Source organism: Phenylobacterium sp. LjRoot219 (genome assembly GCF_964252995.1).
Classification (GTDB): Bacteria; Pseudomonadota; Alphaproteobacteria; order Caulobacterales; family Caulobacteraceae; genus Phenylobacterium.
The window spans coordinates 882,522-937,115 of the sequence record NZ_CAXUQI020000001.1 but is presented as its reverse complement, the minus strand read 5'-3'; the positions used below and the strand labels follow the sequence as shown (position 1 = coordinate 937,115).

Sequence of the window (54,594 nt, the reverse complement as noted above, 5' to 3'; positions counted from 1 at the left end):
GAAGAACTCGTAGATCAGCGGCTTGTAGTATTTCGCTTGGGTGGTCAGGCCGTCGACCACCACCTCGATTGCGCCGTCCGCCTCGCGGGCGCGCACCTTGCCGCTCTGGATCCAGCCTTCGCTCATCGCGCCCTAATAGAGCGCTAGCGCCTTGCAGTCTCGTGTAACGCCGCTAAACCGGCCTGCGCGAATTTCTGGAGGCCCTGATGACCGCGACCCGCACCGAGACCGACACCTTCGGACCTATCGAGGTCCCCGCCGACCGGTACTGGGGCGCGCAGACCCAGCGCTCGATCCAGAACTTCAAGATCGGCTGGGAGAAGCAGCCGAAGCCGATGATCCGCGCGCTGGGCATCGTCAAGCGCGCTGCGGCCGAAGCCAACATGGAGCTCGGCCGGCTCGACCAGGACGTGGCGCTGCCGATCATCATGGCCGCCCAGGAAGTCATCGACGGCAAGCTCGACGACCACTTCCCGCTGGTGGTCTGGCAGACCGGGTCCGGCACCCAATCGAACATGAACGCCAACGAGGTGATCTCGAACCGCGCGATCGAGGTCCTCAAGGGCGAGATGGGCTCGAAGAAGCCGATCCACCCGAACGACCACGTCAACATGAGCCAGTCGTCGAACGACACCTATCCGACGGCCATGCACATCGCCTGCGCCGAGCAGGTGGCCCGCCACGTGATGCCGGCGCTGGAGCATCTGCACGCCGCGCTGAAGAAAAAGGCGGAAGAGTTCGACCACATCATCAAGATCGGCCGCACCCACACCCAGGACGCCACCCCGCTGACGCTGGGCCAGGAGTTCGGCGGCTACTCGCACCAGGTCGCCATGGCGGTGCGCCGCATCAAGGAGAGCCTCTACGGCCTCTATGAGCTGGCCCAGGGCGGCACCGCGGTCGGCACCGGCCTGAACGCGCCGATCGGCTTCGACAAGAAGGTGGCCGAGAAGATCGCCGCCATCACCCACCTGCCGTTCATCACCGCGCCGAACAAGTTCGAAGCGCTGGCCGCCCACGACGCCATGGTGTTCGCCCACGGCGCGCTGAACTCGGCCGCCGCGGCCCTGTTCAAGATCGCCAACGACCTGCGCTTCCTGGGCTCCGGCCCGCGCGCCGGCCTGGGCGAACTGGCGCTGCCGGAGAACGAGCCGGGCTCGTCGATCATGCCGGGCAAGGTCAACCCGACCCAGGCCGAAGCCCTGACCATGGTCTGCGCCCACATCATGGGCAACCACACCTCGATGACGATCGCCGGCAGCCAGGGCCACTTCCAGCTCAACGTCTTCAACCCGGTGATGGCCTACAACTTCCTGCAGTCGGCCCAACTGCTGGGCGACGCGGCGATCTCCTTCACCGACAACATGGTGGTCGGCATCGAAGCCCGCGAAGACAACATCAAGGCCAACCTCGAGCGCTCGCTGATGCTGGTCACCGCGCTGGCCCCGAAGATCGGCTACGACAACGCCGCGAAGATCGCCAAGACCGCGCACAAGAACAACACCACCCTGCGCGAGGAAGCCGTCGGCGGCGGCTACGTCACCAACGAAGAGTTCGACGAAATCGTCCGCCCGGAAAAGATGATCAGCCCGAGCTGATCAATACGACACTCCTCCTCCCCCGCAACGCGGGGGAGGAGGACCGCCCGCCGCAGAGCGGGGGGTGGAGGGGGCAAGCCGCAGGCGCGGCGTGCCCCTTTTTTTTTGGCAAAACGTTCGAGGCGACACCTTGCGCGCCCGGCTCGGCCGCCCGCCGCCGGGACGGGGGGCGCTAGATCACTCCGCGGCGTAGACCAGCGGATGGGCGTGGGCCCACAGGTAGCTGCGGTAGGCCTCGAAGCACTGCTCGCCGCAGATCAGGCGCATCATCGCCCCCTCGGCGATGAAACGGGCGCAGGCGGGGGTCTCGCGGACCAGCGGCGCCAGCGCCTCGGCGTTCCAGGCGCGCGCGTGCTCCACGTCCAGCTGGGCGTGCAGGACGAAATACTTCCGCTCCTCCGGCGGGCGGCCGAGCCGCTTCAGCCCCTCCGCCACCGAGCCCACACGCGTCGGCGCGGTCAGCTCGACGACGCCGAGCGCGCCGATCGACTGGTAGACATAGCGGCGCGTGGTCGCCAAAGCCGTCATGGTGTTGGCTAGGCACAGCGACTGCCAGCAGGTCCCCGCGATCGTCGGCTGCAGCCCCAGCCCCGCCACGGTCCGCTCCAGCATCGGCCCGTGCATGCCGCTCTCATTGCCGCGGCCCATCTCATCCCAGTAGTTGCGGGCGAGCTCCAGCTTCGGCCGGGCCGGCAGCTTCACCTGCGTCATCCCCACCAGGTCGTCGAAGCCCGCCTCGCCGGCGGCCTCCTGGGTCAGGAACCACTGCATCTGCGCGAAGTCGGCCTCGACCGCGAGCCAGTCGAACAGCGGGTCCCACTGGCCGGCGCCGCCGTCCCGCAAGCCCTCGAACCAGGCGAGGAAGCCGTCCGCATCATCCGGCACGTCGGCCACGAGCGGCGCGACATGCGCCCGAAAGGCTTCGACGAAGGCCCCCTCCAGCCGCAGCATGTGTCGGTCGCGGGCGAGGTCCAGCATCCAGTCGGGCGTCGGAGTCTGCACCGCCAGCCGCCGATGGTTCCAGTAGGCGAGACCGACGTGCAGAGTCTCGGCGTCGGGGAACTCAGGTGTGAACACGCCGAGGCGCGCCAATCTCATCGCAGGAAACATACGCTCTCCCCGTTTGAAGGACGGGAGGAGCGCGCGCACAAAGGTTTCGTTCCGACGGCCGCGCCCGTTGGACGCGGGCGTTTACGACCGCCGGCTCACCGCGAAGTCGGCGAGGTCTTCGAGCGCCGGGCGCCAGGCGTTGACCGGGAAGTCGGCGAGCGCGGCCTTGGCGCTCTCGGCGTAGGTGCGGGCCAGGTCCAGGGTCGACTGCAGCGCGCCGGTCTGGCGCATCAGCTCGCAGGCGCGGACGAAGTCGGCGTCCGTCTGCTCGCGCCGGTCGACGGTGCGGACCCAGAATTCGCGCTCGGCCGGGCCGGTGCGGACCATCGCCAACAGCAGCGGCAAGGTCGCCTTGCCTTCGCGGAAGTCGTCGCCGGCGTTCTTGCCGAGCGTGGCGCTGTCGCTGGCGTAGTCGAGCGCGTCGTCGACCAGCTGGAAGGCGATGCCGAGGTCCATGCCGAACTTGCGCAGGGCCCGGCAGCGTTCGGGCGGAGCGCCGGCCGAGACCGCGCCGCACTCGGCGGCGGCGGCGAACAGCTCGGCGGTCTTGGCCTGGATGATCTCCAGGTAGAGCTCCTGCGACAGGTCCAGGTCGTGGGCGCGGGTCAACTGCAGCACCTCGCCCTCGGCGATCACCCGGGAGGCGCGCGCCAGGATGTCCAGCGCCAACATCGAGCCGGCGCCGACCATCAGCTCGAAGGCCCGGGCGAACAGGAAGTCGCCGACCAGCACCGAGGACGGCGCGCCCCAGATCAGGTGGGCGGCGACCCGGCCGCGGCGCAGCTCCGAGGAATCGACCACGTCGTCGTGCAGCAGGGTGGCGGTGTGGATGAACTCGACCGCGGCGGCCAGCTTCAGGCAGGCGTCGTCCTGCGCCCCGGCCATGCGCGCCGCGGCGACGGTCAGCAGCGGCCGCAGCCGCTTGCCCGAGCCGGCGATCAGGTGGTCGGCCAGCGCCGGGATCACCGGTACCGGGCTGTCCATGTGCTTGCGGATCAGCGCGTCCACGGACGACATGTCCGACGCCGCGAGCGCGATCAGCGCATCCAGCGACGGCGGGGTCGTCGGCGTCGCGGCCACAGCGGTGCTGACTTCCACAAAACACTCCTGCATCCGGGACGTTCGACCCCGGAAAATTGCGGCGGACAATGCTGACGCGCTAGGACAGGGTCAAGCCGCCCGAGCGCGAAGGCCAACAAGCATATACCGTGCGTCACGGAAAATGGATGGGATCACGGAAAACACGGTGCTCGACGGCCGAGTTCGGCTGCTGCAGCCCGAACGCGGGTATCGGGCCGGCCTCGACGCCGCGCTGCTGGCGGCCGCCTGCGACGCGGCGGCCGGCGCGCGCGTGCTGGAGACCGGCTGCGGCGTCGGCGCCGCCCTGCTGGCCGCGGCGACCCGCCGGCCCCAGGCGCGCTTCACCGGCCTCGAGCGCGACCCGGTCGCCGCCGGGCTCGCCCGGCGCAACATCGCGCTGAACGGCCTGACCGACCGCGTCGAGGTGCTGGAGGGCGACGTCGCCCACCGGTTCCGCAGCCTGGAGCTGGCGACCTTTGACGCGGCGCTGGCCAATCCGCCGTTCTTCGACGACCCGAAGACCCTGCGCGCGCCGGCGCCCGAGCGGCGTGGCGCCTGGATCGCCGACGACGGGCTCGCCGCCTGGATCGGCTTCCTGCTGAAGGCGGTGCGCGAGGGCGGGACGATCACCGTCGTCCACCGCGCCGACCGGCTTAGCGAGCTGCTGGCGCTGCTCGCGCCGAAGGCCGGCTCGGTGCAGGTCCGCCCGATCCACCCGTTCGCCGACGTCCCGGCCAAGCGGGTGCTGGTGCGGGCGATCAAGACTGGCAAGGCGCCGCTGCTGCTGCTGCCGCCGCTGGTGCTGCACGCCCGCGACAGCGCCGCCAAGCATTCCCCCGAGGCCGAGGCGATCCTGCGCGGCCAGGCGGCGCTGGGCTGGGCCTGAGCGCCTAACGCCCCCTCCGTCTCGGCGCGTGCCGCGCCGATCCACCTCCCCCGCTGCGCGGCGGAGGATCTGGGCCGAAGATGCTCCACCGCTTGCGGGGGAGCTGTCCGCGAAGCGGACTGAGGGGGCGTTTTGCCTACCCCTCGATCCCGAGCCGCGCGCGATAGGCGTCCTGCACCAGGTCGTGCCACTCGGGATGCTTGGTGATGTAGCCGGCGATGAAGCTGCAGAGCGGAACCACTTCCAGGCCCTGCTCGCGGGCGTAGCCGAGCGCCGCCTTGGCGAGCTGGGCGCCGACGCCCTTGCCGGCGAAGGCCTCCGGCACCACCGTGTGCGGCAGGATCATCGCCCCGTCGCGCAGCCGGTACTCGGTGAACGCCACCTCGTCGCCCAGCCGGACCTCGAAACGGCGCTCGGCCTCGTTGTTCACCACGACGATCGGTTCGGACATTGGGCGCGACTCCTTTGCGCCCAGCTTGACGTCCGCGGCGCGCGACGCCAAGTTTCGAGCACGGTTACGCCAGCAGAGGAGCCGCCAATGCCTACGCCCATTGCCGCCGCCCTTCGCGTCGCCGTGCGCGCCGCCTGAACCCAGGCGGCCGAAGCTCCTGACCTGAGGGCTCCGGACCTTCCGCGGTCGACGCCAATCGGCGCAACGACCTGACGTAAGGAAACCCACATTGCTCAAATTCTATGGCTGGGGCCGCGGGCTCCAGCGCGACTTCGCGCCGTTCGCGGCGCGAGGCTTCGCTGCCGGCCGCGTGCTCGTCCAGCACCGCGGCCTCTATCGCCTGATGCTGGACGACGGCGAGGCGGAAGCCCGGCTCGCCGGGCGCTTCCGGCACGACGCCGAAGACGGCGAACACCCGGTCGTCGGCGACTGGGTGGCGGTGCAGCACGAACCCACCGGCGGCCCAGGCCTGATCCATGGCCTGGTTCCGCGCCGCAGCGCCTTCGTCCGCCGCCAGGCCGGCGGACACGGCATCCAGGTGGTTGCGGCCAACGTCGACCTGGCGCTGCTGACGCTATCGCTGAACAGCGACCTGAACCCTCGCCGGTTGGAACGCTATCTCGCGGCGACCTACGAGAGCGGCGCCCAGCCGGTCGTCGTGCTGACCAAGGCCGACGCCGTCGCCGACCTGTCGGCGGCGGTGGCGCTGATCCAGGCGGCGGCGGGGGACGCCCCGGTCATCCCCGTCTCGGCCCTGACCGGCGCGGGGCTGAAGCCGCTGCAGGACCAGCTCGAACCGGGGCGCACGGCGGTGCTGCTGGGCTCATCGGGCGTCGGCAAGTCGACGCTGGTCAACGCCCTGGCGGGGGCCCCGCTGCTGGCGGTCGGCGAGATCCGGGCGCACGACGAGCGCGGCCGCCACACCACGACCCGGCGCGAGCTGATCCGGCTGCCGTCGGGGGCGCTGATCCTCGATACGCCGGGGATGCGCGAACTGGGGCTGGTGGACGCCGAGGACGGCCTGGCCGCGGCCTTCGCCGGCATCGAGCTGGGCGTCGAGGGGCTGGCGGCCGACTGCCGGTTCCGCGACTGCCGCCACGAGCGCGAGCCCGGCTGCGCGGTCCAGGCGGCGCTGGACGACGGCCGGCTGGCGGCGGACCGCTTCGCCAGCTGGCGCAAGCTGCAGCGTGAACTGCACCACGAGCAGCTGAAGTCCGATCCGCTGGCCCAGGAGGCCGAACGCCGGGTGTGGATCGCGCGGATGAAGTCCGCCCGCACCCACATCCGCAACAAGCGGCAGGGCCCGGAATAATAAGGGACCGGAAACGAAGAAGGCCCGGGATCGCTCCCGGGCCTTCGCCTTGTCTTTGGTCGTCGCGACCTAGTTGCGCGCGGTGTCCACCAGCTTGTTCTTGGTGATCCACGGCATCATGGCGCGCAGGCGCTGGCCGACGTCCTCGATCTGGTGCTCGGAGCCCCGGCGACGGGTCGCCTTGAACGAGGCCTGGCCGGACTGCATCTCGACCATGAAGTCGCGGACGAAACGGCCGGACTGGATGTCTTCCAGCACGCGCTTCATCTCGGCCTTGGTCTCGGCGGTCACGATCCGCGGGCCGGTCACGTACTCGCCGTATTCGGCGGTGTTCGAGATCGAGTAGTTCATGTTGGCGATGCCGCCCTCGTAGATGAGGTCGACGATCAGCTTCACTTCGTGCAGGCACTCGAAGTAGGCCATTTCCGGCGCGTAGCCGGCTTCGACCAGGGTTTCGAAGCCCGCGCGGATCAGCTCGACGAGGCCGCCGCAGAGCACAGCCTGTTCGCCGAACAGGTCGGTTTCGCACTCTTCACGGAAGTTGGTCTCGATGACGCCCGAACGGCCGCCGCCGATCGCCGAGGCGTAGGCGAGGCCGAGGTCCATCGCGCCGCCGGTGGCGTCTTGATGGATGGCGATCAGGCAGGGCACGCCGCCGCCCTTCTGGTACTCGCCGCGCACCGTGTGGCCGGGGCCCTTCGGGGCGACCATGAACACGTCGACCGACTTCTTCGGCTCGATCAGGCCGAAGTGGACGTTGAGGCCGTGCGCGAACAGCAGGGCCGCGCCGTCGCGCAGATTGTCGTGGATCTCGTTCTTGTAGATCGCAGCCTGATGCTCGTCGGGCGCCAGGACCATCAGCAGGTCGGCCCAGGCGGCGGCTTCGGCGACGTTCATCACCTTCAGGCCATCGGCTTCCACCTTCTTGGCGGTGGCCGAGCCGGCCTTCAGGGCGATGGCGACGTTCTTCGCACCGGAGTCGACGAGGTTCAGCGCATGCGCGCGGCCTTGCGAGCCGTAGCCTACGATGGCGATCTTCTTGTCCAGGATGCGGGAAATGTCGGCGTCGCGGTCGTAGTAGACGCGCATGATTGTTCTCCTGAACCGAAGGAAGGCCGCGCGGCGACGCAACGCGCGCGCGGCAAAGCGCGGGCTTCCAAGCGGTTTTTTGCCCCAAGGTCAAGGGTCGGCCGCAGCTTCCGGGGTTGCAGGCGCATCGCATCCAACCGCGAAGCATGGCAGTTGATCGCCCATGATCGAGGTCACGCCCCGCATCGCGCTCTTTGAAACCGAGCTCGCCTGGAAGGCCGTGCGCGCCTCAGGCCCAGGCGGCCAGCACGTCAACAAGACCTCCAACGCAATCGAGCTGCGCTTCGATGTGCGCGCCTCGCCGTCGCTGCCGGAGCCGGTGCGGGCCCGCCTCTACGGGCTCGCCGGCGCGCGCCTGACCCAGGACGGGGTGCTGGTGCTGGTCGCCCAGGGCTACCGCTCGCAGGAGATGAACCGGGCCGAGGCGCTCGAGCGGCTGGTCGCCCTGATCCGCAAGGCCGCCGAGCCGCCGCCCCCGCCGCGCAAGAAGACCAAGCCGACCCTGGCCTCGAAGAAACGCCGGCTGGAAGGCAAGGTCCGCCGCGGCGGCGTCAAGGCGATGCGCGGCAAGCCCGGGATGGACTAGCGGGGCGGAACGTCGCAGCTTGGCTTTGCGGACGCCGCGCCGACGGGATCTGCACCGTAACGTAGCGGCTCCGCCATCTCTCCGCCGCAAATCGGGTTTTTCGAGTGCGGCAGATGCTCTTATGGTGAGGCTCATGTCGCGCGTCCCGATGTATTCCGCTTTTGCCGCGGCGGCGGTCCTCGCCGGCTGCGCGCCGACGCTCGGGCCCCCGCCGCCCGGCGGCCACCGCCCGCCCAGCGCCTCGACCTTCAAGGCCTCGGACTTCTCCTGGTCGACCGAACCCGGCCGCGGCGGCATCGCCGGCCAGGTGGCCTACCGCCGCGGCGCGACGCGCTTCAGCTGCGCCGGGGCGACGGTGATCCTGACTCCCGAGACGCCGTGGACCCGGCGGCGGATGCAGATCCTCTACGGCTCGACGGAATTCGCTGCGGAAACCGCCGAGGCGGTGCGGGCGCGCACCCCCAAGGCGCCGGACGGCGACTACTCGGCCTTCGTGCGGCGCACCACCTGCGACGCCGCCAGCCACTTCAGCTTCCGCGGGCTGCCGGACGGCGCCTGGTACGCCATCACCATCGCCAAGCCCGCCGCCGGCGGCCAGGGCCCGAGCCTCGCGCTGATGAAGCGGGTCATCACCAAGGGCGGCCGCACCACGCCGGCGACGCTGTAGCGCCTGAACCTCTTTTGAGCTGAGGAATTTCCGCTGCAGCCGGGGCGCTGTCCGCCCCGGCTTCGCGGAGGCTTCGCCATGCGCGCGCCGATCTGGACCACCGCCCTGCTCTGCGCGGCGGCCGCCTGCGCCGAGACCCCCGGCGCGCTGGAGGCCCAGAGCTACGGCGCGCCTGCGGCGGCCACCGCCCAGGCCCCGCCGCACGGCTATTCCGACGCCGCGCGCCGCCACGCCGACTGCGTGGCGACCTATCCCGGCTACGATCCGCGCACCGACACCTACGAAGTCCGCCCCGGCGTCACCCGCCGCTGTCCGCTGTGAGCGCGGCGCGCCTGGCGCTGGCGGCGCTGGCCGGCGGCGCGGCGCTTCTCGCCACGGCGGCCCAGGCGCAGCCGTTCGGATATCATTGGGGCTGGGACAACTACGGCTACCGCTACGCGCCGCCGATCGCCTACGGCCCCGACGGCGAGGACACCGGCTTCCGCTACTTCAACGGCTACGACGGGTTCAACGGCGGCCCGAAGGTCGCGCCGCCGCTGATCGACGCCTGGGACCCAGCGCTGCCGGCCCCGACCCTGGGCGCGATCCCCTCGGACGTCTACGGCCCCAACCCCGACGGCATGGTCGGCCCGGACGGGCGGCGGATCCAATGCCAGGTGGTCGGCCGCTGGGACGCGATCTGGGGCCGCTACGTCGGCCAGCGGCAGTGCCGGGCGCGGTGAGCGCCGAACGCCCCAACCTTCCCCGTCATCCCGGCCGAAGCGCAGCGTAGAGGTGGGACCCAGGGCGGCGCGCACGGCCCCTGGGTCCCGGATCGGCCTTGCAGGCCGTCCGGGATGACAGGGTTTTTGGGTCAGTGCACCTTGGCGCGGTTGATCGCGATGCCGTCGCCGGAGGCCCCGACCTCGATCACCTGGCCGTCCTCGAGCTCGCCGGCCAGCAGCTTGCGGGCGATCGGGTCGACCAGCTCCTTCTGGATCACCCGCTTCAGCGGCCGCGCCCCATAGACCGGGTCGTAGCCGCGCTCGGCCAGCCAGTGCGCCGCCGCGTCGTCGAGCGACAGCGTCATGCGCCGGTCGGCCAGCAGCTTCTCGACCCGCTTCAGCTGGATGCGGACGATGTTGTCCATCTCCGCGCGGCCCAGCCGCTTGAAGAGGATGATCTCGTCGATCCGGTTGAGGAACTCCGGCCGGAAGTGCTTGCGCACGGTGTCCATCACCAGCGGCCGGGCGGTTTCGACGTCGTCGCCGTCCGCCAGGCTCGCCAGATACTCCGACCCCATGTTCGAGGTCATGATGATCAGGGTGTTGCGGAAGTCGACCGTCCGGCCCTGGCCGTCGGTGAGCCGGCCGTCGTCCAGCACCTGCAGGAGCACGTTGAAGACGTCCGGGTGGGCCTTTTCGACCTCGTCGAACAGCACGACCTGATAGGGCCGGCGGCGCACGGCTTCGGTCAGCGCTCCGCCTTCGTCGTAGCCGACGTAGCCGGGCGGCGCGCCGATCATCCGGCTGACCGAGTGCTTCTCCATGTACTCGCTCATGTCGAGGCGGGTCACGGCGGACTCGTCGTCGAACAGGAACTCGGCGAGCGCCTTGGTCAGCTCGGTCTTGCCGACGCCGGTCGGGCCTAGGAACAGGAACGAGCCGATCGGCCGGTTCGGGTCCTTCAACCCGGCGCGGGCGCGGCGCACGGCGTCGGAGACGGCGACCAGCGCCTCCTCCTGGCCGACCACCCGGCCGCGCAGGCTGTCCTCCATCGACAGCAGCTTCTCGCGCTCGCCCTCGAGCATCTTTTCGACCGGCACCCCGGTCCAGCGCGAGACGACGGCGGCGATCTGCTCGGCGTCGACGACCTCCGGCGAGACGGCGTCGGTCTCGGCCTTGGCCTCTTCCTCGGCCAGCCGGCGCTCCAGCTGCGGGATCTCGCCATAGGCGATCTCCGAGGCGCGCTGCAGGTCGCCGCGGCGCTGGGCCGTGACCAATTCGGCGCGCAGCCGGTCCAGCGCCTCGCGGGCCTGGGCGGCCTGGCCGACCTTGTCCTTCTCCGCCCGCCAGCGCGCGGTCATCTCCGTCGACTGGCCTTCGAGGTCGTCGAGCTCCTCTTCCAGCTTCTCGAGCCGCGCCTTGGAGGCAGCGTCGTGCTCCTTCGACAGCGCCTCGCGCTCGATCTTCAGCTGCACGATGCGCCGGTCGATCTCGTCCAGCTCCTCGGGCTTGCTGTCGACGGCCATCCGCACGCGGCTGGCGGCCTCGTCGACCAGGTCGATCGCCTTGTCCGGCAGGAAGCGGTCGGCGATGTAACGGTTGGACAGGGTCGCGGCGGCGACGATGGCGCTGTCGGAGATGCGCACCCCGTGGTGCACTTCGTACTTCTCCTTCAGCCCGCGCAGGATGGAGATGGTGTCCTCCACCGTCGGCTCCTGCACGAACACCGGCTGGAAGCGCCGCGCCAGCGCCGCGTCCTTCTCGACGTGCTTGCGGTACTCGTCGAGCGTGGTCGCGCCGACGCAGTGCAGCTCGCCCCGCGCGAGCGCCGGCTTCAGCAGGTTGGAGGCGTCCATCGCCCCTTCCGACTTCCCGGCGCCGACCAGGGTGTGCATCTCGTCGATGAACAGAATGATCGAGCCCTCGGCCTGGGTCACCTCGTTCAGCACCGCCTTCAGCCGCTCCTCGAACTCGCCGCGGTACTTCGCCCCGGCGATCAGCGAGCCCATGTCCAGGGCCTGCAGCTGCTTGTCCTTCAGGCTCTCCGGCACGTCGCCGTTGACGATGCGCAGGGCGAGGCCCTCGACGATGGCAGTCTTGCCGACGCCGGGCTCGCCGATCAGCACCGGGTTGTTCTTGGTCCGGCGCGACAGCACCTGGATGGTGCGGCGGATCTCCTCGTCGCGGCCGATCACCGGGTCGAGCTTGCCGTCGCGGGCCGCCTGGGTCAGGTCGCGCGCATAGCGCTTGAGGGCGTCGTAGCCCTCCTCGGCCGAAGCCGAGTCCGCGGTGCGGCCCTTGCGCATCGCGCCGGCCGCCTCCTCCAGGGCCTTGGGCGTGGCGCCGGCGGCCTTCAGCACAGTGGCCGCCTCGCCGCCTTCCTTGGCCAGCGCGATCAGCAGCCGTTCGGTGGTGACGAAGGCGTCGCCGGCCGCCTTGGCGCCGGCTTCGGCGTCGGCGAACACCCGCGCGGTCTCGGGCTTCATGTAGAGCTGGCCGGAGCCGCCCTCGACTTTCGGCAGCTTGCCGAGCGCGGCCTCGGCGGCGCGGTCGGCTTCGTCCGGCCTGCCGCCCGCACTTTGCACCAGCGCGCGGGTCAGGCCGTCACGCTCCTCCAGCAGCACCTTCAAAAGGTGCTCGGGCGCGAGCTGTTGGTGGCGCCGGGCGAGCGCCAGGCTTTGGGCCGACTGGATCGCCTGCTTGGCGCGGTCGGAATAGAGATCGATGTTCATAAGGTCCCCCTTCAGGCGGAATGACCCAGCCGCCTTGCAGAAGCACGGCCGGACCTTGGCCTCATGTAGTGTGGCATAACGGTCACACAAGCCTCCCCGAACACATCGATGCGCCTGCCTGCGCCCTGCTTAACCAACGGTCGTGGTTGCGCAGCGCAACCGTCAGGCGCGGCCGCAGTTCTGTCGTCCAACAGACAGTTGGTTGTGGGAGGTTCCATTGCGCAAGACCCGAATGCTCGCGGTGACGGGCGTCGCGGCTGCCGCTTTCGCCGCCGAGGCACATGCCGGCGGCTTCTATCTGCAGGAACAATCGGCGCGCGGCGCCGGCCGCGCCTATTCCGGCGAGGTCGCCGACACCGGCGTGGCCTCGCTCTGGTGGAACCCCGCGTCGATCGCCCGCTCCGGCCGCGAGGCCTACGTCGGCCTGCACGGCGTCATCGTCGACGGCAGCGTCGACGATCGCGGCTCGACCATCACCTATCCGAACGGGCTGACCGTGCCGGTTGGCGGCGAGCCGCGCGCGCTCAAGCCGGTCGAGCCCGGCCTGCTGCCGAACTTGGCGATCGCCACGCCGATCGGCGACCGCTTCGCCGTCGGCCTGCTGGTCTCGGCCCCGTTCAACTTCACCAGCAAGTACGACGCCCGATCCTGGACGCGTTACGACGCCCTGACCTCCGACCTGCGCACCGTCGACCTGCAGATGACCGGCGCCATGCGGGTGACGGACTGGCTCGACGTCGGCGTCTCCGCCAATGCGGAGTATTCCGAGGCGCGGCTAACCAGCGCCTTCCCGAACCTCTCGCCGCTGCTGCCGGACGGCCACACCGAGCTCAAGGGCGACGGCTGGGATTGGGGCTGGGGCGTCGGCGCCCAGGGGCATTTCGACAAGCTGACAGTGGGCCTGAGCTACAAGTCGGCGATCGACCACAAGCTCGACGGCCAAGCCGTGGTCTCCGGCCTGCTGCCGCCGCTGCCGGCGGCGGCGAACCGCTCCGTCGACGCCTCGGCGACCTTCAGCACCCCGTGGATCGCCGCGCTCGGCGTCCGCTACGCGCTGACCGACAAGCTGACCTTGAACGGCCAGGTGCAGCGCATCGGCTGGGGCGAGTTCGACGCCATCCGCATCCGCTCGCCGACCGGGGAGCAGGTGATCGAGCAGGACTACAAGGACGTCACCACCGGCGGGGTCGGCGTCGACTACGCGCTCAATCCGGCGCTGACGCTGCGCGCCGGGGTGCAGTACGACCCGACGCCGACGCCGGACATCGGCCGCACCGCGCGGGTGCCCGACGGCGACCGCTGGCTGTACGGCGTGGGGGCCACCGGCAACGTCGGCGAACGGCTGAAGATCGACGCGGCGTTCGCCTACATCGACTTCAAGGACAGCCGCATCGAGCGCACCGACGTGATCAATCCGGGGACCCCGGTCGCCACCCGCACCGACCTGCGCGGCCATGTGAAGGGCGCCGGCTACGTGATGTCGCTGGGGATGCGGACGAGCTTCTGACCGCGAAAGATCAACCCGTCATCCCGGCCGGAGCGCAGCGAGAGCCGGGACCCAGAGCGGTGCGCACGGCCCTGGGTCCCGGATCGGCCTTACAGGCCGTCCGGGATGACGGGCTTGTTTGCACGAGCTCCCCTGAGGGAGATCCCGTCAATTCAGCTGGGTCTTCTTCGGCGGTTCGGGCGGCAGGGGCGCGACCGGGACGCCGTCCTCGACCAGCTCCTTGACCTCGGTCGGCGTGGCCTGGCCGTAGATGCCGCGGGCCTCGGTCTTGCCCTCGTGCATCGCGCGGGCCTCCTTGGCGAAGGTGTCGCCGACGTCGTCGAAGTTCTCCTCGACGTGTTTGCGGATGCGGCCCATCGCCTCCAGCATCATCGCCTGGCTGGGCTGGCCTGCGTCGCGGACGGTGCGCTTGGTGCCGGAGATCGCCGGAGCCATGATCTGCTTGCTGACCGCCTTGGACGCGCAGAGCGGACACTCCAGCAGGCCGCGGGTCCGCTGATCGTCGAAGTCGCCCGACGAGCCGAACCAGCCTTCGAACTCGTGCGCGTGTTCGCAGATGAGGGCGTAGCGGATCATGGGCCTTGGAACTGTCGCGCGTTACGCAGCGCCGGGATAGCCTGGCGCGCCTTGCCGGCCGCCGCCAGGTCAAGTTCGGCGAGAAGCACGCCTGGCTCGTCATGGTCAAGACGCGCGAGCACTTCGCCCCAGGGGCCGACGACCATCGAGCGGCCCCAAGTGCCGCGGCCGTCCTCGTGATAGCCGCCCTGGGCGGGGGCCAGCACGAAGCTGCCGGTCTCGATCGCCCGGGCCCGCAGCAGCACCTCCCAGTGGGCCTCGCCGGTCGGGCGGGTGAAGGCCGCCGGCACGGTCAGCACCTCGGCGCCGGCCAGCGCCAGCGCCCGGTGCAGCGCCGGGAAGCGGACGTCGTAGCAGATAGTCAGGCCAAGCTTCGCCCCGGCCGCCTCGGCGACCACCGCGCGGTCGCCCGGCTCGTAGGTCGCCGACTCCCGCGCCGTCTCGCCGTTCGGCAGGTCGACGTCGAACATGTGCAGCTTGTCGTAGGTCGCGGTGATCTCGCCGGCCGGGGAGATCACCGCCTGACGGTTGGCGACCTTGCCGTCCGCGCGGCGCACCAGCGCCGAGCCGACGACGATGGCCACGCCCAGTTCGCGCGCGGCTGCGCGCAGCGCCTGCACCACCAGGTCCTCGTCCAGCCCGCGCAGCAGCGGCAGCAGCCTGGCCTTGTCCTTCTGCAGGACGTTGACGCCCTCCGGGGTGGCGATCAGCGTCGCGCCGGCGGCGGCGGCCTCGCGGACCAGCGGCAGCACATGGTCGCGCGCCGCTTCCGGCGTGGCGGGCGTACGGGTCTGGATCAGCGCGATCTTCATCTTCACCAGGATATGGGGATTGGCTTTGCAGCGCGTTACTGGCCCGCGCTCACGCTTTGAAGAAGCAGAAAGTTGACCGGCCGCGGCTGGCCAGGGCGGCGAAGCCGGCATAGGCTGACCTCAGGGCGGCCGCGCCCTTCTGATCGGTCCGCGACCGCCATCATCGCGCCTTGGATGCGTTCGAACCCGGGGGACTTCGGGGCGTCTTCGGCGCCAGAAGTGATGGGAGGACGACATGCCGATCCAAACGGCGGGGTCCGTACGCGCCCTAGCGCTGATGGGCCCCACGAACTCAGGCAAAACCACACTCTTGGAAGCCCTGCTGCTGGCCACCGGGGCCGTCGAACGACGATCCGACGGCGGCGCAGCGGAGCGGGTCGGCGACGCCAGCCCGGAAGCCCGCGCCCACGGCCATTCGGTGGAGCTGAACCTCGCCGACTTCGAATTCATGGGCGACCGCTACGCGGTGATCGACTGCCCCGGCTCGCTGGAGTTCTCCGCCGACCTCGACGCGGCAGCGCCGGCGGTCGACCTGGCGGTGGTGGTCGCCGAGCCCGACCCCAACAAGGCGGTCCTGCTGCAGCCGACGCTGCGCGAACTGGAGCGGCTGGGCGTGCCGCACGCCCTGTTCATCAACAAGATGGACCAGGCCCGCGGCTCGCTGCAGGAGCTGCTCGAAGCGCTGGCCCCGGTCAGCAGCGCCCCGCTGGTCGCCCGGCAGATCCCGATCCTCGACGGCGAGCACGTCAGCGGCTGCATCGACCTGGCGCTGGAGCGCGCCTTCATCTACCGCCCCGGCGAGCCGGCGGCGGAAATCCCGCCCGAACTGCGCGACGCCGAAGGCCAGGCCCGCTTCCACATGCTGGAGCAACTGGCCGACTTCGACGACGAGCTGCTTGAGCAGTTGCTATCCGACATGACGCCGAGCCGCGACGCGGTGTTCGCCGACCTGGTCAAGGAGATGAACGCCGGCCAGATCGTGCCGGTGTTCTTCGGCTCGGCCCAGAGCGGCTTCGGCGTCGGCCGCCTGCTGAAGGCTCTGCGTCACGAGGCGCCGCCGCCCGAACGCGCCGCCGAGCGGCTCGGGCTCGAAGGCCCGGCGGCCTATGTGCTGAAGACCGCCTACGCCGGCCAGTCCGGCAAGATGGCCTATGTGCGGGCGTTCGGCCGCACGCTGGAGGACGGCGCCGACCTGGTGCTGCCGGCCGGCGAGCGCTCGCGCGTCGGCGGCCTGTTCGCCGTACAGGGCGCAGCGCTGAAGAAGGTCGCGACCGCCGCCCCGGGCGACATCTGCGCGCTCGGCAAGGTGGAGGCCGCCCAGGCCGGGCAGATCCTCTCGCTCACCGGCCAGCCGCAGGCCGGCCTGGCGACCCACGTCCCGCGCCGGCCGCTGTTCGCCGTGGCGCTGGCCGCCCGGGCGCGCAAGGACGACGTGCGGCTCTCCGGCGCGCTCAACAAGCTGGTGGAGGAGGACCCGGGCCTGACGCTGACCCACGACGCGGAGTCCCGCCAGGTGCTGCTCGCCGGCCAGGGCGAGGGCCATCTGCGGCTGGCGCTGGAGCGGCTGAAGCGGCGGTTCGGGGTGGAGATCGACACCGAGCAGCCGAAGACGCCCTACCGCGAGACGATCCAGAAGGCGCTGACCCACCGGGCGCGGCACAAGAAGCAGTCCGGCGGCCACGGCCAGTTCGCCGACGTGACCATCGAGGTGAAGCCGCTGCCGCGCGGCTCCGGCCTGGTCTTCGGCCAGCGGGTGGTCGGCGGGGCGGTGCCTAAGCAGTGGATCCCGGCGGTCGAGGCCGGCGTGCGCGACGGGGTCGCCAAGGGGCCGCTGGGCTATCCGGTCACCGACCTGGAAGTGACGCTGATCGACGGCCAGACCCACAGCGTCGACTCCTCGGAAATGGCCTTCCGCATCGCCGGCCGGCTGGCCATCGAGGAGGCCATGAAGCAGTCCGGCAGCATCTTGCTGGAGCCGATCGAGAAGCTGGTGGTCTATTCGCCCTCGCCGGCCGCCTCGAACGTCACCTCGGCCCTGACCGCCCGGCGCGGCCAGATCCTGGGCCTGGGCCCACGCGAGGACTGGCGCGGCTGGGAGCGGATCGAGGCCTACCTGCCGCAGAGCGAGCGCCAGCAGCTGATCGCCGAGCTGCGCGGCCTGACCCAGGGCCTGGGCGCCTTCGAGGCCGACTTCGACCACATGGCCGAACTCACCGGCCGACAGGCCAGCGCGGCCAGCCAGGCCCGGGCGGGAGCTTAAGGGAAGAACGCCCGCCGTCTCGGCGCCGCGCGCCGATCCACCTCCCCGGCTTCGCCGGGGAGGAGCGGGTCGCTGCTCCCCGGCTTGCGGGGGAGCTGTCAGCGAAGCTGACTGAGGGGGCGCACCTCCCGCCTCAGGTCGTCGCCGGCGGGGCGGCGGCGACGCGCCAGTCGGTGGCGGTCGCGGCGTACAGCTGCACCAGGTCGGCGAACCGCTGGCCTTCGGCCTGGATCAGCGCCCGGCGCGAGCGGCTGAACTGGCGCTGGGCGTCGGTGACCTGCAGCAGGGTGCCGCCGCCCAGCCGGTAGGCGGTCTGGGCGTTCTTGGCGTTGGCCTCGGACGCGGCGGTCGCGCGGCGCAGCGCGGCGACCGCCTGCTCGTCCGTGCCCAGCGCCGCCAGCACGTCGGAGACCTGCACGAAGGCGCGCAGAACGGTCTGGTCGTAGCGCGCCAGGGCGGCGCGGGCCTCGGCTTCGGCGGCGCGACGCTCCGCCTTCAGCGTGCCGCCGTGGAACACCGGGAAGCTCAGGGTCGGGCCGATCGCCCAGCCCGACGAGCCGTAGCGCGACAGGCTGTCGAGCTTGGTGGCGGTCTGGGCGAAGTTCCCGGTCAGGCTGATGCTCGGGTACTGGTTGGCCACCGCCACCCCCACCGCGGCGGTTCGCGCGTGCAGCTCCGCCTCGGCCATCAGGATGTCGGGCCGGCTGCGCACCAGATCCGACGGCAGGCTGACCGGGATGGCCGTCGGCCGGGTCAGCCGGGCGAGGTCGAACTCCGGCGCGGTCCATTCGGCCGGGGCCTTGCCGACCAGCAGCGCCAACTGGTGACGCGCCGCGTTCAGGTCGCGGCGCAGCGGCGGCAGCAGCGCCTCGTCCTCGGCCAGTTGCGCCTCGCCGCTGGTGATCGCCGAGGGGGCCTCGCCGCCGGCGCGCTCCGCCCGGCGCACCATGTCCAGCACCTGCCGGTCGTCGGCGATGACGTCTTCGACCGCGGCGATCTGGGCGCGCAGGCTGGCGATCCGCATCGCCTGCAGCGCGACATTGCCGGACAGCGTCAGATAGGCCGCGTCGGTCCGCCGTTCCTCGGTCTCGGCGCGGGCGCGGGCCTCCTCGGTGGCCCGGCGCTTCCCGCCGAACAGGTCGAGGTCGTAGTCCACCGAGCCGCCGACCGAGAACAGGTTCACGGTCGGGTTGGGGATGCCGGAAAAGCCGAGCGCCTGGATGTTGAAGCGCTCGCGCTGGGCGCTGCCGTCGATGTCGACCTGCGGCTGCTGCTCGCCGGCCACCGCCCGGGCCTGGGCGCGGGCGCGCTCCAGGGTGGCGACGGCTTCGGCCAGCGTCGGGCTGCCGGCCAGCGCCTGGCGGATGGTCGTGTCGAGTTCGGGCGAGCCGAAGGCCTGCCACCACGGGCCGGCGGTGCGCGCCTCAGGCGACAGCGCCACGCCCGGAGCCGGGGCGTCGCCCTTCATCGCATAGCCGGCCGCGACCGGCCCGGTCGGCGGGGCCGGGCGCTTGAAGTCCGGGCCGACGGTCGTGCAGGCGCCCAGCGCCAGCACCGAAGCGGCGGCGGTCAGACGCAGCAGGACCTTACTCGACGGCGACATGGATCGGCTCTCCCTGGCCCTTGCGCGGCGTCTTCAGAAGCAGAAGCAGCGGCATGCAGAGCAATGTGATGATGAACATGAGTGTGTAGTCGTCGATGTAGGCGATCATCATCGACTGACGGCTGATTTCCGCCTCGAGCGCGGCGAGCCCGCTCAACGAGGTCAGGCTGGCGCCGAGATCGGCCTGCACCACCGGATCGCTCGGCACGATGTGGGCGGCCAGCGAACTGTGCATGGTCTGGGCGTTGGCGGTCGCGAGCGCCTGCATCAGCGCGATGCCGACGCTGGAGCCCAGGTTGCGGACCAGGGTGTACATGGCCGAGGCTTCCGGCCGCAGGTGCGGGGCCAGCGTCGCGAAGGCCAGCACCGACAGCGGCACGAACATCAGGCCGGTGCCGAGCCCCTGGACGAAGCCGGAGAGCATCACCGGCCGGCCGCCCATCGACAGGTCGAAGTGCATCATCTGCCACAGCGCCCCGGCGCTGAGCGCCAGGCCGGCGAACAGGATCAGCCGGTTGTCGACGCGGCCGACCAGCCGCCCCACCGCCAGGGTGGCGACGAGCGACCCCAGCCCGCGCGGCATCATCACCAGCCCGGAGGTCATCACCGGATAGCCCAGCAGCCCCTGCAGCATCGGCGGCAGCAGCGCCATGGTGGAGAACAGCAGGATGCCGATGAAGAAGCCGAACAGCGTCGCGGTGACGAAGTTGCGGTCGCGCATCAAGGCGGCGTCGACGAAGGGGTTCTTCGCCGTCAGCATCTGCACGACGAAGATCCACAGGGCGATCGCCGCCAGCACCGCCCACATCCAGATCTCGGCCGACGAGAACCAGTCCTGCGTCGAGCCGCGGTCCAGCATCATCTGGAAGGCGGCGACGAACAGGGCGAGCATCGCATAGCCCATGAAGTCGAAGCGCTTGCGCCGCGCCGGCCGCTCGCCGGAGATGAAGATCCAGATGCCGACCAGGGCGATGATCCCGAGCGGCAGGTTGATGAAGAAGCACCACCGCCAGGAGAAGTTGTCGGTCAGCCAGCCGCCGAGCGTCGGCCCGAGGATCGGCCCGAGCAGGGTGCCGGCCCCGAAGATCGACATCGCCTGGCCGTGCCGCTCGGGCGGGTTGATGTCCAGCAGCTGCGCCTGGGCGAGCGGGATCAGCGGCGCGCCGAACACGCCCTGCAGCATGCGGAAGACGACGATCTCCGGCAGGCTCGAGGCGATGCCGCACAGCATCGAGGCGACCGTGAAGCCGCCGACCGCGATCAGGAACAGCCGCTTGCGGCCGAGGCGCTCGGTCAGCCAGCCGGTCAGCGGCGTCACGATCGCCGCCGCGACGATGTAGGAGGTGAGGACCCAGGTGATCTGGTCCGCGCTCGCCGAGACGCTGCCCTGGATGTGCGGCAGGGCGACGTTGGCGATGGTCGTGTCCAGCGCGCTCATCACCGTCGCCAGCATGATGCAGACGGTGATCGCGCGCCGGTTGGGAACCTCCGCCGCGTCGGCGATGCTCACGAGCGCCTCTTAGCCGGCGCGGGCGGGCGCGCGCACGTCGACCTTCACCTTGGCGGACAGTCCGGCGCGCGCAGCCATGCCGGGCGGCGGCTTGTCGAAGTCGATGCGCACCGGCAGGCGCTGCACGACCTTGACCCAGTTGCCGGTGGCGTTCTGCGCCGGCAGGGCGGAGAACGCCGAGCCGGTGCCCGGCGAGAAGCTCGCCACATGGCCGGTCAGATCGGCGTCCGGATAGGCGTCGACCTTGATCGAGACGGCCTGGCCGACCCGCATGTGGGCGAGCTGGTCTTCCTTGAAGTTGGCCTCGATCCACGGCGTGCCGGAGAGCAGCCAGAAGGCGGTCTGCGAGGCGTTCAGATAGGTGCCGACCGGCATCTGCTCGACCCGCGTCACGACGCCGTCCGACAGCGCATAGACGTCGGTGTAGGAGACGTTGAGCTTGGCCCGCTGCAGATTGGCCTGGGCCTGCATCACCGACGCGTTTTTGGCGAGCGGCCCGCTCGCGTCGCCGCCGAGGTTGGCGAGCGCCTGGGCGGCCTGCTGCTTGGCCCCGGCCAGCTGGGCGCGCGCCTGGGCGGCGTTGTGCACCGCCTGGGCGACCTGCTGTTGCGAGGCGACGCCGGCGGCGGCGAGGCGGCGCTGACGCGCCTCTTCCGAGGCCGAGTAGGTCGCCGTGGCCTCTGCGGCCTGCACGCTGGCCTGGGCCTGCTGGTAGGCGGCGCGCTGCGCCTGCACCTGCTGCTCGGCCTGGGCCAGTTGCGCGGCGGCGGCGGCCTGGTTGGCCTGGAAGTCGCGCGAGTCCAGCCGGAACAGCAGCGTGCCGCGCCGAACGACCTGGTTCTCCTTGACGTAGATGTCCGTCACCCGCCCGGCGATCGACGGCGCCACGGGCACCTTGGCGATCTGCACATAGGCGTTGTCGGTGGTCTCGAAGCGGCCGCCGGTCAGCACGAACCAGCCGACGATCAGCAGGATCACCAGCGGCCCGCCGAGGATCAGCGGCCACCGCATGCGACGCAGCAAGGTCTCGCGCTGCCCGAGCGCGCGGGCGTCGCTGCGAGCGTCGGTGAGGTCAGTCTGGTTCAACTGCGAGACCTTTTACTCAAGTCGCCAATGGGACCGCGGGCGAGCGCCTGAGGGGCGTCGCCGGCATCCGCATGTCAATTTGTGGATACGGCTGCCCGTGAGATGATCCAAATGATACCTTGTCACGAGATGAATGAACGGCATGCATCCAAATGCTGGACCTGAACCTCCTCCGCGTCTTTGACGTCATGCTCGAGGAGCGCAGCGTGACCCGCGCCGGCGCCCGGCTCGGCCTCACCCAGTCCGCCGTCAGCCATGCGCTGAACCGCCTGCGCTACGCCTTGAGCGACGAGCTGTTCGCCCGGGGTCCGAACGGCATGCATCCGACACCGCGGGCACTGGAGATGGGGCCCCAGGTCCACGCCGCGCTGATGCAGTTGCAGACAGCCATCGCCCCGGCGGATTTTTTGCCCGCCACCAGCGAACGGCGGTTCGTGGTCGCCTCCGGCAGCTACGCCTGCGCCGTGCTCGCGCCGCCGCTGGTCAGCCGGCTCGCCGAGCTGGCGCCCCTGACCGAGCTGGCGATCGGCCAGTACGCCGGCGACGTCTTCGACCGGCTGGACGCGCACCGGGTCGACTTCATCGTCGGCGGGGTGGTGACCGCGCCGCCGCGCTTCGTCCGCGAGGTGATCGCCAGCGAGCGCCTGGCCTGGCTGGTGCGCGCCGACCACCCGCTGGCCCAGCTCGACAAGGTGGAGCTCGAGGACCTGGTCTCGGTCCCGCATGTGGTCATCTCCGGCGCCGGCGACGACCAGCCGGATCGGCGCGGCGTGGTGATCCGCGCCAGCTGGGAGGACGCCGGGGCCTTCGAGACCGCGCTCGCCGCGCGCGGCCTGAACCGGCGGGTGGGGGTGAGCGTGCCCGACAGCTACTCGGCGATCGCCGTGGTCGCCCGCTCGGAGATGGCGACCCTGATCCCCCGCCGCCTGGCCCAGCTCTCGTCGGAGAGCGGCCGGCTGAAGCTGATCGAACCGCCCTACACCGCGCCGGCCGTGGACATCGGCCTGATCTACCTGCGCGAGCGTCTGGCGGAACCGGCCATCGCCTGGATGCGCGACCTGATCCGCACCGTCGCGGGCACGATCTAGGCCGGCTTCTGGGCCGCAGCGATCAGAGCGTCGTCGATCTCGGCCGCGCGGATCGCCGCCGGCCGCGTCTTCAGCGGGGCGACATAAGCCTCGAAAGCCGGCCGCTTCTCGATGGTGCCGAAGCCCATGCCCCAGATCAGATGGGCCCCGACGTAGAGGTCGGCGGCGCTGAAGCGGCCGCCGGCGAGGTGCTGGCGGCCGGCGACGGCCTGCTCCAGCGTATCCATCACATGGGCGTAGGAGCCGTAGCCGACCATCCGCTGCTGATCTGGGCTCGGCGCGACGCCGAGCGCGCGGTCGCCGACTGACGCTTCCACCGGGCCGGCGGCGAAGAACAGCCAGCGATAGTAGTCCCCGCGCGCATGGTCGCCCGGCGGCGGCGCCAGGCCGGCCTGCGGAAAGGCGTCGGCCAGATAGGCGCAGATCGCGGCGCACTCGGTGACCACCGTCGCGCCGTGCACCAACGCCGGCACCTTGCCCATCGGATTGATCGCCAGATAGGCCGGCGACTTCAGCCCGCTGGCGAAGTCGAGCACCTGGGTCGCGTAGGGCTGACCGACCTCCTCCAGCATCCACCGGACGATCCGGCCGCGCGACATCGGGTTGGTGTAGAAGACGAGCTCTTCGGCCATCGGCGGGGCTCCTGGGCTGGATGCGGGAGGCTAGCCTAGTCCCCGTGTCGAAGGTGTGTCACCCACCCCCGACGCCCCCTCCGTCTCGGCGCGTTCCGCGCCGATCCACCTCCCCCGCTTCGCAGGGGAGGAGCGGTCGCTGCTCCCCCGCGTGCGGGGGAGCTGTCAGCGAAGCTGACTGAGGGGGCGCTTTGCGCGAGCTACGCCCGCGCCACGTACCCGTCGACCACGGTCTCCAGCGCGGTCAGCGGCATCGCCCCGGAGAGCAGGCCGGCGTCGTGGAAGGCGCGGATGTCGAACTTCGGGCCGAGCGCCGTGCGGGTCTTTTCGCGCAGCCGCAGCCAGGTCAGCTTGCCGACCATGTAGCTGCAGGCCTGGCCCGGCCACACCGCGTAGCGCTCGATCTCGGTGGCGGTGCTGGAGCCCGGCTCGCCGTCGATCGCCGACATGGTGGCGATCGCCTTCTCGCGGCTCCAGCGCTTGGCGTGCAGGCCGGTGTCGACCACCAGCCGCGCGGCGCGGAACAGCGCCGCCTGCAGGTAGCCGATCTCGCCCAGCGGGTCGTCCTCGTAGACGCCCATCTCCTGAGCCAGCTGTTCGGCGTAGAGCGCCCAGCCCTCGCCGTAGGCCGAGTAGAAGGAGGCCCGCCGGATCATCGGCAGGTCGGCTTCCTGCTGCAGCGACAGCTGCATGTGATGGCCGGGGATCGCCTCGTGATAGGTCAGCGTCGGCAGGGTCCAGCGCGGCACCTCGGCGGTGTCGCGCAGGTTGATCCAGTAGATGCCGGGCCGCGAGCCGTCGAGGCTCGGGGTGTTGTAATAGCCGCCCGGCGCGCCGGCCTCGATGAACTTCGGCACCCGCTTGACCTCGACCGGGGCCTTGGGAAGCGTCGCGAACTGCTGCGGCAGCCGCACCTGCATCGCCCGCACCTGGGCGTTCAGGTCGGCGATCAGCTTCTCCTTGCCGGCGTCGGTGTTGGGGTACCAGTAGCGCTTGTCCTTGAAGAGGGCGGAGATGCGCTCGCCGACCGTCCCCTTGCTCATGCCGACCTTCTTCAGCAGCAGGTCGGCGCGGGCGGACAGCTCCCGCGCCTGCTCGAGGCCGATCTGGTGCACCTCGTCCGGGGTCATCTGGCTGGTCACGCCGACCTTCAGCGACAGGGCATAGTAGGCCTCGCCGTCGGGAAGCCGCCAGCAGCCGGCGTCATGCACCGCCTTCGGCCGCAGCTCCTGCATCAGCGCGACCTGCCGGCCGAGCGCCGGCATGACCTTGTCGGCGAAGATCCGCGCGGCCGGCCCGGCGTAGTCGCCGGCGACGCCCTTGGCCTTCGCCCGATCGGCGAGCGAGGTGACCAGCGGCGAGGCCTCCGGCGCGACCTGCAGCCCCTTCATCTGGGTCAGGGCCCGGTCGATCACGAAGTCCGGCGGGATCACGCCCAGGCCGACGTCGCGGCGGGCGCGCTCGGTCTCCTGGTCCATGATCGTGGCGAACGCCTCCAGCCGGGCGAGATAGGCGTCGGCGTCGGCCTTGGTCTCGATGCCGTGCTGGGTGGCCAGGAAGCTCGGCACGGTCTGGTAGGCGCCGGTGAGCTGGCTCAGCACATAGGGCGCGCCGCCGCCCTGCAGCCCGTAGGCGAACCGGCGATCCGCCTCGGCTGTCGTCTCCAGGCCGAAGATCACCGAGTCGTAGTTCACCGCCGGCATGCCGCTGAGCTGGGCCCGGTCGATCGCCTGCAGCCGCTTGAGCTGGTCGGCGTTCAGCGCCCGCATGTGCTCCAGGTGGGCCAGCGACGGGTCGTCCAGTTGCGACTTGGCCGCGGCGTGCTCGCCGCTGTCGAGGCCCAGGCTGGTGACCAGCTGCGGGCTCTCCTGCAGGGCTTCGGCGAACAGGCGGTCGAGCTCGGTCGTGAGCTGCGCCGCCGGGTTCGGGGCCGGCGGGGCGGGCGGCGGCGGCGCGCTGGGGGCCGGCGGCGGCTCGGCCGTGGCGCAACCGGCCAGGACCAGCGACCCGGCCGTCAGAAGCAGATTGCGGCGGCTCAGCACGGCGCGGCTCCATGTTACATATTGTGACGCTTTGGATTACGACCGCCGTCGACCTCGTGGCAAGGCTTCGCCCCCGCCCAGGCGGTGAATTCGCAGTAGTGCGGGGCTAACCGCCGCCCTCAGGCCTGTTCCGCCACCGCGACCGCCGCCGGCGCCTGCAGCCGCCGACGGAACAGCGAGAACAGCCGCTCCCAGTGCCGCTCGGCCGCGGCTAGGTCGTAGACCGGACGCTCGGGGAAGGCGAAGCCATGGTGGGCGCCGGCGTAGATCTCGACCTCGGTGGGCGGCCCATAGGCCTTCGCCGCCTGCTCCAGCGGCTCGGCCAGCTCGACCGGCGACCAGTCGTCGTGCTCGGCGCAGGCGAAGTAGAACTCGGCGGTCGCCCGCTGCAGGATCAGGTGCGGGCTGTCGTCCTGGTCGGTGACCAGCTTCACCCCGTAGATCGAGGCGGCCGCGCCGATCCGCTCGGGGTGCCGCGCGGCGAAGTTCACCGCGTACTGGCCGCTCATGCAGTAGCCGATGCAGCCGGCCAGCCCGGGGCTCGCGGCCGGATCGCGGTCGGCGTAGTCGAGCAGCGCCTCAGCGTCCTCCATCACCGCCGGCGTGGCCAGCGTGCTCATCAGCTCGTAGACCTCCTCGCGCGCCTGCGAGGTCGGCAGCGAGGTCAGGTGCGGCATCTCCTCGACGCCGGCCCGGTAATAGAGGTTGGGCAGCATCACGTAGTAGCCGACGCTCGCCAGCCGGCGGGCCATGCCGCGCAGCTCCTCGCGCACCCCCGGCGCGTCCATGAAGACGATCACCAGCGGATGCGGGCCGTCACGCTCCGGATGCGCGATGAAGGTGCTCGCCGCGCCGGCGGGAGTGGGAATATCGACCGTCTGCTCGATCATCGTCGTCTCCTCGCCCGGCCCACACAAAACGCGCTTTTGAGCGTGGCAACGAAAAGACGGCGGTTTGGATGCGCGAACTCGCGCTCAGCGATCGCGGCGTTGCTCGATCACGTTCAGCCGGCGGACGGTCAGTTCGTCGACGACCAGCCGCTTGATCCGCACGTGGCCCACCACCAGCCGGCCGATCGCCAGCGCGCCGATGGCCACAGCGCCGATGGCCACGGCGCCGAGCGCCAGCGAGCCCACCGCAGCCGCGCCGACGGCGCCCGCGGCCCAGGCGGCGGCCGGCGTGCGCCGGCGGGCGACGACCGGCTCAGCCATGGCGTTCGCCGCGCCGTTCGGCCAGCGCCGCGCGCACCTGCGCCAGCACGCTGGTCCAGTCGCCGGCCGCCGGCTGGCGGAACTGGCGCACCGAGGGATACCAGGGGGTCTCGTCGCTATCGTGCGGCCAGCGCCAGTCGCCGACGTGCGACAGCAGCACCCAGCAGTCCTTGCCCATGGCGCCGGCCAGGTGCGCGACCGCCGTATCCACGGTGAGCACCAGGTCCAGGCCGTCGATGATCCGGGCGGTGGCTTCGAGGTCGCGCGCGCCGGTGTCCTCGGGGGCCAGGCTGACCACGCCCGGCCAGCTCAACACCTCGGCGGCCAGGGCGTCGGGCAGCGAGCGGCGTTTGTCGTTGGTGTGGATCGGATTGCCCTTGCCGACGAAACCGACGCCCGAGCCGCCCGGGCGGCTCGGCAGATAGGGCGCGCCGGGGACCGAGTTCAGCGTCACCGCCAGGCGGCCGGGCAGCGAGCCGGCCAGGATCCAGGCGTCGTGCCGCGGAATGTCGATGCTGCCCTGCGCGGCGATCACCTTGACGCCGAGCGACGCGAACAGCCGCGTCAGCGGCGGCAGGCAGACCAGGGTGACCTCGATGCCGCGGGCCTGCAGCACCGGGATGAACCGGGCGAACATGATCTGGTCGCCCAGGCCCTGCTCCGGCAGCACCAGCAGCGAGCGGATCGGCTCGCCGCGCCATTCGGCGAAGCTCAGCCGCTGGTTCCAGTCGAGCCGCGCCCGACGATCGTCGTAGAGCGGCCAGGCCTCCAGGTAGCGGCCCTGCCGCAGCAGCAGGAAGGCCAGGTGCCAATGCAGGTGCGGGTCGCCCGGGCGCCGGGCCAGGGTCTCGCGCAGCAACGGCTCGACCTCGTCGGGCCGCCCGAGCTCTTGCAGCAGCACCGCCAGGTTGGCCGCGCCGATCGCCGAGGGGAGGACCTTCAGCAGGTTGCGATAGAGCTGCTCGGCCTGCGCGAACCGCCCCTCCGCCGTGGCCTCCATGGCCATGCCGACGATGTCGGCTTCGGTGAGCGGCTTCTGGGCGGCGGCGCTGGTTTCGGACACGTCGGATTCGCCCTGACTCGTGGAATAGAGCCGCGATCTTTGAAGGCGGGGGCCTTCGAAGACAAGCGTCAGCGCCGCGGCGGAACGCCCTTCGCGGGCCTAGGCCGCCTTCTGCAGTTCCTGCTTCACCCGCTCGGCCAGGGTCTTAATGTCGATCGGCTTGGGCAGGAAGGAGACGTTGGTCTCGCCTTCCAGCAGGTCCGAGAACTCGCTCTCGGCATAGCCGGAGATGAACATCACCGGGGCCTCGCCGAGGTAGCAGCGGGCCGCCTTCAGGAGATCCGGCCCCTGCATGCCGGGCATCACCACGTCGGAGATCATCAGGTCGATCTCGCCGGCGTGGGCCTCGGCCAGCTCCAGGGCCTCCTCGCCGCTGGCCGCCTCGATCACCTCGTAGCCGCGGGCGCGCAGCAGCTTGGCGGCGACGCCGCGGACGGCGTCCTCGTCCTCGACGAACAGGATCCGGCCGGCGCCGGAGAGGTCGCGGGCGACCGCCCGCTTCGGCTGGGCCGGAGCCGGAGCGGCGGCTGCCATCGCCGGCTGGTGGTGCACCGGCAGGAAGATGCGGAAGGCGGTGCCTTCGCCGACGACGCTGTGCAGGTGGATGAAGCCGTCGGCCTGCTTGACGATGCCGTAGACGGTGGCCAGCCCCAGGCCGGTCCCCTCGCCCACCGGCTTGGTAGTGAAGAAGGGCTCGAAGATCTTGTCGCGGATCTCCGGCGCGATGCCGGGACCGTCGTCGGCGACCTCGATCAGCGCCTGCTCGCCCTGGGCGCCCGGATAGCCCATCTGGACGGCCTGCTCCTGGGTCAGGCGACCAGTGCGGATGGTCACCTGGCCGCCGCCGTGGGCGCGCACCGCGTCGCGGGCGTTCACCGCCAGGTTCATCACCGCGGTCTCCAGCTGGCTGCGGTCGATGCGCACCTGCGGCAGGTTGCGGCCGTACTCGGTGGCGAGCTTGACGTCCTCGTAGAGCACGCGGCGCAGCAGCACCTCGAACTCGCTGATCAACTCGCCGAGGTCGAGGATCTCGCGCTGCACCGTCTGCTTGCGCGAGAAGGCCAGCAGCTTGCGCACCAGGTCGGCGGCGCGGGCCGAGGTCTGGCGGATCTCGTTCAACCCCTCGTAGGAGGGATCGCCGACCGGGTGGCGCGAGGCCAGCACGTCGAGCTGCATGAAGATCGCAGTGAGCAGGTTGTTGAAGTCGTGCGCGACGCCGCCGGCCAGCTGGCCGATCGCCTGCATCTTCTGGCTCTGCGCCAGCTGCAGCTCGATCTGCTTCTGCTCGGAGACGTCGACCAGATAGGCGACCCAGCGGCCGTCGGTGCGCGACAGGTAGAGGTGGGCGATGCGCGCCGGGTCGTGGGCCAGGCGCACCTCCAGCGGGGCCGCGCCGGCGGTGCCGGCGGCCAGCCGCTGGGCGGCGTCGGCGCGGCTCGCGGGCTCGATCAGCGCGCCGAACGCCTGGCCGGGCTCGCCGCCGCCGGCCACCGCCTTGAGCGCCGGGTTGGCCTCGACGATGACCGCGGCGAACGGGTCCTCGCCGTCCAGCAGGGCGGCGCCGAACGGCGAGGCCGCGGCGAAGGCGTCCAGCACCTTCGGCGGCGGCGCGCCGGCGGACGAAAACGCGGTGATCACCTCCAGCGCCGCGGCCGGCAGCGCCAGCGCGCCGCCGGGCTCGCCGGCCAGACGGACCAGGAAGCGGCGCGCGCCGAACGGCGTGACCACGGCGCTCCGCTCCGCGCCGCCCAGCCGCAGCGACGCGCGGGCCGGCTCGCCGCGGCGGGCGGCGGCCAGCGCCGCGAACAGGCTGGCGGCGGCGGTCCCGGTCTTCGGCAGGCGCGGCGCGGCGCCGACGCTCTCGCGCCAGGCGCGGTTCATCGCCTGCAGCCGGCCGTCGGCGGCGACCAGGGCGGCGGCCTCGTCGAGCGCCTCGATCAGCCGCTCCGGCGCAAGCTCGGGATCGGCCGCCGGCTCGGCCGAACCGCGCAGCACGAACAGGCCAAGGCAGGCGACGCCGGCCAGCCCCGCGAGCAGCATCAGCGTGGCCAGCAGAACCGGGCTGGAGTGCATCGCCACCCAGGCGGTGAAGCCGACGGCGAGCAGGAAGAAGCCCACCGCCGCGGCGGTCAGCGCGTCGGATCTGCGGCGTTTGCTGCTGTTGGACTTGGGCTCGGCCATCGTCGCGCGCGCAAAGCCCCCTTGCGAAATCCCAGGCCCTGCGACCGGGCTCAGCGAATCGGTCATGGCAATTGTCTCACAGCGGGCGCGCCGTCGCACGGCGGCGGCTTTGCTTCATGATAAAGCCGATGATCTTGGCCACGGCTTGGTAGTGGGCGGGCGGGATCACGTCGTCGATCTCGACCGCGGCGTAGAGGGCGCGGGCCAACGGCGGGTCTTCGATGACCGGCACGCCGGCCTCCCGGGCGACGTCGCGGATCTTCAGGGCGATGGCGTCCATCCCCTTGGCGACGCACAGCGGGGCGTCGTCCTCGCCCTGCACGTACTTCAGCGCGACGGCGTAGTGGGTCGGGTTCATCACCACCATGGTGGCGTTCGGCACGGCCTGCATCATCCTCCGGCGCGAACGCTCGGCGCGGATCTGCTTCTGCCGCGCCTTCACGTGCGGGTCGCCTTCGGTGTTCTTGAACTCTTCCTTCAGCTCCTCCTTGCTCATCCGCATGCGCGCCATGAAGCGCTGCTTCTGGATGAACCAGTCGGCGCCGGTGATCACCAGCAGCAGGCCGAGCACCGCGAACACCAGCCGGCGAAGGATGTCGGCCAGGAAGGGCAGGATGGCCGCCGGCTCCAGCGTGGCCAGCTGCCGCATCTCCACCATGTGCGGCTTGAGGATCCACCAGGCCAGGACGCCGACGACGGCCACCTTCACCAACGACTTGGCGAACTGGATCAGCCCGTCCAGGCCGAAGATCCGCTTCAGCCCCTGCATCGGCGAGAGCTTGCTGAAGTCGAGCTTCATCTTGTCGGGCGTGAACATCAGCCCGGTCTGCGCCAGATGCCCCGCCGCCCCGGCGAAGCCCGCCGCGAGCAGCACCATCAGCACCACCGGCAGCGCCGCCATCAGCACATGGCGGGCGACCGTCATGCCGCCGATCCCCTGCAGCGGGATCGAGTCCGGATGGGCGATGAACGGCAACAGCTGGGTGGCGAGGTTGCGGCAGATCCAGCCGCCGGAGACCGCCAGCACGCTGACCGCCGCGGCCAGCGAGGCGAGCTGCGGCAGCTCCATGGTCTTGGCGACATCGCCCTTTTCCCGCGCCTGCTGGAGCCGATGCGGTGTCGGCTCCTCTGTGCGGGAGGCGGCTTCTTTATCGTCAGCCATGCCGCTACCCGAAGACCTTCACCAGCTCGCGGTAGCGATCGATGAAGACCATGCCGATCACGCCCAGGCTGAGGGCGAAGACCGACAGGCTGGTCAGCACCAGCAGCGGCGAGGCGACGAAGAAGACCTGGAACTGCGGCATCACCCGTCCGACCAGGCCGGTGGCGATGTTGAAGATGAAGGCGAACACCAGCACCGGCGCGGACAGCTGCACGCCCAGCGCGAACGACTTGCCGACCGTCTGCACCGCCAGCAGCCCGGCGTCCCCCACCGGCACGACCTTGTGGAACGGGAACAGGGTGTAGGAGCGGACGATCGCGCTCAGGAACATGTGGTGCAGGTTGGTGGCGAAGATCAGCACCAGCGCCAGCAAGGTCAGGAAGGTGCCGAGCGTCGTCGACGGCGCCGCCTGGCCGGGGTTGGCGGTCTGGGCGAACGACAGGGTAGTCTGGATCGAGACGATCTCGCCGGTCACCGCCAGGGCGTTCATGAAGATCCGCAGGATCGCGCCGATCATCAGCCCGATCAGCGCCTCCTTGATCACCGCCCCGGCCAGCTCGGCCGAGGTGCCCGGCAGCGCAGGCGCGCCGACGCTCAGCACCGGAAACAGCGCGATCGTCATGACGAAGGCCAGCGACAGCCGGATCCGGGCCGGGATGAAGGTCTCGCCGATGCCGGGAACCAGCATGACGATCGCTGCCAACCGGGCGAAGACCAGGCCGCCCACGAAGACCTGCTGGGCGGTGGCGTAGCTCTCCATGCGCGGGGCGCGGCCTACATCGCCGCGATGCGGGCGGCGATGTTGCGCATGAAGCCGCTCATCAGCGCGCCCATCAGCGGCAGGAACACCAGGAGCGAGACGAACACCGCGACAATCTTCGGCGCGAACACCAGGGTCTGCTCCTGCACCTGGGTCAGCGCCTGCACCAGGCCGATGCCCACGCCCACCACCAGACCGACGATCAGCACCGGCGCGGACAGCTGGATGGTGAGCCAGATGGCGTCGCGGCCAACATCCAGAACCTCGGCGCCGTTCATCCCATCGTCCCTTTCTGAGCCTGCGGAATCGCCTGTGAGGCGGGCTTTGAAGGTCGGCGGGATATGGTTAACGAACGGCTACTTTCGTTAACGAAGCCGGCAAGAATTGCCGAGAGAGCATCGAACAGAGCTCGTCATCCCGGACGGCCTGCAAGGCCGATCCGGGATGACGGGAGGAGGAGTGGACTACAGCCCCAACTCCCGCTCCAGCGCCCGCGCCGCCTGCGCCGGCGTGACCTTGCCGGCGTCGCGGTCGACGCTGAAGTTGGCCGCGCGCATCGCCTCGACGGGGATCTTGCCGATCAGCGGCGCCAGCGCCTGCCGCAGCCGTTCGTCGCCAGCCCGCTTCGGCGCGATGAGCACCACCGCGTCGTAGGGCGGGATCGCGCCTTTCGGGTCGCTCAGCACCACCAGCCGGTCGGCGGCGATGCGGCCGTCGGAGGAGAAGGCGCTGATCACGTCGACGTCGCCGCCGAGGAGCGCGCGGTACATGAAGGTCGGCTGGTAGGACCGCTTGGTCTTGAAGCGCAGGCCGTAGGCGGCTTCCAGCGCGCGCCACTCCGGCCGGACCAGGAACTCGAGGTCGGCCCCCAGCGTCAGGCCCGGCGCGCGGGCGGCGAGGTCGGCGATCGAGGCGACGCCCAGCGCCTGCGCCCGGTCCGTCCGCATCGCCAGCGCATAGGCGTTCTCGAACCCCAGCGAGCCCAGCACCTCCACGCCGTCGCGGCGCTTCAGCTCGGCGGTCAGCTCGCGCAGCACCGCCGCGCGCCCGGGATTGTCGGTGCGCTGAAGGACGTTGGTCCACAGCGTCCCGGAATAGTCGACGTAGACGTCAAGCTCGCCGGCCGCGAGCGCCCTGTAAGCGACCGCCGAGCCCAGCCCCTGCTTCAGCTGCGTGCTGGCGCCCTCGCGCTGCAGCCGCCCGGCGATGAGCTCAGCCAGGATGTACTGCTCGGAGAAGTTCTTCGCCCCGACCACATAGGCCGGACGGCCGCCGGCCAAGGCCAGCGGCGACAGCGCCGCGGCGACGCCCAGCGCCAGGCCGAGCGCCCCGACCAACAGGCGCAGGCGGCTGCGGGTGCGGATGCCGGCCTCGATCAGCCCCAACAGCTGGTCGGCGACCAGCGCCAGGGCCGCGGCGGCGGCGCAGCCGACAAGCACGTCGACCCAATTCTCGGTCTGCAGTCCGGAGAAGATGTAGTTGCCGAGGCTGGTCTGGCCGACCGGCGTCGACAGCGTCGCCGCGCCGATGGTCCAGACCGCGGCGGTGCGGACGCCCGCCATGATCACCGGCGCGGCCAGCGGCAGCTCGACCTGCCAGAGCCGCTGGCGCGAGGTCATGCCGACGCCGTCCGCCGCCGCCGTCACCGCCGGATCGACGCCCAGCACCCCGGCCGTCGCGGTGCGCAGGATCGGCAGCACCGAATAGAGGGTCAGCGCCAGCAGCGCCGGCAGGAAGCCGAGCGCCGAGAAGCTCTGGCCGAACAGCCGCGCGCTCAGCGCCGACAGCGCCAGCAGCAGCGGGTAGAACAGCGCCAGCAGCGCCAGGCTGGGGATCGTCTGGACGAGCCCCGCGCCGGCCAGCAGCGGCCAGCGCAGGCGCGGGCTGCGGCTGGCCGCGATCGCCAGCGGCAGGCTGATCGCCACCCCGAGCGCCAGCGCCGCCGCCGACAGCGCCACGTGCCAGGCGAGGTATTCGGGCAGCAGCGCCAGGGCGGCGCTCAGGCGGGGACTCACGGCCGCGCCCCGTCCAGCCGGGCGCGCAGCCGCTCGGCCTGCCGGCGCGGGGCCTCGAGCAGGGCCCGCACGTCGGGATCCTGGGTCTCGGCGAGCAACGCGGCCGGCGCGCCGTCGCCGACGATCCTGCCGCTGCTCAGCACCACCAGCCGATCGGCCAGCAGCACGGCCTCGGCCATGTCGTGGGTGACCATCACCGTAGTCAGGCCGAGCCGTTCGTGCAGCGCGCGGTAGTCGGCCCCGAGCGTATCGCGGGTCACCGGGTCGAGCGCGCCGAGCGGCTCGTCCATCAGCACGGTGGCCGGCTCGGCGGCGAGCGCACGGGCGACGCCGACCCGCTGGCGCTGGCCGCCGGACAACTCGGCCGGCAACCGCCCGGCCATCGCCGGCGGCAGGTCGACTAGGCCGAGCAGCGTCTCGACCCGGGCGGCGATCCGCGCCTTGTCCCAGCCCAGCAGCTTCGGGGTGACGGCGATGTTCTGGCCGACCGTCAGGTGCGGAAAGAGGCCGATCTCCTGGAACACGTAGCCGATCCGCCGGCGCAACGCGTAGGCCGGGCCTTCGTGCACCTCATGGCCGTCGATGCGAATCCGTCCGGCGTCCGGCTCGATCAGCCGGTTGAGGGTCTTCAGGAGCGTGGTCTTGCCGGCCCCGGAGGGCCCGACCAGAGCGACGAACTGGCCGCGCGGGATCTGCAGCGACACGCCGTCGAGCGCGGCCTCGGCGCCGTAGCGCTTCGCCACCTGCTCGAGCTCGATCATCGGAGCGGCCATGGCGCAGGTTAACACGGCGGAGGCGCAGTGGTTGCGCTGCGTCACCGCCCTCGCCCCCGCTCTTCCCCGCGAAAGCGGCGACCCAGGTGTTTTTCGTTACCCAGCGACCGCCGCCCTCGGCTCATCAGACAAAAAAGCCTGGATCCCCGCTTTCGCGGGGACGAGCGGAAACGAGGGACGCGCCGCCGTCAGATCGGCATGCGCATGATTTCCTGGTAGGCGCTGATCACCTGGTCGCGCACCGCCATGACCGTCTCCAGACTGGTCTCGGCGGCGGAGATGGCGGTCACCACGTCGACCAGTTCGGCCTTGCCCTGCACCTGGGCGGCCATCTGCGACTCGGCCTTGCGCGACGCCTGCACCGCGTCGGTCATCGCCGACTTCAGGACGTCGGCGAAGCCGCCGACGCCGGAGGCCTCGCCGGCGCCGGACATGCCGCCGGCGACGTTGGCGACCTTCTGCACATCGGCGTAGGCCTTGGCGGCCGAGAGCGCGGTGATCATCGGCTAGCTCCTACTTGCGCAGCAGTTCGAGGGTGCGCGTGTCCATCGCGCGCGCCGTCTCGATGACGTTGAGGTTGGCCTCGTAGGCGCGCTGCGCCTCCTTCATGTCGAGCGCTTCGATCAGCGGATCGACGTTGGGCTCCTTCACGTAGCCCTGGGCGTTGGCGCCGGGATTGCCAGGCTCGTAGGAGGTCTTGAAGTCGGTCTGGTCCGGCTCGACCCGGGCCATGGCGACGCCGTTGGCGCCCGACACCTTGGTCGGCTGGAACACCGGCACCTGCCGCCGGTAGGGGTCGCCGCCGGGCGTGCGCGAGGTGGAGTTCGAGTTCGCCAGGTTCTCGGCGATGATCCGCATCCGCGCCTGTTGAGCGCGCAGCGCCGAGGCGGCGATCGACTGGGTGATTCCCGTGGAGGACTTCACGTCGGCCATCTAACTCGCTCCTGCGCCTAGCGGCCCGGCGCCCGCGTCGCCAGACGCAGGAGGCCGAGGGATTTCTGGTAGAAGCCGATCGCCGCGTCGTAATTCATCCGCGCGTCGGACAGCTTCATCATCTGCTCCTCCAGCACCACCGAGTTGCCGTCGAGGCTGGTCTCTGAGTCGCGCTGGGTAACCGGGTTCCAGCCGGAAACGGCGCCGCCCTGGCTGCGCGACAGCGGGATGTGGCCCGGGTGGGTCACCGAGGCCGCGCTGCGCGCCTGGGCCTGCATCTGCGCCTGAAAGCTGAACGGTTTGAGGTCCTTAGGCGCAAAGCCGGGGGTGTCGGAATTGGCGACGTTCTCGGCGACCACCTGCTGGCGCTGGGAGAGATACCCCAGGCGGCCGCGCAGCATGGCGAACAGAGGAATCTGCGAGAGGTCCATGCGGAACATGGTGAATAAACAGGGTTAATCAGCGCTTAATCGACTCGGGCCAGCGTGCGATGGAGCTTCCCTCCTCACACGCAGAAGCGCTTATGAATCTTGCTGATTTCGCCCGCGCGGTGTTCGCGCTCGCGTTAACCCTGGGCTTGATGGGCCTGTGCGCGGCGGCGCTGCGCCGGTTCGGCCCCGACGCCCTGGCCCGCTTCGGGGCTTCCAAGAAAGAACGCCGGCTGGCGATCGTCGAGACCCTGGTGCTCGACCCTTCGCGGCGGCTGGTGCTGGTCTCCTGCGACGGCCGCGAGCGGCTGCTGCTGCTGGGCGAAGGCCGACTGCTGGACGCTCCGGCCGGTGCGGAGCGGGCGTGATGCGTCAGCTGCTGAAAGCGGTCGGCGGCCTGCCGGCCGAGGACTGGCGCCGCGCCGCGGGCCTGGCGGCCCTGATCACCCTGGCCAGCCTGGTATTCCCGGCCGTCGCCGCGGCCCAGGCGGTGAACATCAACCTCGGCACCGGCGCCGGCCTGACCGAACGCGTGGTCCAGTTGATCGGGCTGATGACGGTGCTGTCGCTGGCCCCGTCGATCGTCATCATGACCACCTCGTTCGTACGGATCGTGGTGGTGCTGAGCCTGCTGCGCACCGCGCTTGGCCTGCAGCAGAGCCCGCCGAACTCGGTGATCATCTCGCTGGCGCTGTTTTTGACCGCCATCGTCATGGGCCCGACCCTGGAGCAGTCCTACCAGCAGGGCGTGAAGCCACTGCTCAACAAGCAGATGGAGCTGCCGCAGGCGTTCGACGCCGCCGGCGCGCCGGTGAAGCGCTTCATGCTGAGCCAGGTCGGGGCCGACGACCTGGCGCTGTTCGTCCGCCTCTCGAAGATCCCCCGCCCGGCGACCGCCGCCGACACCCCGCTGCGCGTCGTCACCCCGGCCTTCATGATCTCCGAGCTGAAGCGCGCCTTCGAGATCGGCTTCCTGCTGTTCGTGCCGTTCCTGGTCATCGACCTGGTGGTCGCCAGCGTGCTGATGAGCATGGGCATGATGATGCTGCCGCCGGTGACCGTGTCGCTGCCGTTCAAGCTGATCTTCTTCGTGCTGGTCGACGGCTGGCGACTGGTCTGCGGCAGCCTGGTCGAGAGCTTCATCCCGAAGTGAGTAAGCGGGGGCAGGCCCCCGCCTCCTTTCATCCGTCATGGCCCGGCTTGTCCGGGCCATCCAGCCCAAAGCGCCGGCCACAGCTGTGGTCGATCGGCATTGGGATGGGTCGCCCGGACAAGCCGGGCGATGACGGAGCTATTTTGGAGGCTATCCCCGCGCCGGGCCGGCGGCGTCCGCCTGGGCCTGCTTGGCCGCGGCGGCGGGCTTGCCGGGGCCGACCGGCGGGCGGGCGGTCTTGAAGCGGGTCTTCATCTTGGCGACCCAGCCGGCGAAGGTCTCGTTGTCGGCGGAGACCCGGCCGAAGTCGGCGACGCTCAGCCGGCCGAGCGGCTCGCCGGACAGGGCGACGCGCAGCGCCTCGGGATTGTGCGCCTGCTCGTAGAAACCCTGGTAGCGCTGCTCCAGCCGGGCGAGCGCGGCGTCGTCGCCGGCCAGGCTGTAGGCGACGCCGGCGCGCAGCAGCTTGCCTTCCTCCTCGGCGGAGAGCGGCTCGGCGTTCTTGAACCGCTCGCCGAGCGCCTTCTCGAACAGCGGGCCGGCGGTCGCCCAGTCCTTCTGCTTCCAGGTGATCTCGCCGCGCAGGTCCTGGGCGTCGCGCGAGACGTCCTTGCCGAGGATCTCCAGCGCCGAGTCGAAGCGGCCGAGCCCGGTCCAGGCGCGCGCCTCGACCAGCCGGCGCTCGGCGGCCAGCGGGGTCGGCAGCACCGTGGTGCGCGAGGCGTTGATCGCCTGCAGCGCCTGCTCGGGCTTGCGGTCCATCAGGTAGATCACCGCCAGGTCGGTCGCGACCTGGGCCCGCGGCACGCCGTCCAGGCGGTTCTCGGCCTGGTACTTCAGCAGTTGGGCGGCCTGCGGCAGCAGGTCGACGTCGACCAGCCGGCGGACCAGCTTGCGGACCATCAGGTCGCCGTCGGCGCCCAGCGGGGTCAGCTCCTTGAAGTCGTAGAACAGCGCCAGCGCCTGGACCGGCTCCAGGCCGTCGGCCATGCCGTCGAGGAACAGCGCCCGGAAGCCGGCGGCGAGGTCGGCCTGCAACTGCACCGCTTCCGGCTGGTTCGGCTGCCGGCCGCCGCTCGAGCGCAGCGCCTCGAGCGCCTCGCGGTAGCGGCCCTGGGCCAGATAGAGCTGGCCGAGCGCGCGGATCGTCTCCAGCTCGGTCGCGTCGCCGCGCCAGCGGTAGCGCAGGTTGTCGTAGACCACCGAGGCCTGCACCGGGGTGATCGCCCCCTGCTCCAGCCGGATCTGGGTGGCGCGCAGCAGCGCCGGCGCCGACAGCGACTCCAGCGGCGCACGGCTGATCGCCTGATAGATGCGCAGCGCCCGGTCCTTGTGGCCGAGCAGTTCGACGACCCGGGCCTGCACCAGCCGGGTGGCCAGCTCCTCCAGCGGATCGACCTTCTCGGCCAGCGCCAGCCCGACCCGCGTCTCGGCGGCCATCAGGTCGCCCAGCCGCAGCGAGGCTTCGGCGTCGGCCCGGGCGAAGCGCGCCCTCCAGGTCGGCGGGAACAGGGCGTAGGCCTCCGCCCCCTTGGCGAACTGGCTGCGGACCTCGGTCCACCGCGCCTGCTTGCCGGCGATGTAGGCGCGCCACAGCGCCGCCGACGGGTCCTCGACCAGCGCCGGCGCGGAGAAGTCCGCCTCGGCCTCCTGGTAGCGCCGGGCCATCACCCGCGCTGCGCCGCGCAGGCCGCGGAACTCAGCGTTGTCCATCAGCTCCGGATGGGCGCGGGCGGCGGCGTTGAGCACGCCGATCGCCTCGAACGACAGCTCGGAGCCGACCAGGAAGCGCGCCAGCGCCATCCGCGCGGCGACCGGGCCGTCGCGGTCGCGGACCCCGGATTCCACGGTCGCCGCGGCGAGCAGGGCGTTGTAGCGCGCGAGGAAGCCGCCCTCGCCGGTCTTCGCCCAGTGCTCGGAGTCGATCAGCGCCGGCATCGCCGCCGGCTGCGGCGCGCCCAGGCTGTCCTGCTCGCGCCGCTGCGAGGCCCAGGCCGCCGACAAGGTCAGGCCGCCGGGCCGGCTCAGGCGGACAATGTCGCCCTCGCGCTGGACGGCGAGGTCGTCGACCCGCGGCTGGATCGCCAGGCCCTGGACCGACGGCAGGAAGGCCAGGTGCACGTAGTCGCGCCGCGAGGCGAGCCCCTTGGCGGGGCCGAGCGCGGTGACCACCGTCAGGGTGTCGCCGGCGTCGGCGTCCGGCAGGCGGATCACCCGGGTCGCGCCGGCGACCGGCGCCTTCAGCGCCGGCTGGGCGCTGTCGCCATCGCGCTGCAGCCGCACGACGGTCGGCTGGCTCTGCTGGCCCGGGCCGAGCGCGATGGTCCAGGTCGCCCCTTCGGCGACCGCGAACAGCGGCACGCCGCGCGCGCCGGCGATGCGGATCGCCGAATAGTCGGTCCCGCGGAACGCCTGGATCGCGCCGAACTGGCCGACGCCGCGCGGGGCCTTGGAGATGTCGAGGTCGGCGGCGGCGTCGAACACCACCCAGATCGCGTCACCGCGACGGAACACCGCCGCGCCGGCCGGGTTGGCCCAGGCAAAGCTCAGCTGCACCTGGCCGGCGACGACCTTGGAATCCATCCGCACCACGCCGCCGGCGGGCGTCGGATTGGGCCGGGGCGGTTCGGGCTCGGCTGGCCCGGTGATCACTTCGGCGGTCTGGACCGCGCCCGCCTCCGGCTTGGCGTAGACGTTGACGAAGGTCGCCCCGTCGGCGACGCCCACCTTGGCGTCGGCGTCGTCGGCCAGGGTCAGCACCAGTTCCAGCCGGCCGCCGACATGGCGCTTCTCGGCGGTCTTGATCCAGCGCGGCGGCGCGGTCCGCAGGCGGGCGATGTCGGGATCGGCGTCGCGGCCGAAGCGGAAGGTGATGGTCTGGCCGTCGCGCGTGGTCTGCGCCTGGCCGCCCTTGCCTCGCCAATGGAACTCGACGCGCGAGAAGCTCTCGGCCTGGGCGACATGGACGTCGAGCGGCCCGTGCGCGGCCGGGGCCGCCTGCGGACCGACCGCGCCGGCGGGCGCAGCGAGGCTGGCGATGCAGACCGCCGCGACGCTCGAACGCAGGGCCTGGCGCAGGCTCACAGGCGTCAGCCGGCCTTGGCCGCCGGCGCGGCGGCAGCGGCGGGCGCGCGCTTGGCGGCGGGGGCCGGGGCGGCGGCCTGCTTGGCCGGGGTCCTGCCGGCGGCGGCCTTCGCGGCGGCCGGGTCGGCCGGCGGGTTCGCCACGGCGGCGGCGTTGGCGGCGATGGAGCGGGCCTCGGTGAAGCGCTTGGCCAGGTTCTCGGTCAGCTTCTTGGCTTCCGCCGGCGGCATCTGGGCGATGATCGCCGAGAGCGCGCGCTCCTTCATCTTGGCCGCGATCGGCAGCCGCACGGCGTCGTCGAGCAGCACCATGCGCGGCGCGGCGTCCTTCGGCTTCATGCCCTCGAACACCTTCACCAGACGGTCGATCTCGCCCGCCTCCTTCTGGTCGGCCTGGGTCAGCAGCCCCTGGACCTCGGCCTTCAGGGCGTTCAGCGCATTGACCTTGGCGTCGAGCTTGGCCTCGGCGGCGGCCATCAGCGCGAGCTGGGTCTCCAGGTCGTTCTCGCGCTGGTCGAGCTGACCGCGGCGCGCGCCCAGGCTCTGCAGGACCTGCAGTTCGGCCGGCGAGAGGCCGGCCTCCTTGGCGAGCTCGGCGGCGGTCGGCGCGCAGCCCGGCTTGGGCGGCGCGGCGGGCGCCAGCCCCGGCACGCCGGTGGCGGCCGCGTCGGTCGCATTGCCGGTCGCGGCGGCCTCGCCCTTGGCGTCGCCCTCCTTGCCGGACTTGTCGGTCTTGGCCGCGCCCTCGGCGAACGCCTTGGCGCCGGACAGCAGGTCCGGCAGCTCGCGGGCGCCGGCCAGGGCGTTGATCGCCAGCACGCCGCCGGCGGCGACGCCGATCAGCGGCAGGATGCGCGGGACGGATTTCATCGGCGGGCTCCCCGCAGGTTGGGCTCGGGGGCCGGGTCGTCGAACAGGTCGTCTTCGAAGGCGGGCTTGGGTCGGGCGGCCGGTTCGCGATGTGCCAGCCGTTCGGGCCGGGCGCGGGCTTCGCGGGCGGCGGCCAGCAAGGCGCCGAGACGGCGCTCCTGGGCGAGGTCGGGATCGGCCGGCGGCTCGCGGCGCGACGCGACGGCGGGGGCGTCCTGCACCAGCTTCTCGAGCTTGGCGGCGAGCGCCCGGCCCTTCTCGATGCGGTCGGACAGCAGGTCGACGGCCTCGTCGGTGGCCGCGCGCAGATCGGCCAGCCCCTGCTCGGCGCGGCCGGCGGCGGTGTTCAGCTCGCGCACCGCCACGGCGAAGCCCTCGTGGCTCTCGCGCAGCGTCTTCAGCCGGCGGTTCAGCCGCCAGCCCATCGCCAGCGCGGCCATCAGCAAGAGGGCCAGCAGAACGTTCATCGCCAGGCTGACGAGGCTCATGGGAACCTCTGCAGGGCTTGCCGCGCGTTGGGGGCCAGCGGCGCCTCGACGCGCACGGCGATATGCGCGTTGCGCCGGCCCATGCGTCCGCGGGTGAGCGGGATCGCGCCGGCCTTCAACTGGATCAGGCTGTCAGGCGTGGCGTTCAGCATCATGGTGTCGCCGACCTTGAGGTTCAGGACGTCGCTGAGGCTGAGCTGCTGCTCGTCGAGCACCGCGCGCACCTCGACGTTGGTGGTCCAGAGCTCGGTCGCCAGGTGGCCTTCCCAGATGTTGTCGCGCCCGAACTTCTCGCCCATGAACTGCTGCAGCAGCATTTTCCGGATCGGCTCGAGCGTCGCGTAGGGCAACAGGAGCTCGATTCTGCCGCCGCGGTCTTCCATGTCGATGCGGAGCTTGACGAGGATGGCGGCGTTCGCCGGACGCACGATGGCGGCGAATCGCGGGTTGGTCTCCAGCCGGTCGAGGGTGAAGTTGACCGGTGTCAGCGGCTCGAACGCCTCGGCGGCGTCGTTCAGCACCACCTCGACCATCCGCTGCACCAGCATCCGTTCGATGGTGGTGTAGGGCCGGCCCTCGATGCGCATCGCCGCGGTGCCGCGGCGGCCGCCCAGCAGCACGTCGACGATCGAATAGATCAGGTTGGAGTCGACCGTCATCAGGCCGAAGTTGTTCAGCTGCTCGGCGCGGAACACCGACAGGATGGCCGGCAGCGGGATCGAGTTCAGATAGTCGCCGAAGCGGATCGACGAGATGTTGTCGAGGCTGACCTCGACGTTGTCCGAAGTGAAGTTGCGCAAGGACGTCGTCATCAGCCGCACCAGGCGGTCGAAGACGATCTCGAGCATCGGCAGGCGCTCGTAGGAGACCAGCGCCGAGTTGATGATGGCGCGGATGCCGGTCCGCTCTTCGGCCTCGTCGTCGGAGAAGTCGAAGCCAAGCAGGCTGTCGATTTCGTCCTGGTTGAGGATCCGCTCGGCGGCGAGCCCGTCGCCGGACGGCGCCGGAGCGCCGCCGCTGGAAGCCCAATCGTTCTTGTCGTTCTCGTCGGCCATGCGCGCGAAGCCCAACCGGCGCCTTTAGGGGCGCTAGTTGATGAGCATCTCCTCGATCAGCACCGCATTGGCCTTGGAGGGCGCGATGACCAGGTTCACCCGCCGCAGGATCTCCATCCGCAGCTGATAGGAGCCCTGGCTGCCGGAGAGGTCCTCGGGCCGCAGCTCCCGCAGGAAGGTCTGGAACATGTCCTGCAGCCTCGGCATGCTCGGCCCGAGCTCGTCGACCGCGTGCTGGTCGGGCATCTCCAGGGTCAGCTTCAGCTTCAGGAAGGTCGGCCGCCCGTCGGCGGTCTGCATGTTCACGACGATGTCCGGCAGGGTGACGAACAGCACCCCGTCCGGTCCCTCGCGGACCTGGGGCGCGCCCTTCTCGCCTTCCTTGCCCTTGCCGTGCTCTTCCTTGCCCTTCTTCTTTTCCTTGGGCTTTTCGGCGTGCGCGCCGTCCTTCGGCTGCATCAGCAGAAAGGCCGCGGTCCCGCCGCCGCCGAGCACCAGCACGCCAGCGGCGGCGGCGATGAGGATCAGCTTAAGCGGGGGCTTCTTCTTAGCCCCGCCGCCTTCGTTGCCCTCGGCGTCCGCCTCATCCGGCGACGCTTCCTTGACCTTGGCCTCGGCCACGCGCGCGTTCCTTAGAATCTTATTCTCGTCTCAATCGCGCCGATTTGGTTAAGAAGCGGTTCTTAACCGAGTTTAACGGGCGGTCAGACCTGCCCGGCAGTTTTCGCCGGGTGGCCGCCGTTAACTATTTTAGTGTCTGGAATTCCTTGGGTTTTCGGCCTGGCCCGCTGCTTGCAGCGAGGGGGCCGTAACGTCACCGCCGGGACCCCAAGGTCTTAATGGAAAACGCCCTCTACGTCGCCCTGTCGCGCCAGATGGTCCTGCGTCGCCAGATGGACATTGTGGCGAACAACATCGCCAACGCCGACACTGCCGGCTTCAAGGTCGAGTCGCTGATCGAGAAGACCGACCCGGCCGCGCCGGCGGTCACCATGGGCGGTCCGCAGCCGGTGAAGTTCGTCAGCGCCGACGGCGTCGCCCGCGACTTCGGCCAGGGCGCGCTGCGCCGCACCGACGCGCCGCTGGACCTGGCGCTCGAAGGCAAGGGCTTCTTCCAGGTGTCGGGCGCGGACGGCCCGCGCTACACCCGCGACGGCCGCTTCACGCTGGACGAGACCGGCCGGCTGGTCACCCAGGGCGGCCTGGCGGTGCTGGGCGACGGCGGCGGCGAAATCACCCTGGACCCGGCCGAGGGCCAGCTCAGCGTCGGCGAGGACGGCACCCTCACCCAGGGGACAACCCGGGTCGGCAAGCTCGGCCTGGTCACCTTCGGCACGCTCGCCACCCTCGAGAAGGCCGGCGACAACCTCTACCGCAACACCTCCAACCAGCAGCCGCAGGCCGCCGAAGGCGCGCGCGTGCGCCAGGGCATGCTGGAGGGCTCGAACGTCCAGCCGATCGTCGAGATGACCCGGATGATCGAGGTCAGCCGGGCCTACGAGTCGATGGCCCGGATCATGGATTCCACCGCCGAACTTTCGAAGACCGCCGTGCAGCGCATGGGCCGGGTCCAGTAGGAGACTGAACGATGCAGGCGCTCCGCACCGCTGCGACGGGCATGGCGGCCCAGCAGATGAACGTCGAGGTCATCTCGAACAACATCGCCAACATGAATACGGTCGCGTTCAAGAAGCAGCGCGCCGAGTTCCAGGACCTGCTCTACCAGACCCTCGAGGCGGCCGGCGCGCAGTCGTCCGACCAGGGCAACATCGTGCCGACCGGCGTTCAGGTCGGCGCCGGCGTCAAGGCGGGCTCGGTCTACCGCATCGCCACCCAGGGCACGCTGACCCAGACCGGCAACCAGCTCGACATGGCGATCGACGGGCGCGGCTACTTCCAGGTGCAGCTGCCGACCGGCGAGACCGGCTACAGCCGCGCCGGCAACTTCGCGGTCAACGACCAGGGCCAGCTGGTGACCCAGGCCGGCTACCTGATCGAGCCGGCGATCACCATTCCGGCCGAAGCCACCGAGGTGTCGATCTCCAAGGCCGGCCAGGTGCAGGTGAAGGTGCCCGGCAACCCGGCGCCGAACACCGTCGGCAACCTGGAGCTGGCCACCTTCATCAACGAGGGCGGCCTGTCGGCCCAGGGCGGCAACCTCTTCCTGGAGACCGCCGCCTCCGGCCCGCCGACCGTCGGCCAGCCCGGCATCGAAGGCGTCGGTGAGCTGATGCAAGGCTTCACCGAGGCCTCGAACGTCGACGCCGTGTCGGAGATCACCGCCCTGATCGTCGCCCAGCGGGCCTACGAGATGAACTCCAAGGTCATCTCCACCGCCGACAACATGCTGGGCGTGGCCAACCAGATCAAATCCTGATGAAAGCGCCCGCCCTCCTCCTCGCCGCCGCCGTGCTGGCGGCCGCCGCCCCGGCGCTGGCCGGCACCGCCGTCTCGCTGAAGCCGGATACGGTCAGCGCCGACGTGGTGGTCACCCTGGGCGACCTGTTCGAGGGCGCCGGGGCCGCCGCCGGCGTGCCGGTGGCCGCGCGCCGCAGCGCCTCGGTGATCCTGAACGCCCGCGCCGTGCAGCTGGCCGCCGCCCGCTCCGGCCTCGACTGGGCCAACGCCGAGGGCCTGCGGACCATCGTCGTCTCCGGCGCGCCGGCCGGCGCCCCGCGCCGCCGGGCCTGCCGCCGCGGCCGCAGGCGCGGCCGCCCGCGGCAACGTCGAGGTGCTGACCTACGCCCGCAGCCTGCAGGCCGGCGAGATCGTCGGCGCGGCCGACCTGGTCTGGGCGAAGGCCGCCGTGGCCCCGGCCGGCGCGCCGGCCGACGCCGAGGCGGTGATCGGCCTGGCCGCCAAGCGTCCCTTGCGCGCCGGCGCCGTGGTGGCCGCCCGCGACGTCGGCGCCGCCCAGGTGATCAAGGCCGGCGAGACGGTGACCATCACCTTCGCCTCGGAAGGGATCACCCTGTCGCTCGAAGGCAAGGCGATGCAGGCCGCCAGCGTCGGCGAGACCTTCAACGTCCAGAACACCGCCTCGAAGAAGATCATCCCGGCCGTCGCCGTCGGTCCCGGGCAGGCCGTGGTCGGCCCCGCCGCCGCCGGCCTGAAGGCCGCCCCCAGCCGCTACGCGCTCCGCTAAGGACCTGTGCTCATGTCGCCCGCCCTGCGCTCCGCCCTGATCGCCCTCGCCGCCCTGGCCCCGCTCGGCGCCTGCTCGACCGTCAACGAGGCGGTGCAGGGGCCCCAACTCGCGCCGGTGGGCTACCCCTCCGCGCTGGTGCCGCGCGAGCAGACCATCCTCGCCCAGCGCGACGCGCCGGGCCCGGCCAGCGCCAACTCGCTGTGGCGCACCGGAGCGCGGGCCTTCTTCGCCGATCAACGCGCCGGCCGGGTCGGCGACATCCTGACGGTGATGATCGACATCGACGACAAGGCCAAGACCAGCAACTCCAGCAACTCCAGCCGCACCTCCAGCCTGGAAGCCGGCGTGCCGCACCTGCTCGGCATGGAGTCGACGCTCGGCAAGATCCTGCCCGGCGGCTTCGACCCGGAGAACGCCTGGGAGACCAGCAGCAAGACCAAGAACGCCGGCGCCGGCTCGGTGAACCGCGAGGAGAAGATCAGCCTGACGATCGCCGCGGTGGTCTCGGCGGTGCTGCCGAACGGCAACCTGGTGATCCAGGGCACCCAGGAGGTCCGCACCAACGCCGAGCTGCGGCAGCTGACCGTGGCCGGCATCGTCCGCCCAGAAGACATCTCCTCGGCCAACACCATCCGCCACACCCAGATCGCCGAGGCGCGCATCAGCTACGGCGGCCGCGGCGACATCAGCCGCGTGCAGAAGACCCCGGGCGGCCAGGCGCTGACTGAGAAGTTCTGGCCGTTCTGAAGCGGCGGACGAAGGCCAACTTGTTCGTCATCCCGGCCGGAGGTCCGTTCGCGGACCGGAGAGCCGGGACCCAGGGGCCATGTCCCGGATCGGCCCTACAGGCCGTCCGGGATGACGGTCGAGGTCAGGCGTAGGCGATCAGCCGGCCGAGCGTCGCGGCGGCCAGCCACAGCCCGAGCGAGGCGGCCGCGAACAGCCGGGCGGCGGCGGGAACCCCGCCGCTCCAGCTCTCCAGGCGCCGCCGCCAGACGAGGTGGAAGGCCGCGACGTTGGCCAACGCCGCGGCGATCAGCACCAGCTTCCAGCGGAACAGGGCGGAGCGGACCAGCGCCCCGGCGTCGGCCGAGAACATCACCAGGCCGCTGAGCACCATCAGCCCCAGCCCGACCGCGGCGACCGGGATCAGCGCCTGCACCAGCGCCGCGGCCGGCAGGCGGCGGAACAGCCCCAGCAGCCGCAGGTCGAGCACGCCGATCGCGCCGACCAGCATCACCAGCCCCAGCAGGTGCCCGAGGTTGGCCAGCGGATAGCCGATCGCCGAGCCGCGCGCCCACAATCCCAGCGGCGTGTCCTCCAGCCGGGCGGCGAGCGCCAGCAGCTCCATCGGTCAGCGCAGCTCGACGGTCTTGCCCTGCACCGTCACCCGCTCGATGCGCATCTCCGGCGTCCCGTCGCGGCGGGGGTAGCCTTCCAGCGTCACCGGCTTGCCGGAGGTCAGCATGGCCTCGGTCAGGCCGCGGCCCTCCATCCGGGCGACCGGCGCCAGCACCACCGTCCAGGTGCGCTTCTGATAGTCGACCTTGGCCGAGCCGTGCGGATTGCGCCAGGCGACGTCGCTCAGCGGCGCGGTCACCTTGATCACCTTCTCGGCGTCGTAGGAGCTCCAGCCGTGGTGGGCGAAACCTGCGGCGGGCGCGAGCAGCCCGAGCGCGACGACGGCGACAGCCAGGGTTCTCATCGAGCAGCCTCCTGCTGAAGCCCTGGAGATTATCACGTCCGCGCCGCAGCCGCAGGTGGCTGAAAGCCTCGCCCTGTCGGCCTCAGGCTCAGATGAAGTTGCCGTCGGAGATCGCCCCCAGGTTCGTGTTCGACAGGATGATCCCCATGTCGGCGAGGTGATCGGCGTTGGTGTCGACGAGCACAAGGACGTCGGCGCCGGCCTGGGCGGCCACGATGTTGAGCGCCGGGTTGTTCGCCAGCGCGGCGGCCGCCATGTCGCGCGCCACGACGAAGTCGTCGACCGGCGCGGCGGCGTAACCGTCCATCGTCGGCGCGTAGCCGTACGGCCCCGGTGACGGCGGGACCGGCGGCGCGGGCGGCGTCGCTTCGAGCTCGGCGTAGCCGCCGACCACCGACAGGTCGATGCGGTCCTCCGGCGCCCAGTCGAGGATCCGGTCGGAGAGTTGGAAGTCGATCACCGAGGATCCCGGCGGGAAGACGAAGACGTCGCCTTCGGTGCCGCCGCGCATGATGTCGTAGCCGTCGTCGCCGAGGATGATGTCCGGGGCCGGCCCGGCGTCGATCAGATCGTCGCCCAGGTTGCCGAAGATCAGGTCCGCGCCGGCGCCGCCGACGATCTGGTCGGCGCCCTGGCCGCCCAGGATGGTGTCGCCGCCGTGGGCGGCGGTGATCGTGTCGTTGCCGCGGTTGCCGTTGGTGAAGTTACGCTCGTCGGCCCCGACTCCCAGATTGATCACGTCCTCGTCCTGGCCTCCGAACACGATGTCGTTGCCTGGGCCGCCGGACAGGGTGTCGAAGCCCTGGTTGCCCTGCAGGAGGTCGTTTGCGGCCTCGCCATTGAACAGATCCGCGCCGGCGCCGCCGAAGAAGGCGTCGTCCCCCGGCCCGCCGCCCAGGACGTCCGGGCCGGGCGTGCCGATGAAGGCGAATCCGCCGACCTGGAAGGCCAGGTCGCCCTCGCCGAAGATGCCGGGTCCGAAGGTGACCGTCCGCCCGCCGGTGATGCTGATCGCCGCCTGGTCGGCGAGGAACGCGACCCGCATGAGGTGGGCGAAGCCGGTGGCGAACACCATGCTGTCGGCGGGCTGCCAGGCGAGCGCCTGTTCAGGGGTGATCGTATCGAAGTTGAACTGGGCCATGTGCGGCCTCCCGTTCTCTCAGGGTCGAGAAAGGGCGGAGGTCCTCATGGGAGCTCCACAGCAAGGACGCCCGATGAACCGAGGGCGCGGCGCGGCGCCATCGCCAGGAGTTTGTTCCGGCCGCCTGGGAATAGGTTCACCGGCGCCCCAGAAACTTGGCCCCGTCGGGCGTGGGCGCGCGGGCATTGCCAGACCGCTCGGCGAGGCGGCTAATGAACCTTTCGGCGCGTAACGCACACTAATCCTTCGCAAGAGGGGCGCGGATGCTGGCCGAGCGAGACGCCAGGCAGGTAAGGCGCACAGCGGCGATGCGATCGGATCCGCTGGAGGAGGCGGCTCTGTTCGAGCGTATCGCAGCACGCGACCTGCGCGCGTTCGAGAGCCTCTACAGGCTCTACCACCCTCGGCTGGCCCGCTTCCTCACGACGCTGACCCGAAGGCCCGCCCTCGTGGAAGAGGTTCTGAACGACACCCTGTACGCGGTCTGGAGCCGACCCGAGGCGTTCGGCGGCCGCAGCAAGCTGTCCACCTGGATCTTCGCCATCGCCTACCGCAAGGCGCTGAAAGCGCTGAGCCGGCAGGACGAGCCCATGGACGACGGCCAGGCCTGGCTGACGCCGTCGGACGAAGCCGGGCCCGACCAGCTCCTGGAGGAGCGGGAGACCCGCGACCTGCTCGCCCGCGCCATCGCCGAGCTGCCCCCGGACAAGCGGGCCGTGGTCACGCTCTGCTATTTCCACGACATGCCCTACCGGGACATCGCCGAGGTTCTGGACTGCCCGGTCGACACGGTGAAGACCCGCATGTTCCACGCCCGCCGGCATCTGAAGAGCCGGCTCGCCGGCCCGCTGGGGCTGGAGCTGTGAGGCGCGGCATGGACAAGCGCATCAATCCGCCGGACGAGCCGGAACATCGCAACGCCCAGCTGCATCTGCCCTGGTACGCGACCGGACGGCTGGACGCGGCCGAGCAGGCGCGGGTGGCCATGCACGTGGCCGGTTGCGCCGCCTGCCAGGCCGATCTCGCGCTCGAAGGCGCGCTCGCCGACCAGGAGCTCGAGCCCCCGGCGGTGTCGGCGGACGCGGGGTGGGCGCGGCTGAAATCCCGCCTCGACCGGGAACGCCGGCCGACCCTCGCGCCGGCCGCAGCCGCAGGTCGCCGGACGATCCCGGCGCTCTTCGGCGACTGGCGAGGCTGGGCCATCGCGGCGCAGTTCGCGCTCATCGTGCTGTTGACCATCCTGCTGACCCGCGCGCCGCCGGCGTCCGACTACCAGACGCTGGGGCGGCCTCAGCCGAGCCCCGGCGGCGATCTGCTGGTGATGTTCAAGCCGGACACGCCGGAGCGGACCATCCGCGCGCTGCTGGGCGACGCCCGCGCCCGGGTCGTCGACGGCCCGACCGTGACCGGCGCCTATGTCCTGCAGATCCCGGACGACGAGGAGCAGCTCGCGCTCGCACGCCTGCGGGAGAGCCCCGCGGTCACCCTGGCCGAGCCGCTCGCTGCGGAGCCGGCGCCATGAGGCTCGGCGCCTGGGCAGGGGCGCTCGTGCTGTCGCTCGCCGCCTTCGGAACCGCAGTCGCCGCGCCGCCGAAGCCGACGCCGACCGTCGCCGCCGAGTCGACGCGAAAGGTGCTGGTGCTGCTGCGGCTGCCGCCCGCCCACTATCGTGGCGGTTCCGACTACAGCGACGCCTACGGCGACGAACTGGGCCGCAGCGCGAGGCGGCGCATCGGCGCCCAGCTCGCCCGGGCGGAAGGACTGAAGCTGGAGACCGACTGGGCGATTCCGCTGCTGGGCGTCGACTGCCTGGTGATGGCCATTCCGGACGGGCGGTCGGAGGCTGAGGTCGCGGCCAGCATCGCCCGCGACAAGCGGGTGGCCTGGGCCCAGCCGATGAAGCTGTTTCACGCCCAAGGCGGCGCGGCGCAGCCCGACCCGTTGCTGGCGGCGCAGCCCGCCGCACAGGCCTGGCGTCTGCTCGAGCTTCATGAGATCGCCACCGGCGAGAACGTCCGCGTCGCGGTGATCGACAGCGGCATCGACGCGGGCCACCCGGACCTTACCGGCCAGGTGCGGGTGCAGCGGGATTTCGTCGCCGGCCGGGCGCCGCCCGCCGAGCGGCACGGCACGGCCGTGGCCGGCATCATCGCCGCGCGCGCCGACAACGGCGTCGGCATCGTCGGCGTCGCCCCCGGCGCCAGGCTGCTGGGCCTGCGCGCCTGCTCGGAGCGTCCGGCGCAACCGAGCGGAGCGGTCTGCGACAGCCTCAGTCTCGCCAAGGCGCTGGAGTTCGCGATCACCAATAAGGCCCAGGTGGTCAATCTCAGCTGGACCGGGCCGCCGGACATTCTGCTCGGGAGGTTGCTCGACGTCGCGCTTTCACGTGGCATAACCGTGGTCGGCGCATCCAATGACGCGCTGGCGCGCGGCGGCTTCCCGGCCTCTCATCCGGGCGTCATCGCCGCCGCTCAGACGCAGGCAGGGGCCCGGGCGAGTGGAGCATATGTCGCACCAGGGCGTGACGTGCCGACCACGCAGCCGGGCGGACGCTGGGCCCTGGTCAGCGGCAACTCCTATTCCGCCGCGCACATCAGCGGGCTCCTGGCCCTGGCGCGCCAGCGATCCGCCCGCCCCGGCGCGCGCGTCCTGGTCGTCCGCGCAGGCCGGACCATCGACGCCTGCGCCACCCTGCTGCAGACCGATCCCGCCTGCCGCTCGTGTTGCGCCGGCGGCGCGGCGCGCACCGCGGCGCGTTGAGCGCCCTCGCCCGATCCGGCGTCGATCGATCGTCGGCGTGCTGGCCGTCCTCGGCCTGACGCTGGCGACGCCGGCGGCGGCGCAGCTGGGCGCGAGCGTCTCCATCCACTCGGACTACCGCTATCGCGGCTATTCCCTGAGCCAGGAGCGCCCCGCCGCCGCGCTCAACCTGTCCTACGACCATCGCACGGGCCTCTACGCCGGCGGTTCGCTGGCGACGGTAGACACAGCGGAGGAGGGGTGGCGCCCGATGGGCCACCTGGCCCATGCGGGCTACGCCAGACGGAGCGCCCGGGGGCCGGCCTGGGACGTCGGCGTCTCGACGCTTAAGGTGAAGTACCACGAGTTCCCGTACCGCTCGGCGACCAACAACGAGGTCTACGCAGGCGTCGTCGGCGACCACGTCAGTTTCCGGGTCGCCTACGCCCCGGACTACTTCGAACTCGGTCAGGAGACCCTCTACCTCGACCTGGGGGCGGCCTTCCGGCCCGCGCCCGGCTGGCGGGTCTTCGGCCACGCCGGCCTGCTCAGCAAGGTCGCCGGGCGATCGACCCCCGGCGGCCGCAGCGAGCGCTACGACCTGAGCGCGGGCGCGGCGCGGCGGATCGGCCCGGTCGAAATCGTCGTCCAGGTCACCGAAACGGGGCCCGGCGCGTCGCGCGGACCTGACCACGACGGCTTGACGGTCTCCGCCAGCTGGTTCTTCTGACCGCGACCGGCGCCGCCGCCGCCGGCGATTGAACCTGGCGCGCCCGATCCGGAACTCATCTCAGAATCCAAGGCTGTGGGCGCCGTCCGATGACGCGAACGCCGCGTGACACCTCGACGAGCAGATCGGCGCAGCGCCGTCTGGCCGCCGGTGCAACCCTGAACCGCGCGCCGAACGCGCCCTGCAACCGCGGTGGCCAAATCCGCGGCGACCTTAACAATTACAAATATCATCAAGGGGTTGATCGCCGAGACGGCGTTTGCACCGCCTTCGAGCCGAGCCACACCCTGCGCCGCTGCCCGCGGAGGTCAGTGAGCGGAGCAAGTAACAAGCCCCGCGACGGCGCTCACGCTTCTCAGCCGACAACGTGTTGAGGGAGGTCGATCATGAAGGTCACTGCTGTTGGGCTGGGCGCGATCGCGCTCGCCGTCTCAAGCGCCGGCGCCGCCCACGCCGGCACCCTGTGGATCGCCAGGATGACCCCGGCGCGCGAGGTCCCGCCTAACAACGCTCCGTTCAGCGGAAACGGCTTCCTCGTGCTCAACAACGCCGAGACCTCGGCCTCGGTGACGGCCACGCACAACATCCCGGCGAACCAGCTCACCGGCGGACACGTCCACCGCGGCGCGGCGGGCGTCAACGGCCCGATCATCCTGCCTTTCCCGAACCCGGCGAGCCCGATCGGTCCGATTCCGTGGGCGATCCCGACCGCCGACGTGGCCAATCTGAAGGCCGGGAACCTCTACATGAACATCCACACCGCCACGTTTCCGGGCGGGGTGATCCGCGACCAGTTCGGCCGGGTTGTGTTCGCCAATTCCGCGGCGACCGGCTCCCAGCAAGCGGTCGGCGGGGCGCTGGACGTGTCGGCGGGCTTCAACTCCGACCTCGACCAGGTGCTGTTCAGCACTGCCGTGCAGTCGGCCGCCGGCCAGGCGGCGGTGCTGCAGGACCTCAGCGGCCAGACGCTCTACGCTCAGGCCCGGGAACCTGCCGACATCATGCACAGCTTCCAGGAGACGATCCTCCAGCATGTCGACGCCGGCCCGCCGGAAGCCGAAGGCTTCGGCGCCTTCGGTTCGGTCGGCGCCGACTGGGGGCGGCGCAACAGCCGTGACGGGCAGATCGGCTCGGACATCGACCGGCAGTCGATCCTGGGTGGCGTGCAGTACGCCTGGGCGCCTGGCATGGCGGTCGGCGCCGCGCTCGGCTACGCCGAGGGCAAGAACAAGTTCAATGACGGGCTCGGCAAGACTAGGGCCAAGACGCTGGGGCTCCAGGGCTTCGTCACCGGCGGCGTCAGCAGCGTGCAGGCGACCGCCGTCGCCGGCTACGGCTGGAGCGAAGTCGACACCGACCGGAACCTGCCCAGCCTGGCGCGGACCGCCACCTCGTCCCCGGACGCCAAGACCTGGGCCGTCGCCGGCAGGGTCTCAACGCCCCTGACGGTGGCGACCAACATGACGGTCTCGCCGTACGGCCAGATCGACGCCCAAGGAACCCGCGTCGACAGCTATCAGGAGACCGGCGCCGGCGCGGTCGGTCTCATCGTTCCCAAGCAGAAGTTCAACACCGTCGCCATGGAGCTTGGTGCGGCCCTCGCCGCCCGCTTCGGCGCGGAGGACGCCTGGACGGCGAGGCTCCAGGCCGGCTGGCGGCGCCAACTGGACGACGGGAAGGACGCCTTGCCCCTGGCCCTCATCGGCTCACCCGTGGGCTTCGTACAGCGGATACCCGGCGCGGGTCGCGACGCCGCCCACATCGACGCCTCGATCGGCGGGACCTTCGGCCAAGGCTGGACCGCCGAGGCGGCCTACCGCGGCCTGCTCGGTGACGATAGCGTGCACGGGATCGAGCTGCGCTTCAGCTACGCGATGTAGGGAGCGAGCCGACGCCGCCGCCGCCATTCGGCGGCGGGCGGCGGAGGCCAGTTCTAGGCGCGCCGGCCGTTGATCGCGAGGTTGTCGGCGCCCAGGGCGCTGAGCGCCGCGCGGACGATGCCGTCGGCGTCGAGACCGGCTTCGACGTACATGGCGTCGGGCTTGTCGTGGTCCTGGAAGATGTCCGGCAGCGTCAGCACACGGACCTTCAGCCCGCGGTCCAACGCGCCGTGCTCGGCCAGCGCCTGCAGCACGAAGCTGCCGAAGCCGCCCATTGCGCCCTCCTCCACCGTGATCAGCGCCTCATGCTCGCGCGCGAGGCGGAGGATGAGGTCGATGTCGAGCGGCTTGGCGAAGCGCGCGTCGGCGACGGTGGTCGACAGGCCGCGGGCGGCCAGCAGGTCGGCTGCGCGCAGCGATTCCGCCAGGCGCGTGCCGAACGACAGGATGGCGACCGCCGTGCCCTCGCGGACGATGCGGCCCTTGCCGATCTCGAACGGCTCGGCGAACTCGGGGATTGGCACGCCGACGCCCTCGCCGCGCGGATAGCGGAAGGCGCTGGGCGCGTCGTCGATGGCCGCGGCGGTGGCGACCGCGCGAGCCAACTCGGCCTCGTCGGCCGGACCCATCAGCACCATCCCGGGCAGCGCGCCCATGAAGCCGATGTCGAAGCTGCCGGCGTGGGTCGGGCCGTCGGCGCCGACCAGGCCGGCGCGGTCCATGGCGAAGCGCACCGGCAGGCGCT

General features: G+C 71.2%; 54 protein-coding genes and 2 pseudogenes (2 of these 56 running past the window's edge). 22 read left to right on the top strand and 34 right to left on the bottom strand.

Annotated elements, in window-relative coordinates:
- A protein-coding gene (locus ACSQ14_RS04630; RefSeq protein WP_436010197.1) for a RusA family crossover junction endodeoxyribonuclease crosses the window boundary here: on the bottom strand, positions 1 to 126 show its 5' portion. It extends 252 nt beyond the left edge of the window; the window shows 126 of its 378 coding nt (coding positions 1-126); its start codon is at positions 124 to 126; its stop codon lies off the left edge, out of view.
- 80 nt (positions 127 to 206) lie between these two features.
- On the opposite strand from ACSQ14_RS04630, the gene fumC reads away from it, so the two are divergent.
- A complete protein-coding gene (gene fumC, locus ACSQ14_RS04625; protein ID WP_436010195.1) occupies positions 207 to 1,598 on the top strand; it encodes a class II fumarate hydratase in 1,392 nt (463 codons plus the stop codon).
- Positions 1,599 to 1,775: 177 nt separating this feature from the next.
- Here the strand turns inward: fumC and ACSQ14_RS04620 are convergent, their stop codons facing one another.
- A complete protein-coding gene (locus ACSQ14_RS04620) occupies positions 1,776 to 2,696 on the bottom strand; it encodes an iron-containing redox enzyme family protein (protein WP_436010193.1) in 921 nt (306 codons plus the stop codon).
- A gap of 93 nt (positions 2,697 to 2,789) precedes the next feature.
- Positions 2,790 to 3,758 carry a polyprenyl synthetase family protein gene (locus ACSQ14_RS04615; RefSeq protein WP_436015359.1) on the bottom strand — a complete coding sequence of 323 codons (969 nt, stop codon included), beginning with the start codon at positions 3,756 to 3,758 and terminating at the stop codon, positions 2,790 to 2,792.
- 172 nt (positions 3,759 to 3,930) lie between these two features.
- Between ACSQ14_RS04615 and ACSQ14_RS04610 the strand changes: the two genes are divergently transcribed.
- Complete coding sequence (locus ACSQ14_RS04610; protein ID WP_436010191.1) at positions 3,931 to 4,674, top strand: tRNA1(Val) (adenine(37)-N6)-methyltransferase; 744 nt, start codon at positions 3,931 to 3,933, stop codon at positions 4,672 to 4,674.
- 136 nt (positions 4,675 to 4,810) lie between these two features.
- Here the strand turns inward: ACSQ14_RS04610 and ACSQ14_RS04605 are convergent, their stop codons facing one another.
- Positions 4,811 to 5,125, bottom strand: coding sequence for a GNAT family N-acetyltransferase (locus tag ACSQ14_RS04605; RefSeq protein WP_436010189.1), 315 nt, complete (start codon positions 5,123 to 5,125; stop codon positions 4,811 to 4,813).
- 229 nt (positions 5,126 to 5,354) lie between these two features.
- Here ACSQ14_RS04605 and rsgA point away from each other — a divergent pair, with 229 nt between their 5' ends.
- Positions 5,355 to 6,437 (top strand): ribosome small subunit-dependent GTPase A, encoded by a 1,083-nt coding sequence (gene rsgA / locus ACSQ14_RS04600; RefSeq protein WP_436010187.1) that lies wholly within the window; start codon positions 5,355 to 5,357, stop codon positions 6,435 to 6,437.
- Positions 6,438 to 6,506: 69 nt separating this feature from the next.
- On the opposite strand, the gene ilvC is transcribed toward rsgA, so the two are convergent.
- Positions 6,507 to 7,526, bottom strand: coding sequence for a ketol-acid reductoisomerase (gene ilvC / locus ACSQ14_RS04595; RefSeq protein WP_436010185.1), 1,020 nt, complete (start codon positions 7,524 to 7,526; stop codon positions 6,507 to 6,509).
- Positions 7,527 to 7,689: 163 nt separating this feature from the next.
- Between ilvC and arfB the strand changes: the two genes are divergently transcribed.
- The 5 genes and pseudogenes from arfB to ACSQ14_RS04570 all read left to right on the top strand — a co-directional run.
- Entirely contained in the window at positions 7,690 to 8,112 is a 423-nt protein-coding gene (gene arfB / locus ACSQ14_RS04590) for an alternative ribosome rescue aminoacyl-tRNA hydrolase ArfB (RefSeq protein WP_436010183.1), read from the top strand.
- A 148-nt stretch (positions 8,113 to 8,260) separates the two neighbouring features.
- On the top strand, positions 8,261 to 8,779 hold the full coding sequence (locus ACSQ14_RS04585; RefSeq protein ID WP_436010181.1) for a hypothetical protein: 519 nt from the start codon (positions 8,261 to 8,263) through the stop codon (positions 8,777 to 8,779).
- 78 nt (positions 8,780 to 8,857) lie between these two features.
- The gene (locus ACSQ14_RS04580) at positions 8,858 to 9,100 is read left to right on the top strand and encodes a hypothetical protein (protein ID WP_436010179.1); all 243 of its coding nucleotides are present in this window, start codon (positions 8,858 to 8,860) and stop codon (positions 9,098 to 9,100) included.
- On the top strand, positions 9,097 to 9,501 hold the full coding sequence (locus ACSQ14_RS04575) for a hypothetical protein (protein WP_436010177.1): 405 nt from the start codon (positions 9,097 to 9,099) through the stop codon (positions 9,499 to 9,501). Before ACSQ14_RS04580 ends, ACSQ14_RS04575 begins: the two co-directional genes overlap by 4 nt.
- A gap of 26 nt (positions 9,502 to 9,527) precedes the next feature.
- Positions 9,528 to 9,635: pseudogene (locus ACSQ14_RS04570) on the top strand (hypothetical protein); the annotation flags it as partial.
- On the opposite strand, the gene clpB reads toward ACSQ14_RS04570, so the two are convergent.
- Positions 9,633 to 12,215 (bottom strand): ATP-dependent chaperone ClpB, encoded by a 2,583-nt coding sequence (gene clpB / locus ACSQ14_RS04565; protein WP_436010175.1) that lies wholly within the window; start codon positions 12,213 to 12,215, stop codon positions 9,633 to 9,635. The pseudogene ACSQ14_RS04570 and the gene clpB overlap by 3 nt on opposite strands.
- A gap of 217 nt (positions 12,216 to 12,432) precedes the next feature.
- On the opposite strand from clpB, the gene ACSQ14_RS04560 reads away from it, so the two are divergent.
- Positions 12,433 to 13,722: an OmpP1/FadL family transporter gene (locus ACSQ14_RS04560; RefSeq protein WP_436010173.1), complete on the top strand. Its 1,290-nt coding sequence runs from the start codon at positions 12,433 to 12,435 to the stop codon at positions 13,720 to 13,722.
- A gap of 147 nt (positions 13,723 to 13,869) precedes the next feature.
- On the opposite strand, the gene ACSQ14_RS04555 is transcribed toward ACSQ14_RS04560, so the two are convergent.
- Together ACSQ14_RS04555 and ACSQ14_RS04550 are read right to left on the bottom strand one after the other, a co-directional pair.
- The gene (locus ACSQ14_RS04555) at positions 13,870 to 14,298 is read right to left on the bottom strand and encodes a DUF1178 family protein (protein ID WP_436010171.1); all 429 of its coding nucleotides are present in this window, start codon (positions 14,296 to 14,298) and stop codon (positions 13,870 to 13,872) included.
- Positions 14,295 to 15,110, bottom strand: coding sequence for a carbon-nitrogen hydrolase family protein (locus ACSQ14_RS04550; protein WP_436015357.1), 816 nt, complete (start codon positions 15,108 to 15,110; stop codon positions 14,295 to 14,297). Before ACSQ14_RS04550 ends, ACSQ14_RS04555 begins: the two co-directional genes overlap by 4 nt.
- Before the next feature lie 235 nt (positions 15,111 to 15,345).
- On the opposite strand from ACSQ14_RS04550, the gene ACSQ14_RS04545 reads away from it, so the two are divergent.
- On the top strand, positions 15,346 to 17,370 hold the full coding sequence (locus tag ACSQ14_RS04545; protein WP_436010169.1) for an elongation factor G: 2,025 nt from the start codon (positions 15,346 to 15,348) through the stop codon (positions 17,368 to 17,370).
- Positions 17,371 to 17,503: 133 nt separating this feature from the next.
- Here ACSQ14_RS04545 and ACSQ14_RS04540 read toward each other — a convergent pair whose 3' ends face one another.
- Genes ACSQ14_RS04540 through ACSQ14_RS04530 form a run of 3 tightly spaced genes read right to left on the bottom strand, consistent with a single transcriptional unit; the run spans position 17,504 to position 21,569 of the window.
- Positions 17,504 to 18,973 carry an efflux transporter outer membrane subunit gene (locus tag ACSQ14_RS04540; RefSeq protein WP_436010167.1) on the bottom strand — a complete coding sequence of 490 codons (1,470 nt, stop codon included), beginning with the start codon at positions 18,971 to 18,973 and terminating at the stop codon, positions 17,504 to 17,506.
- Positions 18,957 to 20,483 carry a DHA2 family efflux MFS transporter permease subunit gene (locus tag ACSQ14_RS04535; RefSeq protein WP_436010165.1) on the bottom strand — a complete coding sequence of 509 codons (1,527 nt, stop codon included), beginning with the start codon at positions 20,481 to 20,483 and terminating at the stop codon, positions 18,957 to 18,959. The genes ACSQ14_RS04540 and ACSQ14_RS04535 overlap by 17 nt, the downstream gene beginning before the upstream one ends.
- Positions 20,484 to 20,492: 9 nt before the next feature.
- Positions 20,493 to 21,569, bottom strand: coding sequence for an HlyD family secretion protein (locus ACSQ14_RS04530; protein WP_436010163.1), 1,077 nt, complete (start codon positions 21,567 to 21,569; stop codon positions 20,493 to 20,495).
- A 152-nt stretch (positions 21,570 to 21,721) separates the two neighbouring features.
- Here ACSQ14_RS04530 and ACSQ14_RS04525 point away from each other — a divergent pair, with 152 nt between their 5' ends.
- On the top strand, positions 21,722 to 22,657 hold the full coding sequence (locus ACSQ14_RS04525; RefSeq protein WP_436010161.1) for a LysR family transcriptional regulator: 936 nt from the start codon (positions 21,722 to 21,724) through the stop codon (positions 22,655 to 22,657).
- Here ACSQ14_RS04525 and ACSQ14_RS04520 read toward each other — a convergent pair.
- The 14 genes from ACSQ14_RS04520 to flgB form a co-directional block, all read right to left on the bottom strand.
- A complete protein-coding gene (locus ACSQ14_RS04520; protein WP_436010157.1) occupies positions 22,654 to 23,289 on the bottom strand; it encodes a glutathione S-transferase family protein in 636 nt (211 codons plus the stop codon). The two genes, ACSQ14_RS04525 and ACSQ14_RS04520, sit on opposite strands and share 4 nt — an antisense overlap.
- A gap of 200 nt (positions 23,290 to 23,489) precedes the next feature.
- Entirely contained in the window at positions 23,490 to 25,331 is a 1,842-nt protein-coding gene (locus ACSQ14_RS04515; RefSeq protein ID WP_436010155.1) for a DUF885 domain-containing protein, read from the bottom strand.
- 119 nt (positions 25,332 to 25,450) lie between these two features.
- Complete coding sequence (locus ACSQ14_RS04510) at positions 25,451 to 26,221, bottom strand: dienelactone hydrolase family protein (protein WP_436010153.1); 771 nt, start codon at positions 26,219 to 26,221, stop codon at positions 25,451 to 25,453.
- Between the two features lie 84 nt (positions 26,222 to 26,305).
- Positions 26,306 to 26,542, bottom strand: coding sequence for a hypothetical protein (locus tag ACSQ14_RS04505; protein ID WP_436010151.1), 237 nt, complete (start codon positions 26,540 to 26,542; stop codon positions 26,306 to 26,308).
- Positions 26,535 to 27,605: a hypothetical protein gene (locus ACSQ14_RS04500; protein WP_436010149.1), complete on the bottom strand. Its 1,071-nt coding sequence runs from the start codon at positions 27,603 to 27,605 to the stop codon at positions 26,535 to 26,537. Before ACSQ14_RS04500 ends, ACSQ14_RS04505 begins: the two co-directional genes overlap by 8 nt.
- A 99-nt stretch (positions 27,606 to 27,704) precedes the next feature.
- The gene (cckA, locus tag ACSQ14_RS04495) at positions 27,705 to 29,786 is read right to left on the bottom strand and encodes a cell cycle histidine kinase CckA (protein WP_436015355.1); all 2,082 of its coding nucleotides are present in this window, start codon (positions 29,784 to 29,786) and stop codon (positions 27,705 to 27,707) included.
- A gap of 76 nt (positions 29,787 to 29,862) precedes the next feature.
- On the bottom strand, positions 29,863 to 30,948 hold the full coding sequence (flhB, locus tag ACSQ14_RS04490; protein WP_436010147.1) for a flagellar biosynthesis protein FlhB: 1,086 nt from the start codon (positions 30,946 to 30,948) through the stop codon (positions 29,863 to 29,865).
- Positions 30,949 to 30,952: 4 nt separating this feature from the next.
- Positions 30,953 to 31,708, bottom strand: a complete 756-nt coding sequence (fliR, locus tag ACSQ14_RS04485) for a flagellar biosynthetic protein FliR (RefSeq protein WP_436010145.1) — start codon at positions 31,706 to 31,708, stop codon at positions 30,953 to 30,955.
- 14 nt (positions 31,709 to 31,722) lie between these two features.
- A complete protein-coding gene (gene fliQ / locus ACSQ14_RS04480) occupies positions 31,723 to 31,986 on the bottom strand; it encodes a flagellar biosynthesis protein FliQ (protein WP_436010143.1) in 264 nt (87 codons plus the stop codon).
- Between the two features lie 186 nt (positions 31,987 to 32,172).
- The gene (locus tag ACSQ14_RS04475) at positions 32,173 to 33,723 is read right to left on the bottom strand and encodes a glycine betaine ABC transporter substrate-binding protein (RefSeq protein WP_436010141.1); all 1,551 of its coding nucleotides are present in this window, start codon (positions 33,721 to 33,723) and stop codon (positions 32,173 to 32,175) included.
- Positions 33,720 to 34,496 (bottom strand): ATP-binding cassette domain-containing protein, encoded by a 777-nt coding sequence (locus ACSQ14_RS04470; RefSeq protein WP_436010139.1) that lies wholly within the window; start codon positions 34,494 to 34,496, stop codon positions 33,720 to 33,722. The genes ACSQ14_RS04475 and ACSQ14_RS04470 overlap by 4 nt, the downstream gene beginning before the upstream one ends.
- 188 nt (positions 34,497 to 34,684) lie before the next feature.
- Positions 34,685 to 34,999: a flagellar hook-basal body complex protein FliE gene (gene fliE / locus ACSQ14_RS04465; protein ID WP_436010137.1), complete on the bottom strand. Its 315-nt coding sequence runs from the start codon at positions 34,997 to 34,999 to the stop codon at positions 34,685 to 34,687.
- A gap of 10 nt (positions 35,000 to 35,009) precedes the next feature.
- Positions 35,010 to 35,429 (bottom strand): flagellar basal body rod protein FlgC, encoded by a 420-nt coding sequence (flgC, locus tag ACSQ14_RS04460; RefSeq protein ID WP_436010135.1) that lies wholly within the window; start codon positions 35,427 to 35,429, stop codon positions 35,010 to 35,012.
- Positions 35,430 to 35,446: 17 nt separating this feature from the next.
- Complete coding sequence (gene flgB, locus ACSQ14_RS04455) at positions 35,447 to 35,860, bottom strand: flagellar basal body rod protein FlgB (RefSeq protein WP_436010133.1); 414 nt, start codon at positions 35,858 to 35,860, stop codon at positions 35,447 to 35,449.
- Between the two features lie 92 nt (positions 35,861 to 35,952).
- Between flgB and ACSQ14_RS04450 the strand changes: the two genes are divergently transcribed.
- Both ACSQ14_RS04450 and fliP read left to right on the top strand, forming a co-directional pair.
- Positions 35,953 to 36,225, top strand: a complete 273-nt coding sequence (locus ACSQ14_RS04450) for a flagellar biosynthetic protein FliO (protein WP_436010131.1) — start codon at positions 35,953 to 35,955, stop codon at positions 36,223 to 36,225.
- Positions 36,222 to 37,010, top strand: coding sequence for a flagellar type III secretion system pore protein FliP (gene fliP, locus ACSQ14_RS04445; protein ID WP_436010129.1), 789 nt, complete (start codon positions 36,222 to 36,224; stop codon positions 37,008 to 37,010). Before ACSQ14_RS04450 ends, fliP begins: the two co-directional genes overlap by 4 nt.
- Before the next feature lie 150 nt (positions 37,011 to 37,160).
- Here fliP and ACSQ14_RS04440 read toward each other — a convergent pair whose 3' ends face one another.
- Genes ACSQ14_RS04440 through ACSQ14_RS04420 form a run of 5 tightly spaced genes read right to left on the bottom strand, consistent with a single transcriptional unit; the run spans position 37,161 to position 43,127 of the window.
- Entirely contained in the window at positions 37,161 to 40,094 is a 2,934-nt protein-coding gene (locus tag ACSQ14_RS04440; protein WP_436010127.1) for an endoglucanase, read from the bottom strand.
- Positions 40,095 to 40,099: 5 nt separating this feature from the next.
- Complete coding sequence (locus tag ACSQ14_RS04435; protein WP_436010125.1) at positions 40,100 to 40,963, bottom strand: MotE family protein; 864 nt, start codon at positions 40,961 to 40,963, stop codon at positions 40,100 to 40,102.
- Positions 40,960 to 41,451: a DUF6468 domain-containing protein gene (locus ACSQ14_RS04430; protein WP_436010123.1), complete on the bottom strand. Its 492-nt coding sequence runs from the start codon at positions 41,449 to 41,451 to the stop codon at positions 40,960 to 40,962. The genes ACSQ14_RS04435 and ACSQ14_RS04430 overlap by 4 nt, the downstream gene beginning before the upstream one ends.
- Entirely contained in the window at positions 41,448 to 42,506 is a 1,059-nt protein-coding gene (gene fliM, locus ACSQ14_RS04425; RefSeq protein WP_436010121.1) for a flagellar motor switch protein FliM, read from the bottom strand. Before fliM ends, ACSQ14_RS04430 begins: the two co-directional genes overlap by 4 nt.
- 33 nt (positions 42,507 to 42,539) lie before the next feature.
- Positions 42,540 to 43,127, bottom strand: a complete 588-nt coding sequence (locus ACSQ14_RS04420) for a flagellar basal body-associated FliL family protein (protein WP_436010119.1) — start codon at positions 43,125 to 43,127, stop codon at positions 42,540 to 42,542.
- Between the two features lie 218 nt (positions 43,128 to 43,345).
- On the opposite strand from ACSQ14_RS04420, the gene flgF reads away from it, so the two are divergent.
- The 4 genes and pseudogenes from flgF (at position 43,346) to flgH (ending at position 46,401) form a co-directional block, all read left to right on the top strand.
- Entirely contained in the window at positions 43,346 to 44,083 is a 738-nt protein-coding gene (gene flgF, locus ACSQ14_RS04415; RefSeq protein ID WP_436010117.1) for a flagellar basal-body rod protein FlgF, read from the top strand.
- Positions 44,084 to 44,094: 11 nt separating this feature from the next.
- Positions 44,095 to 44,883: a flagellar basal-body rod protein FlgG gene (gene flgG / locus ACSQ14_RS04410; RefSeq protein WP_436010115.1), complete on the top strand. Its 789-nt coding sequence runs from the start codon at positions 44,095 to 44,097 to the stop codon at positions 44,881 to 44,883.
- A pseudogene (gene flgA / locus ACSQ14_RS04405) lies at positions 44,883 to 45,651 on the top strand (flagellar basal body P-ring formation chaperone FlgA). Before flgG ends, flgA begins: the two are co-directional and overlap by 1 nt.
- Positions 45,652 to 45,663: 12 nt before the next feature.
- Complete coding sequence (gene flgH / locus ACSQ14_RS04400; protein ID WP_436010113.1) at positions 45,664 to 46,401, top strand: flagellar basal body L-ring protein FlgH; 738 nt, start codon at positions 45,664 to 45,666, stop codon at positions 46,399 to 46,401.
- 124 nt (positions 46,402 to 46,525) lie between these two features.
- Here the strand turns inward: flgH and ACSQ14_RS04395 are convergent, their stop codons facing one another.
- The 3 genes from ACSQ14_RS04395 to ACSQ14_RS04385 form a co-directional block, all read right to left on the bottom strand.
- A complete protein-coding gene (locus tag ACSQ14_RS04395; protein ID WP_436010111.1) occupies positions 46,526 to 47,005 on the bottom strand; it encodes a hypothetical protein in 480 nt (159 codons plus the stop codon).
- A 3-nt stretch (positions 47,006 to 47,008) separates the two neighbouring features.
- A complete protein-coding gene (locus ACSQ14_RS04390) occupies positions 47,009 to 47,359 on the bottom strand; it encodes a DUF6152 family protein (RefSeq protein ID WP_436010109.1) in 351 nt (116 codons plus the stop codon).
- 88 nt (positions 47,360 to 47,447) lie between these two features.
- Positions 47,448 to 48,500, bottom strand: a complete 1,053-nt coding sequence (locus ACSQ14_RS04385) for a calcium-binding protein (protein ID WP_436010107.1) — start codon at positions 48,498 to 48,500, stop codon at positions 47,448 to 47,450.
- 308 nt (positions 48,501 to 48,808) lie between these two features.
- Here ACSQ14_RS04385 and ACSQ14_RS04380 point away from each other — a divergent pair, with 308 nt between their 5' ends.
- The 5 genes from ACSQ14_RS04380 (at position 48,809) to ACSQ14_RS04360 (ending at position 53,849) form a co-directional block, all read left to right on the top strand.
- Positions 48,809 to 49,366 carry an RNA polymerase sigma factor gene (locus ACSQ14_RS04380; protein WP_436010105.1) on the top strand — a complete coding sequence of 186 codons (558 nt, stop codon included), beginning with the start codon at positions 48,809 to 48,811 and terminating at the stop codon, positions 49,364 to 49,366.
- Between the two features lie 8 nt (positions 49,367 to 49,374).
- On the top strand, positions 49,375 to 50,022 hold the full coding sequence (locus ACSQ14_RS04375) for a zf-HC2 domain-containing protein (protein ID WP_436010103.1): 648 nt from the start codon (positions 49,375 to 49,377) through the stop codon (positions 50,020 to 50,022).
- On the top strand, positions 50,019 to 51,260 hold the full coding sequence (locus ACSQ14_RS04370; RefSeq protein ID WP_436010101.1) for a S8 family peptidase: 1,242 nt from the start codon (positions 50,019 to 50,021) through the stop codon (positions 51,258 to 51,260). The genes ACSQ14_RS04375 and ACSQ14_RS04370 overlap by 4 nt, the downstream gene beginning before the upstream one ends.
- A 37-nt stretch (positions 51,261 to 51,297) precedes the next feature.
- Positions 51,298 to 51,969 (top strand): TorF family putative porin, encoded by a 672-nt coding sequence (locus ACSQ14_RS04365; protein ID WP_436010099.1) that lies wholly within the window; start codon positions 51,298 to 51,300, stop codon positions 51,967 to 51,969.
- 386 nt (positions 51,970 to 52,355) lie between these two features.
- Positions 52,356 to 53,849 carry an autotransporter domain-containing protein gene (locus tag ACSQ14_RS04360; RefSeq protein WP_436010097.1) on the top strand — a complete coding sequence of 498 codons (1,494 nt, stop codon included), beginning with the start codon at positions 52,356 to 52,358 and terminating at the stop codon, positions 53,847 to 53,849.
- A 53-nt stretch (positions 53,850 to 53,902) separates the two neighbouring features.
- Here ACSQ14_RS04360 and dxs read toward each other — a convergent pair whose 3' ends face one another.
- On the bottom strand, positions 53,903 to 54,594 hold the 3' portion of the coding sequence (gene dxs / locus ACSQ14_RS04355; RefSeq protein ID WP_436010095.1) for a 1-deoxy-D-xylulose-5-phosphate synthase. Its footprint extends 1,228 nt past the window's final position; only the last 692 of its 1,920 coding nucleotides appear in the window; its start codon lies beyond the right edge, outside the window; its stop codon occupies positions 53,903 to 53,905.

Excerpts from the sequence above, each read along its gene's own strand:
- ACSQ14_RS04375 (WP_436010103.1), top strand. The coding sequence starts at position 49,375 with ATGGACAAGCGCATCAATCCGCCGGACGAGCCGGAACATCGCAACGCC.
- fliE (WP_436010137.1), bottom strand. The coding sequence starts at position 34,999 with ATGATCACCGCGCTCTCGGCCGCCAAGGCCTACGCCGATGTGCAGAAG.
- ACSQ14_RS04520 (WP_436010157.1), bottom strand. The coding sequence starts at position 23,289 with ATGGCCGAAGAGCTCGTCTTCTACACCAACCCGATGTCGCGCGGCCGG.
- fliM (WP_436010121.1), bottom strand. The coding sequence starts at position 42,506 with ATGGCCGACGAGAACGACAAGAACGATTGGGCTTCCAGCGGCGGCGCT.
- ACSQ14_RS04510 (WP_436010153.1), bottom strand. The coding sequence starts at position 26,221 with ATGATCGAGCAGACGGTCGATATTCCCACTCCCGCCGGCGCGGCGAGC.
- ACSQ14_RS04430 (WP_436010123.1), bottom strand. The coding sequence starts at position 41,451 with ATGAGCCTCGTCAGCCTGGCGATGAACGTTCTGCTGGCCCTCTTGCTG.
- ACSQ14_RS04620 (WP_436010193.1), bottom strand. The coding sequence starts at position 2,696 with ATGAGATTGGCGCGCCTCGGCGTGTTCACACCTGAGTTCCCCGACGCC.
- flgB (WP_436010133.1), bottom strand. The coding sequence starts at position 35,860 with ATGGACCTCTCGCAGATTCCTCTGTTCGCCATGCTGCGCGGCCGCCTG.
- clpB (WP_436010175.1), bottom strand. The coding sequence starts at position 12,215 with ATGAACATCGATCTCTATTCCGACCGCGCCAAGCAGGCGATCCAGTCG.
- flgG (WP_436010115.1), top strand. The coding sequence starts at position 44,095 with ATGCAGGCGCTCCGCACCGCTGCGACGGGCATGGCGGCCCAGCAGATG.
- ACSQ14_RS04525 (WP_436010161.1), top strand. The coding sequence starts at position 21,722 with ATGCTGGACCTGAACCTCCTCCGCGTCTTTGACGTCATGCTCGAGGAG.
- flgH (WP_436010113.1), top strand. The coding sequence starts at position 45,664 with ATGTCGCCCGCCCTGCGCTCCGCCCTGATCGCCCTCGCCGCCCTGGCC.
- ACSQ14_RS04395 (WP_436010111.1), bottom strand. The coding sequence starts at position 47,005 with ATGGAGCTGCTGGCGCTCGCCGCCCGGCTGGAGGACACGCCGCTGGGA.
- fliR (WP_436010145.1), bottom strand. The coding sequence starts at position 31,708 with ATGGAGAGCTACGCCACCGCCCAGCAGGTCTTCGTGGGCGGCCTGGTC.
- ACSQ14_RS04585 (WP_436010181.1), top strand. The coding sequence starts at position 8,261 with ATGTATTCCGCTTTTGCCGCGGCGGCGGTCCTCGCCGGCTGCGCGCCG.
- ACSQ14_RS04470 (WP_436010139.1), bottom strand. The coding sequence starts at position 34,496 with ATGGCCGCTCCGATGATCGAGCTCGAGCAGGTGGCGAAGCGCTACGGC.
- ACSQ14_RS04380 (WP_436010105.1), top strand. The coding sequence starts at position 48,809 with ATGCGATCGGATCCGCTGGAGGAGGCGGCTCTGTTCGAGCGTATCGCA.
- arfB (WP_436010183.1), top strand. The coding sequence starts at position 7,690 with ATGATCGAGGTCACGCCCCGCATCGCGCTCTTTGAAACCGAGCTCGCC.
- fumC (WP_436010195.1), top strand. The coding sequence starts at position 207 with ATGACCGCGACCCGCACCGAGACCGACACCTTCGGACCTATCGAGGTC.
- flhB (WP_436010147.1), bottom strand. The coding sequence starts at position 30,948 with ATGGCTGACGATAAAGAAGCCGCCTCCCGCACAGAGGAGCCGACACCG.
- ACSQ14_RS04450 (WP_436010131.1), top strand. The coding sequence starts at position 35,953 with ATGAATCTTGCTGATTTCGCCCGCGCGGTGTTCGCGCTCGCGTTAACC.
- fliQ (WP_436010143.1), bottom strand. The coding sequence starts at position 31,986 with ATGAACGGCGCCGAGGTTCTGGATGTTGGCCGCGACGCCATCTGGCTC.
- ACSQ14_RS04610 (WP_436010191.1), top strand. The coding sequence starts at position 3,931 with ATGGATGGGATCACGGAAAACACGGTGCTCGACGGCCGAGTTCGGCTG.
- ACSQ14_RS04540 (WP_436010167.1), bottom strand. The coding sequence starts at position 18,973 with ATGTCGCCGTCGAGTAAGGTCCTGCTGCGTCTGACCGCCGCCGCTTCG.
- ACSQ14_RS04555 (WP_436010171.1), bottom strand. The coding sequence starts at position 14,298 with ATGATCCGCTACGCCCTCATCTGCGAACACGCGCACGAGTTCGAAGGC.
- ACSQ14_RS04605 (WP_436010189.1), bottom strand. The coding sequence starts at position 5,125 with ATGTCCGAACCGATCGTCGTGGTGAACAACGAGGCCGAGCGCCGTTTC.
- ACSQ14_RS04550 (WP_436015357.1), bottom strand. The coding sequence starts at position 15,110 with ATGAAGATCGCGCTGATCCAGACCCGTACGCCCGCCACGCCGGAAGCG.
- cckA (WP_436015355.1), bottom strand. The coding sequence starts at position 29,786 with ATGGCCGAGCCCAAGTCCAACAGCAGCAAACGCCGCAGATCCGACGCG.
- ACSQ14_RS04545 (WP_436010169.1), top strand. The coding sequence starts at position 15,346 with ATGCCGATCCAAACGGCGGGGTCCGTACGCGCCCTAGCGCTGATGGGC.
- ilvC (WP_436010185.1), bottom strand. The coding sequence starts at position 7,526 with ATGCGCGTCTACTACGACCGCGACGCCGACATTTCCCGCATCCTGGAC.
- flgF (WP_436010117.1), top strand. The coding sequence starts at position 43,346 with ATGGAAAACGCCCTCTACGTCGCCCTGTCGCGCCAGATGGTCCTGCGT.
- ACSQ14_RS04390 (WP_436010109.1), bottom strand. The coding sequence starts at position 47,359 with ATGAGAACCCTGGCTGTCGCCGTCGTCGCGCTCGGGCTGCTCGCGCCC.
- ACSQ14_RS04580 (WP_436010179.1), top strand. The coding sequence starts at position 8,858 with ATGCGCGCGCCGATCTGGACCACCGCCCTGCTCTGCGCGGCGGCCGCC.
- ACSQ14_RS04370 (WP_436010101.1), top strand. The coding sequence starts at position 50,019 with ATGAGGCTCGGCGCCTGGGCAGGGGCGCTCGTGCTGTCGCTCGCCGCC.
- ACSQ14_RS04385 (WP_436010107.1), bottom strand. The coding sequence starts at position 48,500 with ATGGCCCAGTTCAACTTCGATACGATCACCCCTGAACAGGCGCTCGCC.
- ACSQ14_RS04360 (WP_436010097.1), top strand. The coding sequence starts at position 52,356 with ATGAAGGTCACTGCTGTTGGGCTGGGCGCGATCGCGCTCGCCGTCTCA.
- ACSQ14_RS04505 (WP_436010151.1), bottom strand. The coding sequence starts at position 26,542 with ATGGCTGAGCCGGTCGTCGCCCGCCGGCGCACGCCGGCCGCCGCCTGG.
- ACSQ14_RS04435 (WP_436010125.1), bottom strand. The coding sequence starts at position 40,963 with ATGAAATCCGTCCCGCGCATCCTGCCGCTGATCGGCGTCGCCGCCGGC.
- flgC (WP_436010135.1), bottom strand. The coding sequence starts at position 35,429 with ATGGCCGACGTGAAGTCCTCCACGGGAATCACCCAGTCGATCGCCGCC.